This window comes from Desulfovibrio sp., from assembly GCF_019422935.1.
Lineage (GTDB): Bacteria > Desulfobacterota > Desulfovibrionia > Desulfovibrionales > Desulfovibrionaceae > Desulfovibrio.
The window spans coordinates 1-57,671 of the sequence record NZ_JAHZCJ010000003.1; the positions used below are offsets into that span (position 1 = coordinate 1).

Consider the following 57,671-nt stretch of genomic DNA (forward strand, 5'->3'; position numbering starts at 1 on the left):
TTCCGCGAAAAATCTTTTCGCTTGCGTTTCCCTTAACCGTTTTCCCTTGTCGCGAGGAGCGTTTATGCTCCTCCTCGTTCCACAAGTCAATCACTTTTTTGCATCTTGGCGAAATTCGCTACGACCCAATGTGTCGATCCCGTGACGCGAGAAGAGCACATTAAGCAAACACTACGGACGTGTCAACACAAAAACCAGTTTTACACAGATATTCAAGCAAAGCCCCGGCCAGGGCCAATTTCAAGGGAGCTATCCGCGCAGCCCCAACCGGCCTGCCACACCTTCACCCTGGCATTCCCAGCCCAACTGCTCCAGCCATCACCATTCATCGTAACTTTTCCTCGTTACAACAAGCCAACCTCTGCACGGTCGCAGCAAGGGTACACCCCAAATCTGCCAAGTAAGCCATTCACTCGCCACCTATATATAGATGTACCAACCGACATTTCGACACTTGGCGAAATACGCTTGACTTCGACTGCCCAGCTTCTTATATTTCGCCACATAACGAAATGAAAAAGACATCCACCTCCACTATCCGTACGGAGTACTTATGCTCAGTTACATTTCCGCTATACGCGCGCTTGGCGACGAAAACCGCCTGCGCATCCTTATGGCTCTACGCCTGCGCCCCTTGTGTGTTTGCGAAATAACAACGCTGCTGGGGCTCGCGGCGTCCACCACCTCCAAACACCTGTTTATCCTGCGTCAGGCGCGCTTGATCGAGAGCATCAAGAATGGCCGCTGGGTTTACTACCGCCTGCCGCAAAACCCGGAGGCATGTGTGCGCGATGCTCTGGAGCTGACTATCCGCGAGCTTGCAGACTGCCCCCAAATCGCACAGGACGAAGCTGCCTTGCCGGGCATTTCGCACAACACCAGCATTCACGAATTCTTCAAGCAGAAACATATTCCCGTGCCTGCCGATCAGCCCGACGACACAGAAGACGATGCCGCACAAACCGCTGGCAACCCCGCATAAAGCCAGGAGAACAGAATGGAATCCACCAAGCTTGGCCCCTTGCCCATGAAGGCCTGCTGCGCTTCATGCGCGCCGACCGCCCCTCAGCCGGAAGCAGTCGACCACGATCACGGCTGCGCCTGCTGCCATGATCATGGGCACGAGCATGAACACGGGCACGACCACGAAAGGCGCGAAATCGCCATCATGGCAATATCCGCCGTGCTTTTCGCCATTGGTATGGTCGCGGATGAACGCCTTGCCGAGATCATGCCCAGATGGCTGGTCATAGGCATCTTCTACGCCCTGCCATATATATTGTGCGGTTATGATGTTCTGCGCATAGGGGCGCAAAGCATCCTGAAGAAGGACTTTTTCAACGAATTTACCCTCATGGGCGGCGCAACAATCTCTGCCATCGCCCTCGGTCAGTTGCCCGAAGCCGTGGGCGTCATGCTGTTTTACTGCGTGGGTGAATTTGTGCAGGAGCGCGCCGCCGGGCGCTCGCGCCGTTCGGTCAAGGCCCTGCTGGCCGCACGGCCCAGCATTGCCCACGAGATGTTGGACAACGGCGCTACCCGCGATGTGGAACCCGAAGCCCTTGGCCCCGGCAGTCATATCCTTGTGCGCCCCGGCGAAAAGATCCCGCTGGACGGCACCGTGCTTGAAGGCGATTCGCAGGTGGACACATCCCCTCTCACGGGCGAATCAGTGCCCCAGCGCATAGCTCCCGGCAGCAGGGTGCTCGCGGGCACCATCAACCTGAACGCGGCCCTCCGCGTTGAAGTGACAACGGCCTTTGCCGACTCCTCCATTGCCCGCATTCTTGAAATGGTCGAAAACGCCGTGGCCCGAAAGGCCCCTACGGAACGCTTCATCACCCGCATGGCCCGCTGGTACACCCCCGCAGTGACGGGCATTGCCTTTCTGGTGGCGGTGCTGCCTCCCCTGTTCGGGCTTGGCCCCTTCTCTCAATGGATTTACCGCGCCCTGGTGCTGCTGGTCATTTCCTGCCCCTGCGCCCTGCTTATTTCCATTCCGCTGGGCTACTTTGGCGGCATTGGCGCGGCTTCGCGCCGGGGCATCCTTATCAAGGGCGGCGCGGTGCTCGATAACCTGCGCGATATCCGCGTGGCAGCGCTGGACAAAACCGGCACCCTCACCGAAGGCGTGTTTGAAGTAAACGCCGTGCTGCCCGCCGCTGGTATTGCCCCCAATGATCTGCTGACCGCCGCAGCGCTGGCGGAGAGCCGCTCCAACCACCCCATTGCCCGCTCTGTCATGCGCGCGGCGCAACAGCAAGGCATCACGGTTGATGATGCGCTGCTCACCAGCATGGAAGAAATCCCCGGCATGGGCGTGGCTGCCGCTGCTGGCGGCGATGAACTTCTGGCGGGCAACGCCGCCCTGCTCACAAGCCGTGGCATTGCCCCCATGGAAGTTGCCATGCCCGGCAGCGTGGTGCAGGTCGCCAAGGGCGGCAAGCTGCTGGGTGCGCTGGTGGTGGCAGACCGCATCAAGCCGCAGTCGCCCGAAGCCATTCAGGAACTGCGCCGTCTTGGCATTCAGGATATCGCCATGCTCACGGGCGACAGGGAAGAACAGGCCCGCCCCGTGGCCCAGCGCCTGAAGCTGGACACCCTGCGTGCAGATCTGCTGCCCGAAGACAAGGCCGGAGCGCTTGAAGCCCTTGGGCCGGTGAAGAACACCATCTTTGTGGGCGACGGCATCAACGATGCCCCGGTGCTGGCAACGGCAGGAGTGGGCGTAGCCATGGGCGGTCTTGGCGCGGAAGCCGCCATTGAAACCGCCGATGTAGTCATTCTGGACGACAACCCCGCCCGCCTGCCCGAGCTGCTGCGCATTGCGCGCCGCACGCGTACCATTGTGTGGCAGAATATTGTTATGGCCTTGGGCATCAAGGGATTGTTCATGGCGCTGGGCATCGTGGGCCTCTCAGGCTTGTGGGAAGCCGTGTTTGCCGATGTGGGCGTGGCCCTCATGGCTGTGCTCAATGCAGCCCGCGCTGGCAAGATAGACGTATAGCAAACAAATCGGGGGAAGAGGCCACCAAGCCCCTTCCCCCGATTTTTATATTCTGCCTTGCCCTGTTCCGTGCTGCGTCTCTGCGCCACTGGCGGGCAAATCTTCTCAAAAACGGAATCCGTCATCCTGCTTGCGGCGACCGATCTTTTACACGGCAGCGCGCTCCACAGAGTAGCCGCCCGCCTCCAAAGCCTCAATGGCCGGGGCAAGCTTTTCCGCCTTCATCAATATATAGTCCGTATCGAAGGTGGACACGGCAAAAATGCTGATGCCCGCCTGTGCCAGAGTGGTCGACAAGCCCGCCATCACACCGGTAAGGCCAAAATCCATCTGCCCCGCTACGCGCAATGCGCGCCAGCCGTCCTCCCGCGCCAGTGTGGCGTGGGGAACATCCGCAGTCAGGCAGACCACCGAAATTTCCGCATCAGTTTTGCCCACAAACAGCCACGGCACATGAAAATTGACGGCGCGCAGGTTTTCCACCTTGCAGACGCTGAATTTTCCTTCAATTACTTGCAAGAGCATGCTTTCTCCGCCTTTTCATTCAGTTCGGTGTAAAAAACTGGCCGGGCCGATCATACACCTAAGAAAGCAGCATTTTCAAGTGCCTGTAGGCCAAGGCTGTTGCCATGCGCCCACGCGGGGTGCGTTTTAAAAAGCCGCACTGGATAAGATACGGCTCGTAAATATCCTCAATGGTTCGCACTTCTTCCGAACAGGCCACGGCCAGGGTTTTGATTCCCACCGGGCCGCCGTCATAGTGTTTGATGAGCACTTCCAGGAGCTTGCGGTCCATCTGATCCAGCCCCAGCTCGTCCACGTCCATGCGCTTGAGCGCCGCCGATGCCTGATCACCCGTTACCGTACCATTGCCGTGCACAAGGGCAAAATCGCGCACCCGTCGCAACAAGCGGTTGGCAATGCGGGGTGTGCCGCGGGAACGGCGGCCAATTTCCGCCGCCCCGTCAGTGGAGACCTCCACACCCAGAATGCGCGCCGTGCGCTGCACCACGCGGGCAAGATCATCCGGGCTGTAATATTCCAGCCGCGCCACAATGCCGAATCGGTCACGCAAGGGCGAAGAGATCAAGCCCATGCGCGTGGTCGCCCCCACAAGGGTGAAAGGCTCAAGGTCAATCTTGACCGTGCGCGCCGCAGGCCCCTGCCCGATGACCAGATCGAGCTTGAAATCTTCCATGGCAGGATACAGCACTTCTTCCACGGCAATGGGCATGCGGTGGATTTCGTCCACAAAAAGGATGTCGTGCCTGTTCAGATTGGTGAGGATGGCGGCAAGGTCGCCGCTGCGCTCAAGCACCGGCCCGGAGGTGCAGATAAGATTGACCCCCAGCTCGGAGGCCATGATCTGCGCCAGCGTGGTTTTACCAAGCCCCGGATTACCGTAAAAAAGCGTATGATCCAGTGCCTTGCCGCGCTCGCGCGCAGCGCCCAGATACACGCGCAGATTGGCGCGCAATTCATCCTGCCCGATAAAGTCGTCAAGGCTGTGCGGGCGTACGCTTTCGTCAATGCCTGTGGTGCACTCCGCAACGCACGGATTCGCAAGATCGGTCATCAGACCTTCCCCTTGGCGAGGGCCTTGAGGGTGGCGCGCAGCGCGCCGGTCACATCCAGATCAGGCTCTTCGTGCAGCAGTTTTTTGACCAGAGGCGCGCATTCGTCCGGCTCGTAGCCAAGATTGCCCAGACCGTCCAGCACGTCGCGGAACACGGAACCGGGCCGCGTCCCCGTGGTCAGCGCCGCCGCCTGCGGGGCGTCCTCGACCTTGAGCTTGTACTTCAGCTCAAGAAACACATGCTCGGCGGTTTTTTTGCCAATGCCCGAAACGCGGGTAAGGGCCAGCACGTCATCCTCAAACACAACCCGGCGCAGGTCGTCGGGCCGGAAGATGGAAAGGATGCCAAGGGCCGTGCGCGCGCCCACCTTGGAGATGGAAACCAGCACTTCAAAGGTCTGGCGTTCTTCAAAGGTGGCAAAACCAAAGAGTTCCAGCGCGTCTTCACGCACGGCAAGGCTGGTGTACAGCGCCAGGGGTTCCCCCCTGCCCGGCAGATTGGCAAGTGTGTGGGCGGGCAGGGCCACTTCGTACCCCACGCCCCCTTCGGTGACGATCAGGCAGGCATTGCCCCATATTTCGGCCAGGCGGCCTTCAAGATAGGCGATCATGGATTCCTTGCGAGAAGTAAAGGTTGCTACCGCCAGAGCATAGACTGAAAGGCGAAGGGTTTCAAATGGCGCTTGCCGTGTATGGCCCATCCCCCGCCTGCGGGCAGGCTAGCGGCCCCTGAGCAATGGCGCTGAAATAGGCGCAAAGCATGTCTGCCACGGCTGTGGCACAGGCCTCGTTTTCCTGCGGGCTGCGCCCTTGCGAGGAAAAGTGTTTGCCCGCCGCAGCCAGAGTTACAGAGGTCAGCTCCGCGACCAATGCCCTTTGGCTTTCTGTGGCGAGGGGCAAGGCCTCGGCCACAAAATCTGAAAGAACCTGGCGGCTCTCGGCCTTGATTTCTGCTGTTTCCGGCGCATGTCGGTACAGGGGCGCAGAGTCGTGCAGGGCCGCGCGCATGGCTGCTTCTTCACATTCCGACGTCACAAAGGCGTGCACAAGTGTACGCAACCGATCCAGCGGCGGCATGCCCGCGTCTTGCAGAATGGTTTGCAAAAGGCTGGTGGTTTGCCGCCATTCCTCACACTGAAGCCGAAAAAGTATGGCCGCTTTGTTGGGAAAATACTGGTACAGCGAACCAATGCTGACCCCGGCCCGTTCGGCCACGCGTGCAGTGGTAAAACGCTGCGCTCCCTCAGTGGCCAAAACGCGAGCGGCAGCCTCAAGAATCGCGGCCACCACATCGGCAGACCGTGCCTGACGTGGTTGTTTTCGTTGAATAATCTTCGTTTCTTGGTGCTTGCTCATGGGTGCGGCGCAATGCGAATGGCAAAATGTGAATATTTCGTCATATTCTACCCATACACGCACAGGCGTGCAACCATAACAAGGAGCAACACATGAACAGCCTCAGCACGCAACCACTGGCCCATCTGCTTGATACCCTGCTTACCCAAGCGGAAACAACCACGATCGAAGATATTTGTGCAGCAACAGGCCTGAGCGCCCAAGCGCTGGAACAGCAAAAAGGCTGCAAAACCGCATATGCCGGTTTTTATGCCAGCCTGAAAAACTTTGCCATTCCCGTTTCCCGCAGAACCGGCGAACTTCTGTACATGCTGGCGCGCTGCAGCAATGCGCGAGTAGTGGTGGAATTTGGCACCTCATTCGGCATTTCCACCCTGTTTCTTGCCGCAGCCCTGCGCGACAACGGTGGCGACCAGCTGATTACAAGCGAGTTTGAACCCTCAAAAGTGGCGCGGGCGCAGCAGAATCTGCAAACTTCCGGACTGGCCGATCTGGTGGAAATTCGCTCTGGCGATGCCCTGCAAACCCTGGGCAGCAACCTGCCACAGCATATAGACATGCTGCTGCTCGACGGGGCAAAGGCCCTGTATTGCGATATTCTGAAACTGGCAGAAACTGGTTTGCGCACCGGCGCTCTAGTGATTGCCGATGACGCGGCCGACAGCCCGGAATACCTGGCCTACGTGCGCGATCCCGCCAACGGATATATGACGCTGGATTTTGATGACGATGTGAATCTTGCCGTGCGGCTGGGCTGAGGGCCAGTCTGCCTGCAACAGAAGCTCCCGGCCAGTGAAGGCTGACAGGCAGCCGCAGCCGTGAGGTTACGCTCAGATCGCCGACATCAACCGCCAATGCCCACCATCTGTTTATCGGCCACGGCGGAGCCTTTTTTGCGGGCCTTGAGCAGATCGGCACCGATGGGCTTGCCAGCACAGGCCAAACGCACCACGCGGGCCAGATGCCCGTCATCAAAACGCGGATTACGCAGAAGCCCCCGCAAGTGATATTCCCTGTCGTCAAACAGGCACGTGCGCAGGTTGCCATCGCTGGTGAGTCGCAACCGGTTGCACGTGCCGCAGAAATGACAGGATACCGCGGTGATAAATCCCATGCGGCCCTTGCCCCCCTGCACGGCAAACATCTTGGCGGGGCCAGCCTCCGCGCTGCTGTCCTGCACGGGATCAAGGCGCACACGGCGCTCGGCCTCGGCCCGGATGTCTGCCGCAGACCAGAACGTTTCCGGCCCCCAGAGGGTGCCGCTGCCCATGGGCATAAACTCGATAAAACGCAGATCAACGGGCATGGTGCGCACGGCATGAACAAAATCGTCCATCTGCCCGTCATTGACGCCGCGCATGGCGACTGCGTTGATTTTTACGCGAATACCCGCTTGCAGCAGCCCGTCCAGCGAGGCGAGAACAGCGGGCAGCAAGTCGCGCCCGGTCACTCTGGCAAAAGTTTCGCGGTCAAAGCTGTCGAGGGAAAGATTGACGGCGCTCACACCCACCGAGCGCAACAGCGGAATGTGCGGCTCAAGCAGAGTGCCGTTGGTGGTCAGACGCAGATCAAGGGATGGGTAGCGCGTGTGCAGCAGATGCAGCAGTTCGTCGCAGCCCTTTCGGGCAAAGGGTTCGCCCCCGGTAAGCCGCACCTTGGAAACGCCCAGCGCGGCCATCATGCCCACAAGGCGGGCCATTTCTTCATAGCGCAGGACTTTGGGGTGCGGAATGAACTTCTGGTTTATCTCGCTACGGCAATAGGCGCAGCGCAGATTGCAGCGGTCAGTGACAGAAAGGCGCAGATACCGCACCACGCGGCCGTGACCGTCGCACAGGGGGGCGGGGTGCGCCAGTGGCGCGAGTTCTTCACCGGGGGCGGCACAGTTGCCAAGAGGGGCAAATGGATTTACACATGCTTGCATGAAACACCTGCTATTCGGAGCCGCCCTGCTGGGCTGCCTTTGCATGACCATACCCGCGCTGGCCTGGGACGGCTTTGACGCCGATTCCGCCGACCTTGTCGAGGTCATCCCCGACCGTGTTCCCTCCAAGGGCGACACGGTGGATGTGCGCAACTATGACAAGGACGCCACGGAAACCTGCCTCGTTGAATCGGTTGCCCGCAATGCCCGCACTGTGGAACTTGTGGTGCGCACTCCTGCCGGAGTGGCCCGCACCCTTGTGATGGAAGGCCGTTAGCGGCTGTTGCCAAAAAGCATTTTGTGCCCCGCATGGCTGTTGCCCGCGCTTTGCGGCGCGCAGCCGGGAGCAGAAACGGCATTTTCAGAAACAGCCGCCCGTTCCAGCACTTAGTTATCGCCCGCTTCCGCCTCATGCCCCGGCAAAAGAATACTCGGGCTTTCAGCCTGACCCTGCCCCTTGGGGCACTGGGCCTGAAGATGGCAAATCTCGCAGCCCCCCTTGAAGGGATAGTGCGTCACCACGGCATAACGGCGCGTAAGGGTGCCGAATGCCTCGCGGTATTCAATGCCCAACGAGGCCAGCGCCTCGCGCAGCGTTTCTGTGGGGCGCGGCGAAGGCGCGCAACCGGCATCTTCCACCTGCGGCAGGGCCTCCTGCACGGCGGCCATGCACATGAACTGGGCAAGGTTGTTGATCATAAAGCCGTCAGAGGCAGATTTGCCCCAGGCTTCATCCACAAAATTTTCCACTTCTTCCGGCAGCCAGACAGCCAGATACGAAATTTTGCCAGCCGCAATCTCACAGACGTTCAGTTGCGGCAGCCATTCGCCCCACAGCCCCACAAGACGTTCAAGGATCGCACCGCCAAGGCGCGTTTCCTTGCTCATGGACATGAAGGCTTCCAGATCAAAGTAGGGCTGCATTTCATGCCGCCGGATTTCATACGGTTTGCTGCTTGCCTCGCTCACGTGTTCTCCTTGGATGCTCATTGCCTGATTAGCCCGCGCTGCCGCGCCTGGCCGTGCTTATGAGCCGCAGCAGATATTCTATCCATGCAAGGCACATCGTCAAGAGCATGTTTGTCGCAGCAAGGCTGTTGCATGGGCCGCAGAGCTAGGCTGGCGCTGCTTTTTGCGGTGATTTGATTCTTTCGCTCCAAATTTTTTACAGCGGGCCGACCGGGCATGATGCATGCGAAGCAATGCCGCCCCCTGCGCGGACAGCATGTTGCCTTTACTTGGCAGGGCCTCTTTTTTATCATATGCAATTGCCGCACAGCTGATGTCGTTGCTAACGGAGCCTCAGCCTGCGGCCAGGCCCCTGATACCACACACCACAAGGATGCCGCATGAACAAGCCCAGTGACCACCCTGCAAAGATCCGCTATAAATATCAGATGGATGAAAACGCAAGACTGCAAACAGCCCACGGCGTTTGGGGCGGCATAAACCCGCAGGGCGAGATCGAGATGAATTTTTATCACGAAAGCGATGCCCTGCCCGCTTTCTCTGAGCAGCTGGTGGCCCCCGACGGCTCCATCGGCCACGAAATGACCCCCGGCGAGGTGGACGCGCGCGAAGTGAACCGCTGCATCCACAGCCGTGTGTTGCTCAACTACCACACGGCCCGCGCCGTGCTTGACTGGCTTGAAGACCGCGTGGCCGCCCTTGAAGAAGAAGGCGCGCATGGCATGTACGATGCAGACCTGGACATTGAGCAGTAATACAAGATCATGATTGAAAAGACCTACCATATCATCACTTTTGGCTGTCAGATGAACGTGCACGACTCCCACTGGCTGGGGCGTGCGCTCGGCGCGCGCGGTTTTTTTGAAGCGCCGCTTGAAGACGCCCAGGTGGTGGTGGTCAATACCTGTTCCGTGCGTGAAAAGCCGGAACAAAAGGTTATGAGCACGCTTGGCCGCATCCGTCAGGTTTCGGGCGGCAACCCCGCCGTGCTGGTGTGCGTGGCCGGATGCGTGGCCCAGCAGCTTGGCGAAAGCATCTTTGAAAAAGAAAGCCAGGTGCGCCTTGTGGCGGGCAGCGACGGCATAGGTAATGCCCCGCAAGCCATTGAGCGTCTGCTGGAAAACTCCGCCCAGCGCCTCTCCCTGCTTGATTTTACAAGCCAGTATGTGGAGCGCGAGGGCACAACCGAACCCGGCGTGGTCAGCGGCTCTGTGGCTTATGCCAATATAATGCAGGGCTGCGACAATTTTTGCGCCTACTGCATTGTGCCTTTCACCCGGGGCCGCCAGAAATCGCGCAGCAGCACGGCCATTCTTGACGAATGCAAGGCGCTGATCGACAACGGCGCGAGAGAAATCACCCTGCTGGGGCAGAACGTCAATGCCTTCGGGCAGGATAAAAGCGGCGACGGCACAAGCTTTGCCGCCCTGCTGCGCAAGGTTGCCACCCTGCCGGGCCTTGAGCGCCTGCGCTACGTCACCCCGCACCCCAAGGATATGGGGCCGGAAGATATCGCCGCCTTTGCGGAGCTGCCCCAGCTCTGCCCCCGCCTGCACCTGCCCATGCAGGCAGGCTCGGACGCGGTGCTGGCCCGCATGAAGCGCCGCTACGACAGCGCGGCCTTTCTTGATCTGGTGGAGCGCCTGCGCGCCGCCCGGCCCGATCTGGCCCTCTCCACCGATCTTATCGTGGGCTTTCCCGGTGAAAGCGAGCAGGATTTTCAGGACACGCTGCTGATGATGCGCGCCAGCAACTTCATGTCCAGCTTCTCCTTTTGCTACTCCGACAGGCCGGGAACGCGGGCCTCGCTCTTCCCCGACAAAATCCCTGCAGATGTGGCCCAGGACAGGCTGTTGCGCCTCCAGGCCCTTCAGGATGAACTTGGCGCGCGTTGGTTGCAGCAGCGGGTAGGCGGCGAAACCACCTTGCTGATCGAAAATCGCAGCCCCAAGGAAGGCCAGGGGCCGGAGCCAAGCTGGCAAGGCCGCGATCCCTACGGCGCGCCCGTGCATGTGGAACTGCCGCCGCAAGTGGACCACACGGGCCGCATGGTACGGGTGAGCATTACCGAGGCAAAGAAACACAGCCTCATGGCCCAACGATTGGGGGAACCATGGTAGAAATGCGCGTTTTCGGCCTCACCATCGACCCGCAGAGCAAAACGCCCATCGTGGTGTTGCGCGAAGCCAGCGGCGATGCCGTGCTGCCCGTCTGGGTGGGAGCCATGGAGGCCATGGCCATTTCTTTGGTACTCAACAACGAAAACCTGCCCCGCCCCCTCACGCACGACCTTTTTCTCATGACGCTCAAAGCCTTTAAGGCTGAGCTGCGCCGCGTGGAGATCAACGACCTGCGCGAAGGCACCTTCTACGCGGTGCTTGTGCTTTCCGGCCCGGAAGGCAGAACCCGTGTGGACTGCCGCCCCTCGGACGCCATTGCCCTTGCCATGCGCGCAGGGGCACCCATTCTGGTGGAAGAGGAAGTACTGCGCCTTTCTGCCGAGGAGCAGCAACGGGCAGAACAAAGCACTGCCGTGGAAGTTACCACGCCGATTCCTGATGCCGCCACAGACATGGTACGCCGCGTCGGTGCCCAAAAAGAGGCGGATATGCTGGGCGGCGCCCTGTTGCGCCACGGCGAGCTGCCCCCCTCCCTCTCCGCGGATGAAGAAACCCGATACCGCGAGATGCTGCGTTCTCTTGACCCGGTTTCACGCCGCAAGATGTAACCAGCCGCAACAATTCTCTTTATCCTTACCACACCGCCGCTTGTATGGATGTGCGTGGGTTTGGGCATCTTCTGTTTTCCCCATTTTTCGCACAGGTAGCTCTTTTCAGGGGCGATACGGCAGTTCTTGCGGGCAAGCCTGCACCCGGCAAATCCAGTTTTTTCCAGAACTCTAAAAATATTCTAAATAAAAAACGTCTCACCAACTGGCTAAAATCATGAATAAAATTTTTCAGCCCGCGCCAATAGCCGATTTCAGGTCCCTAAAGATATAGCGCCTTGCTCCGATTATTAGCAGCAATGGGGAAGCGAACCATGCTGCACTATCGACTATTCAAAGAAATCAACGACCTTTTTGCCTCTGGGCATGTCGAACAGGCCCGCCGCCTGCTCATGGAAGTGCAGTCGCGCAGCATAGCCCTGCACGATGAGCTCAACCTGTTGCAGACCCGCCTGAAGACCCTTGAAGAAGTCGTTGAGCTTGCCAGCAACCTGTTCCGCCGCAACGGCCTCTACTGGCTCAAGGCCAAGGACATAAATCTTGGGCCGTTCTGCCCGCGCTGCTACGAAAACGAGGGAGGCCTCATCCGCCTTGAACGGGCAGATGGCACGCTGCACTGTCCATACTGCCATGCAGTTCTCTCCTGCCCGCCGGAATTCTGCGGCAGCGAGGATGCGCAGCCACGTGCGCGCATAATCCCCTTTGCCAATTAGGTTGATTCTGACAAATCAGACACATAAACACCTTGCCGCCGTGACCAGCGACAAGGTGTTTTTTTATGGAGGACAAGCTATTACGCCCAGTCACGACAGGCATTCATCAAATTTCACGGCCCTGTTTTCTTGCGCAAGCCCGCTCCAGCGGGTATAGTGCTTTTACGGAAGCCACTGCCTGCCCTTTCTGCTGGCAGCTTTTCAACTGGTTATTCCGACAAGGACAAGCATGACCCGCCCACGGCAGATCCATGTTCTTCTTCTCAGCGAAAGCGAATCAATGGCCGCTCTGGACAGACGCGCTCTGCGCGAAGTCGGGGTTGACCGCATTGAAGGTCTGACCTCCGGCGTGGCGGCAGCGCGCATGTTGGCTGGCCTTGACGAATTTCCCCCTTCTTTCAAGCCCGATGTGGTCATCTGCTCGCAGCGCCTTTCTGACATGGACGGCGAACAGTTCTGCGCCATCCTGCGCCTGCACCCCCTGCTGCTCGACATGCCCGTACTGCTGATTCTGCCCCACGACAGCGAGGTGGAGCAACTCCGCACACTTGGCTGCGGCGCAAGCGCACTCATATCAAGGCCGTACTCCTTCAGCCAGCTCAAGGCCCATCTTGATTTTCTGGCCAACTCGCGTTCTTCGCTTGATGATCTGGAAAAAGCCGCCCACCTTGCAGACACCAGAGCCTTTGACGAGGCCGTGGCCACCTACGGTATCCTGCTCAAGCCCATTCGCCAGCCTGAAGACTATTTCCGCGTGGGCATGCAGTGCCTTGAACAGCGCAAATGGAACAGCGCCATCAATGCCTTCCAGCGGGCCATGCGTGGCGCGCTTATTCAGGGCAAGGCGGAGTTGGGCATGGCTGCGGCGTGGAAGGGCAAGGGCGACATGGCCCGCTACCGCCACTATCTTTCGCTGGCGGCAGCCACATTCGTGCGCGCGCGGCAGTGGAACCGCGCCCGCGCTGTCTATGCCCGCATGCTTCAGGAAGATCCCGCAGCGCGCAGCCCGTTTTTGTCCGAGGCCTTGCAGCAGATACGCCAGGGCAACTTTGATTTTGCAGCAGGAATTTTGGCTCAGGGGTACGAAATCACGCCCAGAGAGCAGATCAGTGAGCGCATGGCTCAGATATGCCTTGCAACAGATACCCCGGACGACATGCTGAAAAGCATGGAAGCCTGCCTTGAACAGGCCTTGGGCGCTGACGCCGAAGCCTTGAGCGCAGAAATCCGCACCACCCTTGAAACCCTGACCCGCGAGGCCGAGGCCAAAAAAATTGAGGACGCGGCAGAACGCCAGTGGCGGGCAGGCCGTCAGGCCGCCAGGGAGCGCGGAGACGCAGAAGGCACGCCCGCAGAATGGGCAAATGACCCTCTGATGCAGGTGGGTCAGGCGCAAATGGGCAATGTGCAGGCCAATCAGGCTCAGACCGCAGGCGTGGCCCCCCAGGCTGGTGCGCGGCAGCACGGGCAGATTGGCATTGCCCTTGCCGACGAGGACGAACCGGATACACCATCCCAGCAGGGTTCTGCCGCCAGAGCAGGTAATCTGCGCGCCGGGCAGGGTGCCTCCTCGCCAGTCATCCCCTTGTGGGGGGAGCATGAGGGCGCAGCCCAGGCAACGCAGAACACCCGCACCACGCAGGAGGCGCAGCCTGCCATTTCAGGCAATACCCCCATCCCGCCGCTGCTCGACCCTCTCGCGCGGGGCAAAAGTTCCGGAAGCCTGATTGGCGGCAAAAGCAGCCTCACGGACATGATGTCCATAGTAAAATTTACATGGAAGCAGGCCTTCCGCAAATAGCGAAGGCCTGACGGTATTCTTTCACCAGCATCGCCAGTATTGAAGAGGCGCAGGCGGGTTTTGCCCGTCTGCGCCTCTTTTTTACACCCGCACCACTTGATGCAGCCCTAACGCTTCACGCGCTGGAGCATGTCTTCGGTTGTAAGCGAGTGCAGATGCCGCACCCGCCAGAGGTAACATGCCGCCCCGAATCCCAGGGCCACGATGTAGGCAATCCAAAAGCCCGCCGCCCCCATCGAGGGGACCAGAAGGTTTGTACGTGCCAGGGCAAAACCTAAGGGCAGCCCGATAATCCAGTAGGCCCCAAAACAGATGACGGAAATAATCCGCGTATCGTTATGCCCGCGCAGAATGCCTATGCCCGTCACCTGCAAGCCGTCCACAATCTGGTAGGCGGCTTGATAAAGCAGGAGTTGCATGGCCAGGGCGGCCACCGCCGCATCCTGGGTATAAATAGCCACAATGCTATGGCGGAACAGCACGGTAAGCGTGGCAATGAGCAGCGCAAAAACAACGCTCAGGGTCAGGGCCGTGCGGGCCACAATCTTGGCGCGCTCGGCCTGTTGCGCCCCAAGGTAGCGGCCAACGCGTATGGTTGCCGTCATGCTGATGGAAAGCGGCACCATGAACACCAACGCGCCAAAGTTAAGGGCAATCTGGTGACCAGCCACCATGACCGTACCCAAAGGAGCCAGCAAAATAGCGCTGAGGGCAAAGAGCGAAACTTCAAAAAACAGGGCCAACGCACCGGGAAAACCAATACGGAATACCCGCAAGACCAGCGCCCCGTCAAAGCGTGGCTCTTCTGCGCTGCCGCGGCGAAACAGGGGCGCAAACAGCGGCCCCAGGCATTTATACTGAGGGTCGCGGCGCAGATAATACAGCATGCACAGGCCCATGAACCAGAAGCTGATGGCAGAGGCCACGCCGCAGCCCACCCCGCCAAGCTCCGGCAAGCCGAACTTGCCGTAAATAAAAACGTAGTTGCAGGGAACATTGAGCGCCAGCCCGAGCAGGCCTATGACCATGGCAGGCCGAGTGCGGGAAAAGCCCTCAAGAAAGCTGCGCAGGTTCACAAAAAACAGAAATCCCGGCAGCCCCCACATGATGGCGCGCAGATACGCCCCGGCCATGTCTGCAAGCGCGGGCTCAAGCCCAAAAAGATCCAGATGGAACGAGACCGCGTAATAAAAGCTCACCAGCACAACGCTCATGGCTAGGGTAAGCCACAAGCCCTGCCGCAGCAGATGCGCCGCACGGTCAGGCCGCCCGGAACCCACCAGTTGCGCGCTTAAGGGGGAGAGCGCCAGCAGACAGCCAATGCCAAGCAGGGCCACAGGGGCCCATATGGAACCCGCAACGGCCACAGCGGCCAGAGCCTGGGCGCTGTAAAGCCCGCTCATGGCAGTATCGGCAAAGGTCATGCCCGTTTGCGAAAGCTGGGCAATGAAGATGGGCAGCCCCACCGCGTAAAAACGGCGGGCCTCGGAAAGGGAGAATATTTTTTCAAACATAGGGTTCTCGCAGGTGATCCATGGCGGGCGTCAGAGCCAGCGCCAGAGCAAGCCGGAAGAGTCCGGGGTAAAACGTGTTCCGTCCGCGCCGCAACGCGCGAAACATGGGGAGGCAAAGGGCTACGGGCCGGGTTTGCCCTGCCTGGCTATAGCAGTTAACTCATTTCATTCGTAACCTGCTTCAGGGGTTGTCTCTAAATAAATGATTTTGTGCCAAGGGCAAGGAAAAAGGCTTTTTTTACGAAAGGAGTGTACTCGCTTTAGCCGTTGCGACAAAGGAAGCTACGGATGCTTCAAGCGTTGTGACGCAGGAAACTACGCTTGAAGACAGCACGCGTAACGACACGGTTTCATCGTTGCAATCGCTGTCGCCATCCGTAGGCCCTTCGGCAACGGCTGCCGCGAAGACAGCAGCGCTTACGGTACATGACTGGAGTAAAAAATGGCCTTTTGACGCAGCCAGTTGGCCAAAAGAATTATTTAGAAACAGCCCTAGCGCAAAAACAGCCCTTCAGAAGGCAGGGTCTTGCCCATGATATCTGCGGCACGCCCCACAAGGGATTGAATGGCAGCTCGCCCCGCCGGGCCGAGATCAAGGCTGAAATCCGTCACAAAGGTCTTGATATGGGCGCTGGTGACGCTTTCTTCCATTTCCTGCGCATGCGAACGGATAAATTCGCGCGAATCATCAGGGTGCGCGTTGGCGTAAGCCAGGCTGGCAGTAATGGTATTCTGCACGCGCCGGGCAAGGGGTATGGGCAGGTCGCGCCGCACGGCAATGGCCCCCAGCGGCAGCGGCAGAGAAAACTCCGCCTCCCACCACTGCCCCAGATCAAGCAGTTTTACAAGCCCCTGCCGGGCGTAGGTAAAACGCCCCTCGTGGATGATCAGACCAAGATCAGCCTCGCCGTTGCTCACGGCAGACATAACGTCGCTGAACAGCATCTCCTTGCGCGGCCCCTGAAAACCGCCGTGCAGGGTCAGCAGCAGGTTGGCCGTGGTCAGGAGGCCGGGCACGGCCACCGTGGCATTGCGCCAGTCTTCGGGCTTGAGGTTTTTGCGCGCCACCACAAGGGGGCCGCAGCCCCAACCAAGGGCAGCGCCCGAAGACATCAGGGCATAATCCTGCATGATCTCGGTGGTTGCGCCAAGCGACATTTTGGTGACGTCCAGCGCCTTTTGCCGGGCAAGGTTGTTCAGTTCTTCCACATCGGCCATATGCGGCGTGATGGGCGCGGGAACAGGCACCAGCCCATGCAGCATGGCATGAAAAATATAGGTATCGTTGGGGCAGGGCGAAAGACCGAATGACAGATTTGGCGGCGGCAAGGCAGACATTTTTTCCTCACGTTGACAGTGTGCGGCGGCGGGGCTTAATCTGCGAGCGGCATTTTGCCCCCAATCCATGCACAGGATTCAGATATGCTAGACGCAACATACTACGCCGCACTGGGCCTTTCGTCTATCCGCGAAAAGGTGCTCTCCGGGGAGCGGCTTTCGCCCGAAGACGGGCTGACACTGTTCAACTGCCCCGATATTACAGCCGTAGGCGCGCTCGCGCTGCACGTGCGCTGCCGCCTGCACGGCCACAAGGCCTTTTATGTGGTCAATCGGCAAATCAACTATACCAATGTGTGCGTCAACGGCTGCACCTTTTGCGCCTTCCGCCGCGACAGGGAGGACGAGCCGGGCGCGTTTGCCATGAGCCTTGACGACGTGCTGGCCCGCCTGCGCGCCGCAGACGCGACCCCCCTGCATCTGGACGAACTGCACATCGTGGGCGGCTGCCACCCCACGCGGCCCCTCGCCTGGTTTGAAGACATGATTCGCGCGGTGCGGGCCTTCAACCCCAACCTGCCGGTCAAGGCCTTTACCGCCGTAGAAATTGAACATTTTGCGCGTCTTGAAGGCATCAGCACCCTTGAGGTGCTCAAACGCCTGCAGAACGCGGGCCTTGTGATGATGCCCGGCGGCGGCGCGGAAATTTTTGACGAAGAGCTGCGCCCGCAGATCTGCCCGCACAAGGCCGATGCCAAGGCATGGCTGCGCATTCAGGGCGAGGCTCACAGCCTCGGCATTGCCACCAACTGCACAATGCTGTTCGGGCATATCGAATCATACGAACATCGTATCGACCACCTCTGCCGCCTGCGCGAGCAGCAGGACAAGAGCGGCGGCTTTACCTGTTTTATCCCCCTGCCCTTCCTTACGGATCACAGCCGCCTCAAGCTGCCGGAAGACAAGGTCGGCCCCCAGCGCGGGCTGGATCAGTTGCGCACTGTGGCTGTTTCGCGCCTCATGCTCGACAACATCCCCCACCTCAAGGCCTACTGGATCATGATGGCCCCCAAGCTGGCCCCCGTGGCCCTGTGGTACGGCGCGGACGATCTGGACGGCACCATCATTGAAGAGCGCATCGGCCACATGGCGGGCGCGCAGTCTGCCCAGGGCATGACTATTGAGGAACTCGAACACCTTATTCGCGAATCGGGTTTTACCCCGGTACGGCGCAACGCCACCTTCAACACCCTGAACGACGAATCCACGGAGGCGCGCCAGTGAGTACGTTTTTCCCCGCGCACAGCCCCTTTGACGAACAGGGCGCAGAATTTGAAGACGTGCACCAGGCCGCAGCCCTTGCCGCCAGCGGGCAGCGGCTTGACCGCGCTGCCGCCGAAGCCCTGTACTACAAGGCCAGCCTGCACACGCTTGCCCAACTGGCCCATGCTATGCGTCTGCGCCTGCACCCTGAACCCATTGTCACCTACGTGGGCGACCGCAACATCAACTATTCCAACGTGTGCGTGTGCGCCTGCCGCTTCTGCGCCTTTTTCCGCGCGCCCGATCAGGAAGGCGGCTACGTCATCAGCCGAGACGAAATGGCGCAGAAGATCGAGGAGACTCTTGCCCTCGGCGGTACCCAGGTGCTGCTCCAGGGCGGGCATCACCCCGACCTGCCGCTGGAATGGTACGAAGACCTGCTGCGCTGGATGCGGGCCACATGGCCGCAACTGCACATCCACGCCTTTTCGCCGCCGGAGATTTTCTTCTGGGCCGAGAAATTCGGCCTTTCCGTAACGGAGGTGCTGCGCCGTCTGAAAGAAGCCGGCCTGCAATCTCTGCCCGGCGGCGGGGCGGAGATTCTGCACACAGACGTGCGCGCCCAGGTTTCGCCCAACAAATGCACTGCCGAGCAGTGGCTCGGCGTTATGGAAGAAGCCCACAAGCTGGGCCTGCGCACCACCGCCACCATGATGTTCGGCCACGAGGAAGAACCCGCGCACAGGCTGGATCACCTCTTTGCCGTGCGCGAGGTGCAGGACCGCACCCACGGCTTCACGGCCTTTATTCCGTGGACATTCCAGCCAGCGCACACGCGCATCGACGTTGACCCGCTGCCCGCGCCCGCCTACCTGCGCCTGCTGGCAGTCTCGCGTCTGGTGCTGGACAACATCGCCAACATCCAGGCCTCGTGGGTGACCATGGGGCCGCAGGTGGCCCAGCTGGCCCTGTTCTACGGCGCCAACGACTTCGGCTCCCTGATGATTGAAGAAAACGTGGTGGCCGCCGCCGGGGTTTCCTTCCATATGAACCGCAGCGACATCCACAAGGTCATCAGCACGGCTGGCTTTACCCCTGTGCAGCGCACCATGGACTACACGCCCGTGGTTCCCCAGCCTGAAGTGTAAGGCTTCCGACGCATGTAAATTCCACGTTTCCGGGGGTTCGCCCCCGGAAACGCGTTTTGGCCGCACATTCAAATTTCGCCCATCGGCTTTGCCCCTGGCAAAAGGTAATCCGTCCCATGACCGAGCAAAAGAAAACTCCCCCCGTACTGCGCATGGGCCGCATTGGCTATCTCAACGTACTGCCCATCTATCACCCGCTTGAAGCCGGCATTCTGCCGCATGATTACGAGCTTGTTTCCGGCCCGCCAGCCCTGCTCAACACCATGATGGCGCGCGGCGAACTGCACGTTTCGTCCTGCTCGTGTTTTGAATATGCCAGCCGCCCGGAGCGCTACCAGCTTGTGGAAGACCTCTCCATCGGCTCCCACGGCCCGGTCATGAGCGTGCTGCTGCTCTCGCGCGTGCCCTTTGACCAGCTTGAAGGGCAGGAAATCCTCATCAGCGGCGAAACACATACCTCGGTGGCCCTGCTGCGCCTCATCATGCGCGACAGGTTCAAGCTCAACGTCACATTCACCACCGGGCAGGTGACTCCGGCCCTGCGCGGCAAAAACCCGCCCATGGCCTTTCTGGCCATCGGCGATGAAGCCCTGCGCCTGCGCAACCATCCCGAGTATCCGCACCGTCTCGATCTGGCTGAGGCATGGCGCGACTGGACAGGCCTGCCCTTTATTTTCGGCCTGTGGGTTGTCAGCCGCGCAGCCGCAGAGGCAAAGCTCTTTACCAGCGACCCCGGCGCGCTGCTGCGGCAGGGCCGCGACTGGGGCCTTGAGCACATGGACGTTATCCTTGACCTCACGGCCCACGGCTGCCCCCTCTCTCGCGAGGAGCTGGCCTTCTACTACAGCAAGGGCCTTGTTTACACCCTGGGCGAAGAAGAACAGCGGGGCTTGAGCCTTTTTTATCAAATGCTGGCGGACGCGGGCATGATCGCCAAGGCTCCGGCTCTGGAATTTTTCAAACTGTAATTTTGCGCGGCGGGTATTTTCGCCTGAAAAAAATTTTTGCCGCAGGGCAAGAAAAAATTGGCATGGAGCAGCCTGGCCATGAGGCTCAAGCTGCTCCATTTTTTGCGGTATTTACATAGCAATTCAGTAAGTTGTCATAGCCACCAGATGACTTTTCAGCCTTAAAAATTACCGCAAAGCCTACAGCCAGGCCAAAATATTTTTCCCAGAATTATCATCCAGCACATGGAATGGAAGAACAAACTAACCTAGTGTCAGTGCCCACGCGCGTACTGACACTTTTTTATCGTGGGGTAGGTATATGACACAGGTTCCTTCCGCCGCAGGGCGGTCTTTTTTGGGCTATCTTTGTGAAAATATTCGTAATAGGGGCAAAAATCCCCTGCGCGCTTTCACGGGCTTTGCCCTGGCATGGGTTGCGTTTTTTCTGCTGTGGAATGTGATCCCCCCATTTGATGGGCTGACGCACAACGGCATGGCCGTTCTGGGCATTGTGGTGTGGGCCAGCATCATGTGGGTCAGCGAGGCCATGCCCGCAGGCGTGACAGGCATTTCCATTCCCACCATGCTGCTGATCACCCAGGCTCTGCCCTGGAACAACGGCAAGCCGCCCATGGCAATCATCTTTGCCGGATTCACCGATCACGTTATCTGGCTGTGCCTGTTTGCCTTCATGGTGGCCGCGGTCATGCAGCTCATTGGCCTTGACCGCCGCATAGCCCTGGGCATTCTGGCCCGCTTCAAGGCTTCGTCCGTATGCCGGGTTATCTGGGGCATGTTCTTTGTGAACATTGTTCTGGGCTTTCTGGTGCCTGCGGCCAATGCCCGCGCCGCCACCCTGCTGCCCGTGGTGCAGGGCATCTGCAATCTGCTGGGCGACACGCCCGAAGAACGCGCCGCCAAAAAGGCCCTTGTCATCCAGTCTCTGGTTTACGGCTCCATGATCTGCGGCATGTTCATCATGACCGCCCACCTGCCAAACATGATTCTGGTGGGTATTTTTGAAAAAAACGGCTTCACCAACATCAACTTTCTCAACTGGATGCTCTTGCAGTTTCCGTATCTTGGCATGTTTGTGCTGACCAACTGGTGGACGCGCTACTACTTCAAGACCAACTGCGTTTCCATCGCGGGCGGCTCGACCACCATTGAAAAAAGCTACAAAGAGCTTGGCCCCATGAGCATGGCGGAAAAAACCCTGCTGGGCATTTTCCTGCTGGTCGGATTCATGTTTGTGACGGGCAAGGGCAGCTTTATTTATGAACTGCACCGCCAGCCCCTGGGCGTTATCGGCCTGGTGGGCATGATGGTGCTGTTTGCCCCCGGCATGATGCCCTGTTCGTGGAAGGCCGTGCAGCAAAAGACCATCTGGGGCACATTTTTGCTGCTGGGCGGCGCAATGACCATGACCACCGCCATGACCCAGGCTGGCGTGGCGCAGTGGCTTGCCGACCACATCCACAGCATGGTTGTGGGCATGAACTGGTGGCAGACCGTGCTGACCATGATGGTGGGCACGCATATTATCCGCCTTGGCATGCTCTCCAACGTGGCTGCCGTGGCCATGCTTGCCCCGGTGGTATTTGCCATGGCGCCCAAGCTTGGGCTGCACCCCGTGGCCTTTACCCTGCTGGTGTGCGATACCGATACCTTCGCCTACCTGCTGCCCACCCAGATTACCGCCGCTGTCATTGCGCACAGCACAGAAACCTTCTCTACCGCCGACTACGCCAAGGTGGGTTCTGTGGCCGTGCTTATCGCCATCGCCTACGGCGTCTGCGTCATGGCTCCCTGGTACGCGCTGCTCGGCATGCCCGTGTGGAACCCAGCCGCAGCCTGGCCTTTTTAATCGCCCCAACCCTTTGCCCGAGAGGACATTATGGCACGCATAAAAACAACACATGCGGTCGATTTTCGGCCAACCAGCCTGAACGACATTGAAACCGTCGAGGTAACCGCCGACCTGCTGATCATCGGCGGCGGCAATGCCGGCTGCTTTGTGGCAACGGAAACAGCGCGTCTCAACCCCGCAGCCAAAATCGTTATTGTGGAAAAGGCCGACATCATGCGCTCCGGCGCGTGTTCTGCCGGTATGGACGCCATCAACACCTATATTCCGCCCAACAAGACGCCTGAAGACCTCGTGCGCTGGAGCCGCTCGCAGGTTGGCGGCGGCCCCCTGCGCGAAGATCTGGCCCTCTCCAACGCACAGGAACTCAATGAATGCGTTGAAGACCTGGAACGTTGGGGCTTGCCCATTCTCCGTGATGAGCAGGGCAACATCCGCTATCGCGGCAAATGGGATATCTCCATCCACGGCGAGCAGCTCAAGCCCATCATGGCTGAAAAAGCCCTTGAAACCGGCGCGGATGTCTACAACCGCGTGGCGGCAACGGCTCTGCTGGTGCACAATGGCCGCTGCACAGGGGCCACGGGCTTTGGCGTGCGCGACGGCAAGTTCTATGTGTTCCGCGCACGGGCCACGGTGGTGAGCACTGGCGGCGCTGGCACGCTTTATAAATCCTACACCGCCGACTCCACCGACAGCGGCTCGCAAATCTGGATGTGCCCCTACTGCGTTGGTTCAGGCTACGCCATGGGCCTGCGTCAGGGCGCGGAACTCAGCAGCCTTGAGCAGCGCTGGGTCGCCACACGCACCAAGGATTTTTGCGGCCCGGTGGATACCATCTCAGTAGGTTACGGCGCCCCCATCATCAACTCCCTGGGCGAGCGCGTCATGAGCCGCTACGAAAGCGTTGGCGGCGATGCGGCCCCGCGCTACATCCGCGCCAACGCGCCCATGGAAGAATGGCTGAACGGTCGCGGCCCCTGCTTCTGCGACACCACCAACATGACCCCGGAAAAGACCAAGGCCATGATGGAAGACTACCTCAACGAGCGTCCTTCCTTCGTGCTCTTTCTTGCCAGCCGTGGGCAGGATCCGTCCAAGGAACCCATCGAAATCTTCGGTTCTGATCCCTATATCATGGGCGGGCACACCGGCGGCGGCTACTGGGTGGACATGGAACGCATGACAACCCTGCCCGGCCTGTTTGCAGCGGGCGAAACCGCTGGCGGCAACCCAAACAAGTTTGTGGGCGGCTGCTGCGCCGAGGGCAAACTGGCCGCGCGCGGCGCTCTTGCCTACATGGCCGTAACCGATGCACCGGAGCTTGATGCCGCCCAGATCGCGCAGGAAAAGGAACGCGTGTACGCTCCCCTGCTCACGCGCGAAGAAGAAGGCGTAAGCCCTCTGGAAATGAAGGAACGCCTGCAAAGGCTCATGGATGAATACGCTGGCGGTTCCAGCCAGTTTTATCGCGTCAACGAGCAGCAGCTTGATTACGCCCTGCGGCACATCAAGATTCTGCAAAGCCAGTTCAAGCACCTGCGCGCCAAGGATCTGCACGACCTCATGCAGGCCAACGAAACCATGGACCGCGTGGACGTGGCCGAAGCCGTGGTGCATCACCTCAAGGCCCGTAAGGAAACCCGCTGGGCTGGCTGGCAGACCCGCTCGGACTACCCCCAGCGCGACGATGAAAACTTTGACTGCTTTGTGGAGTCGCGCCGCGATCCCGCCACAGGAGAAATGACAACCTTTACCCGTCCCTACGAGCAGTTGCTGCCCGGCGACAGGTACAAGCCCTAAGTCAGGAGAAAGACAATGCCGCCAAAAATCGACACGCACAAATGCAACGGCTGTAACGGGCGCGAAGAAACCCATTGCGAAGAAATCTGCCCCGGCGATCTCATGGCTTTGAACCCCGCCACGGGCAAGGCCTACTTGCGGGCCGCCCGCGACTGCTGGGACTGCATGTCCTGCATCAAGGCCTGCCCTGCGGGCGCGCTTGAAATCAAGATGCCCTACCAGTTGGGCTACTTCAAGGCCACGCTGCGCCCCATCATGGGCTCCAACTTCATTATCTGGAAGTGCCGCGACATCAACGGGCAGGAACAGACCTACCGCTATGTGAACAGGCTGGACAAGGCCTGATAGCGCAGAGTAGTATGAAAATAGTCGCCAGCGTCCTGCCATTCCTGCACGGCGGGACGCTGGCGCATCACACAGGGAAGGGCATTCATGGACACATTCTGGCATCTGGAAAAGGAAGACTTTTTCAAGGGCATTGACGATGCCAAAAGCGCCTTCTTAAAAAACGCCCAGCGCCTTGAGCTGTCCAAGAATGAGATGGTCTTTCTTGAAGGTGACGCGGGAGATTCCTGCTTTTATATAGAATCCGGCCTGATACGTATTTTCTGCATGGACCGCGCAGGCAAGGAAATGACCTTCTCCCTGCGCATGAAGGGCGAAATATTCGGCATTTCAGAAGTGCTGAACAATTCCCCGCGCAAGGCCAGCGCGCAGACGGCCAGCGCATCCGTGCTGTACGCCATCAACCGGCAGGATTTTGAAAGCATGCTTCAGGAGCATTATCCGCTGGCGCGCAGCGTCATTACCCTGCTTGGGCGCAGGCTGCGCCAGATGGGCGATCTGGTGCGCCGCCAGAACAGCGACGTTGCCAACCGGCTGGCAAGCCTGCTCATTTCTCTGGCCTACGAAACCCTGCGCACCACCGAAGGCTGGAACAAGCCCTGCGAAATCCCACTGAGCATTCCTCAGGAGCAACTGGCCTCCATGGTCGGCTCCACCCAGCCCACAGTCAGCGCAACCTTGCAGCAATTTCGCAATGCGGGGCTTATTGTTGGCTCGGGCAGACGCATTGTGCTGCTCAATCCCATTGAAATGATCTACCGCCTCGACCACAATCTGCTGTAGCCGCGCTACGTTATCCCGCGCCATCGCGTGACCGGGTGCGCTAGCAAGACGTCTTGCCCAGAACTCTGGCCCAGAACTCTGGCCCAGACAAAAAATTTGCCGCTGCCCCAATAATCTTGCAGCTTATAGTCTGCCCTGCCGGTAAATGGTAAATCAGAACAAGGGCTGCACCCAGTGTCTGCCGTGTGCCCGCCATGTGGCTGCCTGCGGCCCCCTCATTCCACTCCATTCCGATTCCTGCCCCTGCAACGGATTTTGCCGTCCGTTAAAGGTAAAAACAAAGCCCGCTCTTTCGAGCGGGCTTTGCGGCATTATACGTGCAGTTTCAAAAGGCCAAAGGCCGTCCGAATGTTTTGCGTCAGGCGGCTATTCCATGGCCTTGAGAATGCTGCTGGCAGAAACGGACGACAGCACGTTACCGTCAACAATCACGGCGGGCAGGGTCTTGATGCCAAAATACTGGGCAATCTGTTGGGCCTGATACAGGTTCACATTGCCCGCATTGTAGCAGTATTTGCCCACGGCCAGTTCCTCGGCGGGGTTCACCGGGGGCCGCAACTTGCTCATGTAGCTGTAGTGGATGGGGAAGTCAGTGGATTCCGCCGTGGCGTCATATTCATTGTTAAAGGCCACAACGTGTCCTTTTTTCTTTTGGGCAGCCTTGATCTCGTTCCAGCGCGAAAGCGCGTAGGTCATGTAGGCCATGCCCTGACCGGGGCGGGAGTAAGAAATCCAGATGCCCATGCCCATGAGGTCGGTTCCGTAGTATTCCTTGCTGTTGGCAAAAACAGCCACCTTGCACTGCTGGGGCGAAACCGAGCGGCTGGCCTCAGCCACGGCATGCCAGACCTTCTCGCTCTGCGGCGAGGCAAAATCAAGCAGCACCAGAACTTCGTGAGGTGCCTTGGGCTCGCCGAAAAATACGGGATATATCTCGTTTTTCCACTGGGGCCGATAGGCAGCCTCGCCCTCGATGGACGTAACGCGCCCGCCCATTTTTTGCAGCATGGCCTGGCTCTCTGCATCGTTCGTGCGCAGGTTGGGCAAGGTAGTACGCAAGTAGGGGTTAAAGGCATTAGCCTTGGCGTTCTGCACGCCAGCTGCAAGGTTTACTTTTTCTTTGGGGCCGGTATCACCCGTTCCCATAGCGCCGCACCCCCCCAACAACAAACCTGAAACCAGTATAGCCGCCAAAAATCCGCGCATACGTCACCTCTTCTCCCAGCCAGCAGCAAGGGATTGCACGGCATCCTCAAGATGCCGCAGCCATATTTCAGCCACATCGGCGTATTCCGCCGTCCCCATGAGCACGGGCAGGCATTGGTGCCCTTGGGCCTCAATGCGACTGCGCCAACTGTGCCCGTTCTCGCCCGCCATGTCCTCCAGAGCATGGCGGCCCACAACCGACAAAAGCGGCATAAGCCATACCCGGCGTGAAGCGAGATTGGGCAAAATACTTTCAAGCGTCACAGCGCCGTTCATGGCCCCCACATGCACGCGGCTGTCAAGCTCGTGCACGGCGCTGGCCAGATCCACATAACGGGCAACAGCCTCGTGTTCCGCGCCGTGCCCCATAAAGACCACGTCTTCATCCGCGCTGCGCTCTGCGGGCAAATGTCGCACCAGCGCCCGCGCTGTCGCGCGCACATCGTCCGCTGTGGCGAGCAGGGGCGCGCCAACCCGGCAGAGCAGATGCTCGTGTTCGGCGGCCTCTTTAACCATGGCGCGCACATCACCATGCTCCTGACCGGGTATGGTCTGCAAGGGCTGCACCGCCACGGCCTCGAACCGCTCAAGCCCAAGACGGCAGACCGCCTTGAACACGGAATCACTCTTCTGGCGGGCCTGCGCCATGCGCTCGCGCAAGAGCAGCGAAGTATAGGCCCAGCGTACCGGAATACCGGGATAACGCTGGCGCACAAGGGCGTCAAATCCCTTGAGGGCGTTCTGCCCCTGCGGGCTGCTTGCGCCAAAGGCTACCAGAAGAATAGCGTGTCTCATGGGGGTGTTTTGTACGTCACTTGCGCCCTTGAAGCAAGGACGGCGCTTGCGGCAGGCAATGCCCAAGCGGCTTCGTATGAAATTGATGTTGACCTGTCTGTATTGTATTGACCCGGGCATCAATGCGGGGATAATGTGCCGGAGAATGGCCTGGATACCGCCAGCACAGCGCTGGAGGGCAAACCTTGGGGGTCGCATGGCAAAAGCTCTGGTACTTGGGGGGGCAACTGGCCTTCTGGGCCAGGCCCTGACGCGAGTGCTTAAAGCCCGCGAGTGGGAAGTCGCAACACTGGGCCGTGAAAACGGCAATCTGCTGGACATGGCGTTTCTGCAAGCTGCCATTGCAGAGGCGCAGGCGGATGTGGTGTTCAACACTGTGGCCTGGACAGCTGTTGATGATGCCGAAGACCACAAGGACGAAGCCTGCCAGCTCAACCGCGCCCTGCCCGCCTCCATTGCGCGCTGTATCAAGGCGCAAGGGGCCGGATTTCTTGTGCAGTTCAGCACGGACTTCATTTTTTCCGGTGCAGGCGAAACCGCGTGGAAAGAAACAGATACGCCCCAACCGGCATCTGTATACGCCAGCACCAAGCTTGAAGGCGAAAAGGCCGTTCTGGAAACACTGCCTGACCGCTCGTGCGTCATACGCACGGCATGGCTTTTTGGCCCAGGTCGCAAAAATTTTGTGGATACCATCCTCGCAGCCTGCCAGCGCCGCGACTCCATCAACGTGGTGCATGACCAGACAGGCTCGCCCACCTATACGCTTGATCTGGCGCACTGGAGCATCGCTCTGGCGGAAAAAAGGGCCACTGGTATCTGGCATGCGGTGAACGGCGGGCAGGCAAGCTGGTGTGATCTGGCTTGCGAGGCTGTTTCTCTGGCCGGTGCCCCGTGCCGGGTTGTGCCCATTGATTCGGCGGAATGGCCTCAAAAAGCTCGCCGACCTGTGTTTTCCGTGCTGGACAACAGCAAGCTGGCCGCCTTTCTTGGCAAGTCTCCTCGCCCGTGGCCCCAGGCCCTGCGAGATTATGTTTTCAGCGATTACCTGCCCGCGCACACCAGCAAAGGTGGGACGCAGTGACAATCCCAGGCCCTTGCCCTGCGCGGATTCCAGCCAACCTGCCCACGTGGCGGGCGCTTTGCCTGATCACGGCGGCCCTCACGCTCTTCACGCTGGCCGCCCTCTGGAATGCCAATGACACTCAGGCCAGGCCACGCAGCTTGCAGGAGCTTGCCGCCATCAACGGCAAACTGATTGAAACAGGCGTCAAATACGGCTCTATCCCTTCCCTGTACCGTCCGCGCTATGACCGCATTCAGGATGCAAACCTGAGCCTCAGCGATGACGAGGTGGTGTTCATCGCCATGTTGCAAGGGGGCCCGCGCGTCTACCCGCAGCGCATCATGGTCTGGCATCAGATTGTCAACGAGATCGTCGACGACAAGGCCTATGCCATCACCTACTGCCCCACCACCGGCACCTTCATGGCCTACGATTCTTCCATGGGGGGCCTGAACCTTATTTTTGACACGGAAGGCCGCCTCTACGACGGCAACAGCGTTCTGATTGACCGCAATTCAGGCAGTCTCTGGCTTCAGGAAACAGGCATGGCCTTTGACGGCCCCCTGCTGGGCCGAGGGCTCCCCATGGTGCCCGTATACTGGACAACCTGGGGCGCGGCAAAGCGCACCTTTCCGCATGCCGTGGTGCTTGCCAAGCCTAACGGCAACAAGCCCTACGGACGCGACCCCTACGGCAACTACCTGCGCAAGGGAACCTACTACGATAACGACAGGCTCATTTATCCCGTGGAGCGTATGGACAAACGTTTTGCCCGCAAAACGCCCATGCTGTGCATTGAGTATGAGGGATACCTGTTGGCTATCGACATCGGCTATGTGCGCAAAAAAGGGGCCGTGAATTTTTTTGTGGGGCCCAATGCCCTGCTGGCCGTCTATGACAGGGGCCTTGAGGTTGTGCGTATTTTTAACCGCCAGATATGGGCCGAGCCATTCCTGTTCATAGCCCAGAACGGCAAACTCTTGGATCTGACCACGCGCAGTCAGTGGGATACTGCCACGGGCGTGGCGCTTGACGGCAACATGAAGGGCGCATCCATGCCGCAGTTTTACGGCGCGTATTCTATGTGGTTTGCCTGGTACAGCATGAATCCGGAAACTCTGGTCATTCCCGGCCCAGGCGAAGTGCCGGAAAAGCTGCTCTCGCCAGCCCCTCCGGGGGAATAACTCCATAGCCGCGTGGCCCGGTCAGGCAATTTGCATTGCGCAAAGCCAGAGCGTATTTGATTACCCATGAACTGCACTGCCACAGCATCCGCCGACATATCCCTGCATCTGGCGTGGTTTACTGCATATGCCGCCGCCAAAACAGCCATGGAACAGGGCGATGCCTCGCCCATGGATCTCAAACTCCGGCACTCCCTTGAAGTGCTGGAAAATGCCCGGCATACCGTTGAAGGCGAAGGCTTTGCCCCCCAGACCGCGCGTGCCTGCCTGTTGGCCGCCCTGTACCATGACGTGGCCCGCTTTGAGCAGTACCTGCGCTATCACACGTTCAGGGACAGAGAATCGTGCAATCACGGGCAGATGGGCGTGCGGATTCTGAAGGCCGAGCGCCGCCTCGTCAACGAAAGCCCGCAAACGCGCAAGCTGGTCATGGCGGCTGTGGGCATGCACAACCGTTTTGCCTTGCCCAAGGGGACGCCGGAGAACATCGCTCTGGTCACCAATGTGGTGCGCGATGCGGACAAGCTGGACATTCTGCGGGTCATGGACGAGCACTTGAGCGGCCCAACCCCTTATAATCCCACGGTAGTGCTGCAACAGCCGGACGACCCCACCATCGCCAGCGAGGCGGTTCTCAAAGCCGTTCGCGAAAAACGCGTGGCAGCCTATGTTGATCTGCGCTGCGTCAATGATTTTCGCCTGCTGCTGGGAACATGGTTTTTTGATCTGCACTTTGCTTCGAGCCGCCGTAAATTCATTGCGGACGGGCATGCGCAAAATCTGCTGCGTCGCATGCCGGACGGCGTTCCGCAGGCCGGAGCCCGCGACTTTCTGCTGCATATTCTGGAGAACGCGCAGTGACGCATCCCAGCGACATATCTCCAGTATCTGGGGCTACGGCAGCCAGTCTTGATGCTTTGCCAGCCTGCCCTGCATTTTTTCCGCAGGCGGCACTGGCGCGGCGAGTGCCGTGGCCGGATGCGTACGCGCATGCCCCGCTCAACCCAGATGTGCTGACATTGCGAAGCGCCAGCCCTGCGCCCCTGGCCTGTGTGCGCATGGCTTTTGCGTTGTTTTATCTGCCTGCGGCGCAGGCAGAAGCCCTGCTACGGCTCGCGCTTGAAAGCGCTGAAGTAGTCCTTGTGGCTGATTTCAAGCTGGCGGAACGCAACCTTGAGCTGCCCGCAACGCTGGCGGGGCGCTGCCTCATGGCGCTGGCGAAAGCACGCAAAACAGCAGCGGCAGACGGGGCACTGCAAACAAGTTTTATTCAGAGGGGCGGCATTGAGGGGCTTGTGCACCAATGCAATGCGCTGGTGCATGAGCGTCGCCCCATTTTTGCCGGTGCTGCGGCCTTGCTGCATTTACAACGCGCCTGAGGTCTTGAACCTCCTCACGCGGCCCCTCGCGTCCAAGCCCGCATTTCTGACCTCATGACCCCGCCTTGAAGGCCCACCCGGCCTGTGCTATAAGCTGCTCTGGCGCTGCCGCACCCTGTGCAGGCGCTCGCCTGTCAGGCCTTTGCGCCGGTAACGCCCGCCTTTTCCGCTTCTGGAGTTTTCATGTCAGATTTTGTCCATCTTCATTGCCATACCGAATACAGCCTGCTTGACGGCGCCATCCGCATCAAGGATCTGTGCGCCCGCGCCAAGGATTTCGGCATGCCCGCCTGCGCCATTACCGACCACGGCAACCTCTTTGGCGCGGCCTATTTTTATCAGGGTTGCAAGGATTACGGCGTCAAACCCATCTTTGGGTGCGAGGTTTACGTCTGCCACGACCACAAGGATAAAAGCACGGAGTCGCCCCTGGCGCGCCGCCGCAACCACCTGATTTTGCTGGCCCAGAACACCACGGGCTATCACAATCTGGTCAAGCTGGTCACACAGGGCTACCTTGAGGGTTTTTATTACAAACCCCGCGTGGATAAACCCCTGCTGCGCAAGTATTCCGAGGGCCTCGTCTGCCTTTCTGCCTGCATTGCGGGCGAAATCCCCCGCGCCATTCTTGCGGACGACATGGACAAGGCCCTGAGCCTCACGCGGGAATACGCCGATATCTACCCCGACCGTTTTTATCTTGAGTTGCAGTCCAACGGCCTGCCGGAGCAGACCAAGGCCAACAACGCCCTGCTGGAACTGGCGGAAACCACGGGCGTGCCGCTGGTTGCCACCAACGACTGCCACTACCTCACCGCTGACGATGCCGAAGCCCACGAAGTGCTGCTCTGCATTCAGACGCAGACCACCATGGACGACCCAAAGCGCATGCGCTTTGGCACCCATGAGCTATACTACAAATCCATCGAAGAGATGGAAAAACCCTTTGCCCATGTGCCCGAAGCCCTGGCCAACACCATGCGCATTGCCGAGCAGTGCAATGTGGAGCTGGACTTCGGTCACCACTATTTCCCGGTGTACAAGCTGCCGGAAGGGGCCAGCCTTGATTCCGAATTTCGGCGGCTGGCAGAAGAAGGGCTGGAAAAACGGCTGGAAAAACACCCCGACAGAGACACTATTGACGTCCAGCTCTATCGGGACCGCCTGCAGTACGAACTGCGAGTTATCCTTGAAATGGGTTTTCCCGGTTACTTCCTCATCGTGCAGGAATTCATCAACTGGGCAAAGAACCACAATGTTCCCGTGGGGCCGGGGCGCGGTTCCGCCGCCGGTTCGCTGGTGGCGTGGGCTCTGCGCATCACCAACCTTGATCCCATCCCCTACAATCTGCTGTTTGAACGCTTTCTGAACAACGAACGCGTCTCCCTGCCCGATATCGACGTGGACTTTTGCGAACGCCGCCGCGTCGAGGTCATCAAGCACATGGTGGAAACCTACGGCGAAGGCTCGGTGGCGCAGATCACCACCTTCGGCACCATGAAGGCCAAGGGCGTTGTGCGCGACGTGGGCCGCGCCCTGGGCATGAGCTTTGCGGAAACTGACCGCATCGCCAAACTGGTGCCCGCCGACCTCAAGATGACCATCAAAAAGGCGCTGGAGGCAGAGCCGGAGCTGGAAAACATTTACCACTCCGACCCCAAGGTCAAACACCTGCTGGACACGGCCCGCCGCCTTGAAGGTCTGGCCCGCCACGCATCCACCCACGCCGCCGGGCTTGTGGTTTCAGACAAGCCCATGGAGGAATACCTCCCCCTGTATCAGGGCAAACGCGGCGAACTTGTGACCCAGTTTGACGGCCCCATGACGGAAAAAGCCGGGCTGGTGAAGTTCGACTTTCTTGGCCTCAAAACCATGACCCTGATTCAGGACACCCTGGACAACATCACCCTTCAGGGCCATGAACCGCCAGATCTCGACAACCTGCCGCTTACGGATACGGAAACCTACGAGCTTTACGCCCGTGGCGACACGGACGGCGTTTTTCAGGTGGAAAGTTCGGGCATGCGGCAGTACCTGCGCATGCTCAAGCCCTCGTGCTTTGAAGACGTCATAGCCATGCTGGCCCTGTACCGCCCCGGCCCGCTCGGTTCGGGCATGGTGGACGAATTCATCAAGCGCAAGCACGGGCAGGTACCCGTGGTCTATCCGCACCAGTCGCTTACAGAATGCCTGCGCGATACCTACGGCGTCATCGTCTATCAGGAACAGGTCATGCAGATCGCCCAGATCATCGCCAGCTATACGCTTGGCGGGGCCGATCTGCTGCGCCGCGCCATGGGCAAAAAGAAAGCCGAAGCCATGGCCAAGGAACGCGTCAACTTTGTCACCGGCGCGGAAAAGAACAACATCGACAAGGACAAGGCCAACGAAATTTTCGACTTGATGGAAAAGTTCGCCGAATACGGCTTCAACAAGTCGCACTCCGCCGCCTATGCCCTTATTTCGTACTACACGGCCTTTCTCAAGGTTCACTACAAGGTCGAGTTCATGGCCGCCCTGCTCACCTCGGAAATGGGCAATCAGGACAAGCTGCTCAAGTATGTCTCGTGCTGCAAGGACATGGACATCAATGTGGTGCAGGCCTCGGTAAACCAGAGCCAGCGCGAATTTACGGCCCACGACGGGCAGGTGGTCTTTGGCCTTGGCGGCATCAAGAACGTGGGCGATGAAGCCATACGTGAAATTGTGGAAGCCAGGGCCGAAGGCGGCGACTTTGCCTCGCTGTTCGATATGTGCTGCCGGGTAAACCTGCGCAAGGTTACCAAGCGCGTGCTTGAATCGCTCGTCAAGGGCGGCGCATGCGACTGCTTTGGCGTACCCCGCGCCGCCATGCTGGCGGCCATTGAAATTGTGGTTGCCCGCGCGCAAAAAAAGGCCAAGGACAAAACATCCAATCAGGTCTCGCTGCTCTCCATGGCTCCTGTGGTGGAAAGCGCGCCCCAGCCCGGCATCGGGCTTGACTGCCCAGAAGCCTTGCTGCCAGAAATGGCGGATGACGACAAACTGCGGGCAGAAAAAGAAGCTCTGGGCTTCTTTTTGACCAGCCATCCCCTCCAGCCATTCATACGCGAGATCCGCCGCCTGGGACTCACCACGCTGGAAGACGCACGCGAACTGTTCCCCGGCGCGGAAATCCGCTGCGCCGCGCTGGTTGTCAGCGTGAAGGAAGTGCTGACAAAATCCAAGGGCGAACGCATGGCCTTTGTGGGCATTGAAGACCTCACCGGTCACGCCGAAGTGACGTTTTTCCCACGCACGTACGCCGAATGCCGCGATCTTTTGCGCTCAGAGCAGCCCATCTGCCTGGTGGCACGACTCGACAGCCAGACCGACAACGGCGACAACGGCGATATGGATGAAGAAGCTGACGAAGGCCCGCGCGAAATCAAACTGCTGGGCCAGACCGTCCGCTCGCTGGCCGATGCCTGCGGCCAGAGCGACACCCCTATATGCGTGCAGATACCGCAACACCGCCTTGGGCGCGAAGACATGCTGGCCCTGCGCAATCTTCTGGAAAAATTCCCCGGCCCGGTGGAAGCGCATGCCCAGATTTTTCTTGATGGACACGTGTGCATTCTGCACCTCGACAACACTCTGAAAGTACGCCCCGGGCCGGATCTGGATAAAGCTCTTGCTGCCTGGGCTTCATAAAACCATATGTTCCGATTTTTTCTGGTAACAGGCATAGGCCTGGCCGTTATCAACGGCTGGATATCCTGGTGGCTGTGGCGCGCACTTTCCGGCACGGGCTGGTTGCGCATCGCGCTCTGCATCCTTGTGCTCGTCCTCGGCGCGGCCTTTCCCCTGCTCTACAAGGGGCATGGCGACAGCCTTGCCCATGTGTGGGCTCTGCGGGCCGGGGCATTCTGGATGGGCGTGGCCTTCTACGCCTTCACGCTTGTGCTGCTTGCCGACATCTGGGGGCTTGGCGCACGTATCTTTGGCGCGCTGCCGCCCACAGCACCGCGCTGGGGCGCAGTACTGCTGGTCATGGGCCTGCCTCTGCTGCTGGGCGTGGGCAGCTGGTTCAACGCGGCCTTTCCCGCGCTGCGGCACTACGACATCACTGTCCGCACGCAAGGCCCTGTGCCGGCTGCATACGCAGAAAAACCACTGAAGCTGGGCGTCATTACCGACATGCATCTGGGCCGCCTCCTCACCGCAGGACGGCTTGGAAGAGCCGTAGAACTGCTGGCCCCTGAGCAGCCTGACGCAATCCTCTATGTTGGCGACATCATTGACGACCACATAAAACTGGATGCGGAAGCCACCGCCGCAGCCCTGGCCGTTGCCCAACCGCGCCTTGGGCATTGGGCCGTGCCGGGCAACCACGAGTATATCTCTGGTTCCATTGATAAAAGTCTGGATTTTCTGCGCACTGTGGGTATGCACGTGCTGCGCGACCAGTGGGCCGTGGTGGACAACAGCTTTGTGCTCGCTGGCAGGGACGATATGAGCAAGCCCGGTTTTACCGGCATTCAGCGGGGCAGTATGGATGAGATTTTGGCCGACCTGCCCGATCAGTACCGCAGCCTGCCTCTTGTGGTTATGGATCACCAGCCCGCCGCCCTTGACGAAGCCCGCAATGCGGGCGCTGCGCTCATGCTGTCCGGGCACACGCACAACGGGCAACTCTGGCCCTTTAACTTTGTGACGGAACTGAGATACGAAAACCCGCTGGGCTTGCTGACAAAAGGCAACTTCCACTCTATCGTCAGCGCGGGCACCGGCACCTGGGGGCCGCCCCTGCGTACCACAGGCCGCGCCGAGGTTTTGCTGGTTACGGTGCATTTTGTTTCTGCGGACAATACCGCTCCATAGCTATCGCCACGGGATGATCGACGCCCCGGACATCATGTTCCGGAAGGAGGCCGCGTGTTATTCTGCTCCAGGTTTGTTCGGGAACTTGTGTTTGAAGAAAGGGCCTTGCAACCCTGCTGTAATACGCACAATATCGTTGTACCGAGTTTTTCTTTTGCAGGTGGCGCGGTGGATATGGAGGCATATACCCGCCATATCGCCAGCGTTGCGCAGGAAGTGCAGAAGCAGAATCCCCAGGTATGTGCGGGCTGCCCCGATCTTGTTCCCCTTTCGCATTCTGTCTGTGTGCCCAAGCTGCGATTTGCCGTTCTTTCCCTGAATCACCACAGACACATCTGCAACTGCCGCTGCGTCTACTGCGACCTGTGGAAGCCTGGGCAGCACCCGCGCCCCATTGCCATTCTCCCTGCCATACAGAGCCTGTATGAGCAGGACGCACTGGAAAAAAACTGCGCCGTAAGCTGGGGCGGGGGAGAATCCACCCTGTTGCCCGATTTTGAAGCCACAGGCCGCTGGCTGCGCGAGCATGACTACTTTCAGTACGTGCATACCAATGCGTTGCGACATTCTGCCTGGATTGACGAAATGCTTTCCACCGGCGGCGGCAAAATCAACATCAGTCTTGATTCCGGCAATGCCGCAGCCTATGCCCGAGTTAAGGGCGGCGACTGGTGGAATGACGTGATGGCTTCGATGGAAAAATATTTTGTTGCAGCAATCACGCCAGAACAAATTGATATCAAATACATAATTTTTGAAGAAAATAACAAGATCGCCGACATTGAGCAGTTTTTCCAGATCTGCCGCCGCTTCGGCATAGTGAATGTACAGTTGTCCTTCAATTTTCTGGAAGTAAATGCTGGCGCGGTCAGTGAGCATTCCATTACCGCAGCCGCGTATTTTATGCACCGGGCGCAGGAACTGGCTCTTGCTTGCGAGCTGTTTTTTGTGGATGCACCGTTGCGTGAACGCATTGACCGGGCACGCAGCAAATTTTTTCAGTAGCCCGCGCAGGCTCTGCGCCCCGCGCAAAATCAGCCCGATGAATCAGGCAGATGAATCAGACCCAGTATCAGGCAGGTCGTCAGGCTGTCCTCTCCGGCTCTGCAAAAATGCTCTCCCCCTCCGGGTCGTGCCGCCGGAAATTCCGGGCCGCAACGGCGGGCGAGGTATTGGCGTAGCAGTACACGCAGCCGTGGGGGCAAGTGTCGTACTGGCCCACATCCTTGCAGGGTACGCACAGGCACACGGAACGCTGGCCTGTGTCGCGCGGGTACTCATGCAGTGTGCTGGCAAGGTTTGCGCCTGAAGACAGTTCTAGGGGCAGGCCCAGTTGCCGCTGCGGCGCAATGCCGAAGAGACGCAGCATGTCCGGGTGCCTGTTGGTGAGCTTGAGGATAAGTTCCGGGTCGGTGCAGCGGTTATGGCTGATGCCCCATGCCGAGTAGTCGCCCTTTTCACCACAGGTGCAGGGTTCCGCGCCCATTTCCGCAGCAAGAGCGGCCACCCCCGCTGCCACGGCCTGCATTTCCGCCTGCGTAAAATCACGCCAGGCAAGGCCCGCCCGGCGCAGATTTTCCCGCACCTTGCGGTAGTCGGCGATGTCGGCAAAACTGAACACCAGCTTGCGGGTACAGCCTTTCAGGGCTTTGCCGATGCGGGCCATTTTGTCCAGCAGCACCTGGCAACCGTCAGGATTTTGCGCCAGTTTCCCGGCCAGCATCAGGGGGTCAAAGCGCCACACCACCCGTTCCGGCCCTGCCGCATCGGCAAAACGACGGAAGATGTCTATGCGTTGGGCAAGCGGTGGCAGATTGGGTTCCCAACTTTCAGCCTCATAATCGTTGAGCGTAAATTCCAGGTACCAGGCGAGGCCCCGCGCCTCCACCTCCGGCAGCAAGGGCAGCAAAGGCCGCGGATTTTTGCTCCAGAACACGACAACCCGCGTGTTGGCAAAGGACACAAACTGGGGCCGCCCGTTGAAAGGGTTGATCCAGCGGGCATATCCCGCGCGCAGCCTGTTGACAAACCAGGGCGCGTAAAAGGCCGGAATATCCGTTGCCCGGCTGGCCGCAATGATCTCCGGTGCAACGGCATTTGCCTGCCCCGATGCGGTGGTTATCTGTACTGTACGCCACTTCATGCCCAAAGTGTTTCAGGGCTGCGCGGCTTCGTCAACAGCACGGGGCATGCGGCCTGCCTGAAACCATCGCTCTGACGTGCATTTTGACTTATCCGGCGCAATTGTTATGCTTAAGGGCAAGCACAATCAATAACCTGTAACAAACTGGAAATTCATGTCTTTCTTTTCCTGGATGCAAAGCCTCTTCACGCCGCCCTCCACTGGCGACCCTGATCTGGATGATCCACATCCAGGCTTTGAATGGAACCAGAACGCCCGTATCATGCTGGCGATCATTGTTGTCATTATTTCGGCCTTCGTGGTCTACTGGATACTGTCATGACAAAGGGCGCTTTCTGGCGGCTGACCGTGCGGGACGATTTCTCTGCTGGTCATGCCTTGCGGCATTACGAGGGCAAGTGCGAACGCATGCACGGCCACAATTTTGCGGTGGAACTGACCGTGCAGGGGCAGCGCCTGACCCCGGACACTGAAATGCTGCTTGATTTTAAAACGCTCAAGAGCGGGCTCAAAACAGTGCTTGACGCGCTTGACCACCGCCTGCTCAACGAAACGCCGCCCTTTGACGTCATGAATCCTTCTTCAGAAAATCTTGCCCGGCATATCTGGCAGGGCATGGCAGAACTGCTGGCAACACACGACGATCCACAGGCCCGGCAAGTGCGGCTTTACAGCGTCACAGTGTCTGAAAAAGCCGCGCAAAGCGCCACCTATATGGAAGTGGACGACTGATTCAGGGACGCGAATGGGGATGAACGTTGGCGCACCCCACGAATACGCCCCATCACACCCAAGACAGACGGAACCAGCATGACCAAGGCTCTGTGTCTTCTGCACGCCAACTGCCAGGGCGATGCCCTGCGGCCCCTGCTGGAAAACACCCCGGCCTTTGCCAGCCGGTTTTATATCCGCCAGTATGTGAATTACACGCGGCAGAGTATTGCAGACAGCGATATCGAACGCTGCGAGCTTTTTCTCTATCAGCGCCTTGCACCCAAGTGGGGCGACCTTTCCACAGAACAGATGCTGCCGCGCCTGCCGCAGCATTGCCAGACCATTGAGATTCCCAACCTCTTTTTCAAGGGTTACTGGCCCTTCTGGTCCCGCGATGAACGCATCAACTTTGCCGACAGCCTGCTGGAAACGCTGCTGCAAAAGGTCACGCCACAAGAGGCGCTGACCCTCTATCTGCGCGGCGCAGCCTCGCTGCTGGGCGATGCGGACGCGCTCAACGCGCAGGCTGGGGAATCGCTTGCGCGTGAGGAAGCCAAGGAGGCCGATGCCCCCATACGTTGCGCACCGCTGCTGCGCGAGCGCTGGCGTGACGAACAGATGTTCATCACGGTCAACCACCCAGGCCGCGAACTGCTGTTCCACATGGCAGACAGCCTGCTGCATCTGTTGGGCCTTGGTGCCCTGCCCCCCTCCACACGCGGGGCATATGTTCACCCGCTTGAAGATTTCTGGCTGCCCATCCATCCTGCGGTGGGGAGCGCGCTGCGTCTGCCCTTTGCCAGCGCGGACAAACGCTGGCCCATCTTCCACTCCCTGCTCACGCACAGGGAGTATACCCTGTGCTACATGGCCTGCCGCGCAAACAATGTGCCGGACTTTCTGACCTTTCTGAAAAACCTCTCGCCGGATGCCCTGCGACTGGCCGCAAAAGATATGACAGGCTGATTTGGACTTGCAGATATGGTCTCTTTAAAAGCCCAGGCTTGAGAAGGGTCAGCGAACAGGCGGCACACCCAAAGAGCCAAGGCGGCAAGCTCCCGCGTGGCTTGCGCACGCAAAAGGCATTGCGTACTGTTGGCGAGTTCAAGAAGTTACAGACAAAATTACGCACAGGCTTGCAAGCACATTCGCCGAGCCTGCGCAGCCCGGCATCTGCTGGCCTGACGCGCCCCAAGCGTCAACATCTGGCTGGCTTTACCAACAAAAACATACAGGGGCACTGGCCTCGACGCTTGCTCACAGCAAGGGCGGACACTTTGCACCCGGAAGGAGATTTTCATGAAGGTACTCATGCTCAACGGCAGCCCGCATCCCAAGGGCTGTACCTTTACCGCGCTGTCCACGGTTGCGGCGCAGCTGGAAAAAAATGGAGTTGAAACGCAGATGCTCCAGTTGGGCACAAAACCCATCCAGTGCTGTATTGGCTGCGGCAAGTGCAAGGATACCGGGCATTGCGTGTTCAATGCCGACCACGTTAACGAGGCCATTGACCTGCTGCGCGAGGCAGACGGCTTTGTTGTGGGTTCTCCTGTTTACTACGCCGGGCCCAACGGCGGCGTATGTTCCTTTCTTGACCGCATGTTCTATGGCAAGTCCCTCCACTATGCCTTCAAGCCCGCCGCCGCTGTGGTGAGCTGCCGTCGTGGCGGGGCCAGCGCATCCTTTGACCGGCTGAACAAGTACTTTACCATTGCGCGCATGCCCGTTGTTTCTTCCCAGTACTGGAACGCCGTGCACGGCAATACGCCGGAGCAGGTAATGCAGGACAAGGAAGGCTTGCAGATCATGCGCACCCTTGGCGACAACATGGCGTGGCTGCTCAAGTGCATTGCCGCTGGCAAGGCCGCTGGCGTGGCAACCCCGACCCCGGAGCCGTGGGATCCCACCAACTTTATTCGCTAGAATCAGGCACTGTGTGAGATACCGTGCAGATATTCTTGCAATATCTGCACGTTTACGGGGCAAAAGCACAACCACAGTAACAAACAGATACCAATGATCAGGGCTGTCCGAAATATTTTCGGACAGCCTTTTTTTATTTCCTGCCTGCCCATTCTACATATCCCTGCTTTATACACCAGCATATCCGGTCAAAATGACCATCGCGCATAAGCCTTCTGTGCAGCCTGATGGAACTTCTCACACGCGTGAAACAGTGGCTGTTTCAGTCTCAATGTCTCCGACAAGGCTGATAAAGTTTTATCAGCGCATTCGTGCTTTATCTCTTGGTCTATATACAGATTCGTTTGCACTGAATATCTTTCTTGCACAAAAAAGCATACCTGTATTGAAAATTAGGATATAACTTTTATACAAAAATACAATAAATGAAGATCAAATAACTACAATATTTATGATCGATGAATATTCATACCGCATAACATGCGTGTTTGTGATTTTTATTACATACAACTTAATATAAAAAAATTATCCAGCTTTCACGCTGCATACGTTGAATAAATCATGAAGATTGATCAACCATTCAGCATAATATTGTTGCCACGATTTTTCATATCTGGCATTGTTTCTGGTATCCATTTATTTTCCCTGCCATTGTATACCAAAACGCGAAAAGACGAGCAGGGACGCCGTAAATTTCATGATGCAGGAGGTTGGCGGATGAAAAGACCAGCTCTATGGGCGTTTATGCTGCTTGCGATTGTTCTTTTTGCCGGACATGAGGCCTTTGCAGCTTCCAGTCTTGGCATCAAGCTACCAGAAGACCCCACCAAGGCATACATCACCCTGGGCATCCTGCTGGTTGCAGCAGTGATGTTTTTTACGGAAATTGTCCCCCTGCCCATCACGGCCCTGCTTGTGCCGGTGGCTCTTTCGCTCACAAATGTGGTTTCGTCCAAGGTTGCTTTTGGCTACTTTGGCGACCCCACCGTTGTGCTCTTCATGGCCATGTTCATTGTGGGCGAAGCCACGTTTATTACCGGCTTTGCAGACAAGGTAGGCGGCCTTGCCGTCAAGCTTTCCAAAGGCAATCCGGTTAAACTGATCGTATACACCATGGCGGCTATTGGCCTGCTCTCAACCGTGCTTTCAAACACCGGCACCACAGTTGTGGCCGTGCCCATGGTGCTTGGCATGTGCATGAAGGCCAAGCTTGCCCCCGGCAAGGTGCTTATGCCCGTTGCCTTTGCCTCGTCACTGGGCGGCACGGTAACCCTTGTGGGCACGCCGCCCAACGGCATTATAAACTCCATGCTGGCCCAGACAGGGCAAAGCCCCTTTGGCTTTTTTGAATTCGGCCTTATCGGCATGCCTCTGCTGGTTGTGGGCTTGCTTTACTATGCCATTGCGGGCCACAAATTGCTGCCCGAAAGAATGCAACTCGATGGCGAAGACGACATTGAAGTTGATGCCAAGGTACGCCGCGACAACAAAATGTGGCATTCCGTGCTGATCTTCGCCTTTGTGGTCGCCATGATGGCCAGCGAAGTCATGCCCCTGACCACCGCCGCCGTTCTGGGCGCCTGCCTCATGGTCATTACAGGTTGCATGACCATGCGTGAAGCCTTCCGCAGCGTTGACTGGACAACAATTTTTCTGTTCGCGGGCATGCTTTCCATGTCGGCCGCCATGGACAAGTCCGGCGCAGCCGCCATTGTGGCTAACGCCGTGGTGAGCACGGTCAATGACCCGTGGATGCTCATGTTTGTGTGCTGCGCCCTCACAGCCGCCATCACCAACTTCATGTCCAATACCGCCACTGCGGCCCTGATGGCTCCGCTGGCTCTGCCCATCGCCATGGCCAGCGGCATTTCGCCCCTGCCCATCGCCATGGGCATTGCCATGTCGGCCTCGTGCTGCTTCCTGACACCCATTGCCACCCCGCCCAACACCATCGTGCTCGGCCCCGGCAGATACAGCTTCATGGATTACGTCAAGGCTGGCTGGCCTTTGCAGTTAATTTCGCTCATTATGTGCTGGCTGCTTATCCCGCTGATCTGGCCTTTCCATTGATAGGCCAGCAGCAGTCGTACTTATTAAAGAGGAAGACATGAAGGAAATCAATGTTGAGGACATAGCGCGCGCCGTTGCCGACCTTGCAGTGCGGGCCTGCTGCCGCCTGCCGCAGGATATGGTGGATGGCATGCATAAGGCGCATGAGGCGGAACCCTCGCCCGTGGGCAAAAACATTCTTGAACAACTGCTGGAAAATGCGGCAATCGCGGCCAGCGATGGCATCCCCATTTGTCAGGATACCGGCCTTGCCGTCATTTTTGCCGATGTGGGGCAGGATGTGCGCATTGTGGGCGGCGCATTTGAAGACGCCGTCAATGAGGGCGTGCGCCGGGGCTATGTGGACGGGTACCTGCGCAAATCCTGTGTGGCGGAGCCATTGTTTGAACGCAAAAATACGCGCGACAACACTCCTGCCGTCATCCACACCCGTCTTGTGCCAGGAGACTCTCTGCGCCTGCGCCTGGCCCCCAAGGGGGCAGGTTCTGAAAACAAGAGCGTGGTCAAAATGCTTGTGCCCGCTGACGGTATTGAAGGCGTGCGTAAGGTGGTGCTGGATGCCGTGCTGGCAGCAGGGCCTAACTCCTGTCCGCCCATGGTGGTGGGCGTTGGCCTTGGCGGCACCATGGAAATGGCCGCCATTTGCGCCAAGCGCGCCGCCGCCCGCGACCTTGAAAGCCGCAACCATGATCCGCGCTACGCGGCCTTTGAAGAAGAACTGCTTGAGCTTATCAACAAGACCGGCATTGGCCCTCAGGGCCTTGGCGGGCTGACTACGGCGCTGAAAGTGCATGTGGAATGGGCGCCCACCCACATTGCCTCCCTGCCTGTGGCAGTGAACATCAACTGCCACGCGGCGCGCCACGCCGAAGTTACGCTGTAGGAGGCCCCCATGTCGGAAAACCAGATGAAAAAAATACGCGCTCCTTTTGACGAAGCCACCGCGCGTTCACTGCGCGCGGGCGACCGGGTACTGATTTCGGGCACCATTCTTGCCGCGCGCGATGCGGCCCACAAACGTCTTGTAGAGACTCTGGACAGGGGCGAACCCCTGCCCGTGGATCTGAAGGGCGCAGTGGTCTATTACGTGGGGCCAAGCCCGGCCAAACCCGGCGAAGTGATCGGCGCTGCCGGGCCAACGACTTCGGGGCGTATGGATGCCTACACCCCCCGCCTGCTTGATCAAGGGCTGAAAGGCATGATTGGCAAGGGCTACCGCAAGCCCGAAGTGGTGGAAGCCATGAAAAAACATGGTGTGCCATACCTTGCCGCCGTGGGCGGTGCAGGCGCCCTGATCGCCCGCAGCATCAAAAAATACACGGTGCTGGCCTACGAAGACCTTGGGCCCGAAGCCGTGGCCGCCATGGAAGTGGAAGATTTTCCCGCCATTGTGGTCATCGACAGCACGGGCGACAACTACTACGAGACAGGGCAGGCTCCATACAGACGATCCTGACTTGCAGCCGCCCCTGTGCATGCCAAATGCTGAGTGATTAGAATTGGCGCAGTTTGTCGCGCCGTATTGTAATGCCTGATATCTTTATGAAGGAGTAGGTATGGCCTTGAGCAGATCCCCTGTCGATGACCGAACCCGCCTTGATTTCTGGCAAGCGGCTTCTGGCGCGGTGCTGGCGCTTTTTGTGTGCGTGCATCTTGTGCTGGAAGGAACAGTCGTCCTTAGCCCCGCACTGACCAACGGCATCGCATGGTTGCTTGAAGTCACCATGCTCGCGCAGGTGGCGGCTCCCGTCATCATGCTGCTGATCCTGTTCCACTTTTACATTGCGGCCCGCAAAATGCCCTTTCGCGCCAATGAGCTTGGCGTGTTTGTGCAGCACAGCAAGGGCCTCAAGGAAGTGGATACGTGGCTGTGGCTGGTGCAGGTTTTTACAGCCATCGTTATTCTGGCTGGCGCTTTCTACCACATTTACAGCGTCATGACAGACCTGCCCATCAATGTGGCGGGTAGCGCCAAGCGCCTGCACTCGGGCTGGCTGGCCTTCTACGTGTTCTTTTTGCCTTGCGTCATTCTGCATACGGGCATTGGCGTGTACCGCCTGGCCGTCAAGTTCGGCGTGTGCGTCAAGGCCACGCGCCCGGCGTGGCGCAAGTGGACCTGGATTGTCATGGGCTGTTATCTTCTGCTCGGCGCGGCGGCTCTGACCCGCGTGTGGTTCTTGGGATAGGGGGTGCGTATGCGAGTTTTTGAAAGCGATGTTCTTTGCATAGGCGCCGGCCTGGCCGGGGAACGCGTTGCCGTGGAAGCGGCTCAGGCGGGTTTCAGCGTTATCTGTCTTTCACTGGTGCCCCCCAAGCGGTCGCACTCATCAGCCGCCATGGGCGGCATGCAGGCGGCGCTGGGCAACTCCATCATGGGCGAGGGCGACTGCCCCGAGGTGCACTTCAATGATACGGTCAAGGGTTCCGACTGGGGCTGTGACCAGGAAGTGGCCCGCCTGTTTGCCGAGACAGGCCCCATCGCCATGCGCGAGATGGCCTGGATGGGCGTGCCCTGGAGCCGCGTTGTCCCCGGTGAGCACACTTACTACAAAGGCGGCAAGCCTTTTCAGGCAACGGAAAAAAAGGAAAACGAGGGGCTGATCCACTCCCGCGCCTTTGGCGGCACGGCCAAATGGCGCACCTGCTATACCTCTGACGGCACAGGGCACGCAGTGCTGTTCACCCTTGATAACCGCCTGCTGCAACTGGGCGTTGACGTGCATGACCGCATGCAGGCCGAGGCCCTGATCCACGATGGACAGCGCTGCATGGGCTGCGTTGCCCGCGATCTGCGCACCGGTGAACTGGTGGGCTATTTCGCCAAGGGCACCCTTATCGCCACGGGCGGGTATGGCCGCATTTACCGCGCCACCACCAATGCCATCATCTGTGACGGCGGCGGTCAGATCACGGCCCTCGAAACGGGCGTTGTGCCGCTGGGCAATATGGAAGCCGTGCAGTTTCACCCCACAGGCACCGTGCCCACGGACATTCTGGTCACAGAAGGTTGCCGCGGCGACGGCGGCACCCTGCTGGACGTGAATGAATACCGCTTTATGCCCGATTACGAGCCGGAAAAGGCGGAGCTTGCCTCGCGCGACGTGGTGTCGCGCCGCATGACCGAGCACATGCGCAAGGGCCTTGGCGTACAAAGCCCCTATGGCGAGCACCTGTGGCTGGATATCCGCCATCTGGGCGAAAAGCACATCACCACAAACCTGCGCGAAGTGTACGACATCTCAACGCACTTCCTGGGCGTAAACCCCATCCATCAGCTTATTCCTGTGCGGCCCACCCACCACTACAGTATGGGCGGCGTGCGCATCAACAAGGACGGCCACGCCTACGGCCTTGAAGGACTTTTCTCCGCTGGCGAAGCAGCCTGCTGGGACATGCACGGCTTCAACCGCCTTGGCGGCAACTCGCTGGCCGAAACAATTGTTTCTGGCCGCATTGTTGGCGCAAAACTGGTGGAATTCCTCAAAGGTTACGAAACCGTGTTCTCCACTCAGGCAATGACGGAGGCCGCCACCAAGGTCAAGGGGCGCATCGCTGCCCTGCTGCGCGGTACCGGCGACGACTGCTACACCCTGCGCAACGCCATGCAGGACATCATGATGGAACATGTGGGTATTTTCCGTAACGGCAAGGATCTGGAAGCAGGCGTTGCCAAGTTGCAGGAACTGCTGGAGCGCACCAAGAACATGCGGCTTGCCAGCGGCAACATCCCCGGCCCCAACGCCGAGCTTTCCATGGCCCTGCGCGTGCCGGGCATGCTCAAGCTGGCCCTGTGCACGGCCTACGGCGCGCTGATGCGCACAGAAAGCCGTGGCGCGCACGCCCGCGAAGATTACCCCGAGCGCAACGACAAGGAATGGCTCAACCGCACCCTGGCCTACTGGAAGGAAGGCGACACCCTGCCCACCCTCAAGTACGAACCGGCAACGCCGTTCTATATTCTGCCCCCCGGCGACCGTGGATACGGCGGCGGCAAGATCATAACCGCCGACATCAGCCCGGAAAAAATCGTACCGTACGCACAACAGGGGTAAGGAGAGCCATATGGGACGCAATCTGACGTTTGAAATATTCCGTTACAATCCGCTGGATCCGCTCTCGCATCCCCATATGCAGACATTCCAGCTTGAAGAACACAACAGCATGACGCTGTTTATCGCGCTGAACATGATCCGCGAAACTCAGGACGCCTCCTTGCAGTTTGACTTTTGTTGCCGCGCTGGCATCTGCGGTTCGTGCGGCATGGTCATCAACGGGCGGCCCGGTCTTGCCTGCCATACGCAGACAAGCGACCTGCCAAGCCACATTACCCTGCATCCCCTGCCGGTGTTCAAGCTTTTGGGCGACCTCTCGGTGGATACGGGCACATGGTTTCGTAATGTGGGAGCCAAGATCGAATCGTGGATACACACCACCAAGGAGTTTGACCCCAAGGCGCAGGAAGAGCGCATGGACAACGAACTGGCCACCCAGATATTCGAACTTGACCGCTGCATTGAATGCGGCTGCTGCGTGGCGGCCTGCGGCACGGCCCGCATGCGCGAAGACTTTATCGGCGCAACGGCCATCAACCGCATGGCGCGCTTTTATATCGACCCGCGCGACAACCGCACCCCTGCGGACTACTATGAACTGATCGGCGACGACAGCGGCGTATTCGGCTGCATGGGGCTGCTGGCCTGCGACAACGTCTGCCCCAAGCAACTGCCGCTTCAGGATCAACTGGGCATCATGCGCCGCATGGTGACCATGGAATCTGTACGAGGTATTTTACCGGAATTTATCCGTAACAAATTGCAGGGCTGTGGATGCGGCTGTTCCAAATAACAACGCTTGCCTCATGGAATGGGCTGGCGTAGCCCGCCCATTCCATTTCCACCAGACGGGAGGGGCAACCCTCGCACTACCCTCAGGGAGGATGCCATGCTGATACTCGACTGGATGCAATCCAAGGTAATTTCCATTCCGCCGACCGCAACCCTGCTTCAATGCCGGAAGCTGTTCAAGGAACACAAAATAAACCGCCTTCCCGTGGTTGATGCCAGCAATATCGTGGTCGGGCTCATCTCGTCCTCCGATGTCCGCAGTTTTGCTCCCAATAAATCCACGGGGCTGGAAATCATTGAGCTTCTGGAAATCATGAGCGAAACCAAGGTCAGGGATGTCATGGTGGTCGACCCGGTAACCATCACGTACAGAAGCACCATTGAGCAGGCTGCCAAAAGGATGATCGACAGGCACGTTGCCTGCCTGCCCGTGGTGAACGACGAGGAAAAACTGGTGGGCATCATCACTGGCTGGGACGTGTTCAAAGCCTTGCTCGACATGAGCGGCGCGGAACAACCCGGCGTTGAGGTGGGCTTTGTGGTGCCCAATCAGCCCGGCACCCTGCGCGAACTGCTCGACAGACTCAAGGCGCACGGCATGAGCATTATTTCCGTGCTTTCGTCGGCCTCAGGCAATGGCATGCGTCAGGTCAAGATACGTTTCAGAGGCCCCGATGCCATGTCGCAAAATGTGGCGCTTGAGCAGTTCCGCGACCATCCCGGCCTGCGTTACTGGGCCCGCGAGGACGAATTCTACCTTAAATCCAACGTTAATCTGGGCTAAGCAGAACCCTGCCTGGTCCACGGTGCGCTGGCTGCGGGGCAGGCCCCGTGATCACACTGTAAAAGGCCGCCACGGCTGTGTGTCGTGGCGGTTTTTTCTTATCCGCACCGGCATATTTCCAAGTAGATGCCTTGGCTTCCTTTCTGCAATACGATATACAAAACGGCATTCCATGTTGCAGGGAGGGGACATTCCCGCACAGGGCAAAGGCCTTGCCCGTCCAGCACCGGCGCATTCACTTTCGGACAGCCGGATCCCGTCTTATCACTCGTTGCAGATTTATCTGCCTTCACGCTTCAGGACGCTCCATGCACAAGAACTACGCCTTCCGAACCAATTTCATAATCTGCCTGATAATTGTTATCGGTTTTTCCGTCACGTCTGTAATAGGCTACCGTTCCAATGTGGACACCCTGAAAAAAGAAGCGGAAAGCGTGACGCGCCTGGCCTCAGAAGGCATGATGTATCAGATTGACGCCATTTTTGCCCAATCCATACATATTTCGCTGACAATGGCGCACGACAGTTTCTTGATCAATTTCCTTTCGCAGGAAAAGGAAAACCTGAAAAACCCAGCTTATACGCTGAACATCAGGGAATACCTTGCTGCCTACAGAAAAAAATACAATTACGACTCCGTTTTTCTTGTCTCCATGCAGACAGACCGGTACTACAATTTTTCTGGTGTTGACCGCATTGTTGACCATTCTAACCCCGAGAACAAATGGGTACGGGAATTTGTTGCAAGCAATCAGGAATTTTCACTCAATATTGATAACGACAAAGCTGCGCACGACACCATTACAGTATTTGTGAACTGTGCTGTCAAAAACAAGAATAACGAGACCGTGGGTATTGTGGGCGTGGGTTTTACTGTAAACAGCATTCAGGCCATGCTTATCAAGTATGAGCAGCAATTTGCAGTTAAATCCTATCTTGTGAACGCCGATGGAGCCATCCAGATATCTTCATCCGCGCAGGGCCGGTCTGCCGAAGATATTTATTCCGCGCAAACCTTTGCCGCAGTAAAAAATACCCTGAAAAAGAACAGTACAGAAATTTCAGACATGTGGTATTCCGGTCATGGCACCGATGGCTATGCCGTCACACGCTACCTTCCGGCCCCGGATCTTTTCCTCATCACAGACAAAAATACCTCTGAAATAATCAGACAGATCAGAACAAAATACTACACTGGTGCTATTGTTGTTGGCTTTACAATGATAATTGTCATCTTTATTGTAACAGCAATAATACGTCTATACAAAAATAAGATAATTTCTCTCACTATTGCTGAAGAATTGAAGTACCACGCCATACTGCAAAACGCCACATCCCATATCTATGACAGCATTGTTGAGTTTGACATAACCAACGATGTTGCCTGCGGTGAGGGCACAAAAAAGTTTATGCAGCAGTTGGGCCTCAAGCCAAACACATCATACAGCACCATGCTGCAAACCATTGTGGCTAAGCATATCCTGCCCGAGCACGTGAGCCTGTACCTGAAAACCTTCAGCCCGGAATCCATACGCACGGCCCTGCAGGAGCAGCGTAACAAGCTGAGTTGCGATTTTCAGTGTATGCAGGGCAACGGCCAGTACATTTGGTTCAGGGAAACCGGCTATATCTTGCGATGGGCAGAAAATGACTCCATCCACATTGCCATTTGCCGCCAGAACATTGATCACGACAAAAAACAGGAACTCAGCCTTCAGGATATGGCCCAAAAGGACGGCTTAACTGGTCTTTACAATAAAATGACCACAGAAGCGCTTATTGACAGACTCCTGGCGGAACATCAGTGCGAAGCAGGCGCCCTTGCCATGATCATGCTTGATATAGACAACTTCAAGGAACTCAACGATTCACTGGGCCATGTTGCGGGCGACAGGATCATTCAGGAATTTGCCCAGAGCCTGCGAGCGGCCTTTGCGCCCGACGATCTGGTGGGCCGCATCGGTGGTGATGAATTTATTGTTCTTACGTGCCAGCAAAGCAGTGATGCATTGACCACAAAGCTTGAAGAACTCTGCAATCGCATCCGGCATACCACATACGGAGGCGAGGGGCAGCACCACCTTGCCGCAAGCATGGGCGTGGCGCTCTTTCCCCTGCATGGCAAAAACTTCAGCGAGCTGTATGCAAGTGCTGATGCGGCTTTGTACCGCGCCAAGCAAAAAGGCAAGGACACGTATACCTTTTTTGAAACCGCGTCCTTGGCATAAGACAGAACTGGCCCCACCAGACACGACAGGTTCTGGTCAGTTCAGACTGGACAGGTGAACAACAAGCTTCAGCCGTTTCACAGGTAGTTTTGAGGCAATACCACTCGGTGATTCTGCCTTGCCGACAGCCCGTAGCGGCGGCGACACATGAGAGGAGCCTGCCGCAGCTATCCTGCTGGAATGGCAGCCACTTTTTGCTCACAGCTCGTGAGGCAGCGGCAGATAGCCGCCACGTTGGCCGAGGCCATGCCCTTGCGCCACACAAGCTCGGTTACGGCATTGCACACGGAGTGTTCAAGGGCATGCACGGAAAGCATGCCGTTGGTGCGGCACAGCTCAAGAACAGATGCCGGAACCACCCCAACCCCCATGCCCGCAATAACGCCTCCCACAATGGCGTGGTACGAAGCCAGCTCAACAATATGCTGCGGCTCCCACCCGTAGGCCCGAAACCAGTTCACCAGCCTGTTCCTGTAGGCGCATCCCCCCTGAAAAGCCAACACGGCCTTGCGGCCTATGTCATCCGGCGTGTGGATGGGCGGATGCTCCCTGGTGGCAATCAGCACCAACCGCTCAGTAAATGCCTCCATTCTCTCCAGCCGTTCATCGATGGGGGCATCAACCACAAATACCGCATCCAGCCTGTTTTCCAGAATATCCCCGTACAAGGAACTGCTGGTGCCTATCACAAGCTCAAGCTCGATGCCGGGATATTCCGCATGCAGACGGGCCAGAACTTCGGGCAAACGCGCTGCGGCCGCACTTTCCAGTGCGCCGATGCGTAGTCTGCCGCCCGGCTCCATTCCCCTTACGCACAGCTCGGCCTCATCCATCAACGCGGTTATCCGCCGGGCATAGGTGTAAAGCGTCTGCCCCCTCGCAGTGGGCAGCAAACGCTTTTTTTCCCGCAAAAACAGCTGGATGCCCAGCTCTTCTTCCATCAGCATAATGCGGGCGGTAACGCCAGAGGGCACCCGGTGCAATGCCTTTGCGGCATGGCTTATGCTGCCGGTTTCCATGACGGCCATGAAGGTGCGCAGGTCTGAGACTTCCATTTATTCACCATTTGTGATTATTTCTTTCATTTTTATTCATTTGCCATGATGACTATCATCTCATAACGTATGCCGCAAGCCGCCCGTTGTCGTTGGCAGGAAAACCCTCACTTGCCAAATTTCTGCCAACGGCAACGGGAGGCGGCAGAAACCTCGAACATCAGGAATACCGTATGCGCGCGACATGGAAACTGCTTTGGCAGACCGCACTTCTGACAGCCATATTCTGGGGATGCGATCAGCTCACACGGCTGACAGGCATTCCCATCCCCGGCAACGTGCTGGGCATAATCGTACTGTTTTTTCTGCTGCTTACCGGCATTATTAAAGAAAGCCACATCAGCATGGCGGCAGAATTTTTACTGAAGCATCTGGTCTTCTTCTTTGTGCCAATTGCGGTAGGGCTGATGCAATGGGGGAGCGTTTTTTATGATTACGGATGGGTGCTTGCTGCTGCAATAGTGGGCAGCACCGCTCTGCCCCTGGTGATTGTGGGCTTTATGGCCAAAGCTCTGCGCCGCGCTACGCCTGAAAAGAAAGAGGAAGAAGCACCATGCAGATCATAAACATTTTTTTGTGTACGGCGGGCACCGTGCTGGCATATGCGCTGGTGCGTAGCCTGTATATGCGTTACAAGCACCCCCTCATCAATATCGTGGCTGGCAGCGCCGCCATAGTCATTGCAGTGCTGGTATTGTGCGATGTTCCCTATGAAACCTATGAGCCAGCCCGTCAGGTCATGACCTTGCTTATCGGCCCGGCAACAGTCAGCCTTGCGTTGCCCCTGTACCGCTATCGGCACCTGCTGTTGCGCAATGCCTTACCCATTCTTGCAAGCGTGTGCGCAGGGGCCTTTGCAGCCATGCTCTCTGCCGGGGTTATTGCCAAACTGGGCGGCCTGCCAGAGGACGTGGTAATTTCCATTCTTCCCAAGGGGGTTTCTATCCCCTTTGCCGTGGAGGTGGCATCCATGTATGGCGGTATCCCGTCCCTGACTGCGGCCTTTGTGGTGGCTACCGGCACGCTCGGCTCCCTTTTGGGACTGTGGGGGCTGAACGTCATACGCATCAAGGATCCCTTTGCGCGAGGCCTGACCATGGGCACTATCTCGCATGCTCAGGGAACAGCTGTTGCCTTGCAGGAAGGGCAGGAACAGGGGGCGATGGGGGGCCTGGCCATGATTCTGGCGGGTATTCTTACTGCGGCTCTGGCGCCGGTGGCAGTCTGGATAGTGCAGCGGCTGCCGCTGATGTAGCCGTATCTGCTGCTATTGCGAGGGCGAACTTTTATCGCGATGCGGTCGGCTTGCCGACCGCATCGCTCATTTACTGATCATTTTCAGCTTATCTGGCTTACTCAGGTTGAGTGGATTGGCCTGAATCACCAGTCTGGCCAATCTGATCTGCCCGCCATTCCAGCCACTGCACGGCCACTTCAATCAGGCGGTAGGGATCAATGGGCTTTGCAAGATGGTCGTTCATACCCGCTGCAAGGCTTTTTTCCCTGTCGCCCACCATGCTGTCGGCTGTGAGAGCAATGATCGGCGTATGGGCATAGCGCGCCTGGGCGCGTAGCAGTTTTGCAGCTTCGATGCCATCCATTTGAGGCATGTGAATATCCATAAATACCATGGCGTAATCTGTGCCTTCCGCCAGCTGCAACGCTTCAAGACCGGAACTGGCAATATCCACAACAAAGCCTGCGGATTCCAGCAATTCTCTGGCCACCAGCTGATTAACCTCGTTATCCTCGGCAAGCAGCACCCTGCGGCCCCTGTATTTAGTCGGGATGCGCAACTCCTGGGGCAGGCCGGATGCACCTTCATCAGCTACCCGTTGCCCAAAAACATCCAGGATGGCGTGTTGCAACAAAGAAGGGCTGACAGGCTTGATGAGAAAATGGCTGATGCCCTCGGCCTGTGCCTCTTCCATGATTTCTTCCCGCCCATAGGCCGTGACCATGATGACGGTAGGGATATAGGACAGTTCACGGCATCCGCGCAGCAGCCGCACCACCTGAATGCCGTTATTGCCGGGCATCTTCCAGTCCATCAGCACCAGATCATAGGGGTCGCCGCTTTCAGCGGCGCTCACCAGTTCTTCCAGCGCGGCATCGCCGCAGTCAGCCGTGCCGGACCGCAAACCCATATCTTCCAGCTCTTGCCGGAGTATTTCGCGGCTTGAGAAGGAATCGTCCACCACAAGCACCCTGCGCTCGGAAAGGTTTTTCATGGCCGGGACAGGCTTCCTCTGAGGATTTTCCTGCAAGTCCAGATTGACGGTAAAGTGAAACGTGCTGCCCTTGCCGAGTTCACTCTCTGCGCCTATTTCGCCGCCCATCATCTCCACAATCCGCTTGCTGATGGAAAGGCCAAGGCCGGTGCCGCCAAAGCGCCGTGTTGTGGACGAATCCCCCTGGGTAAATTCCTGAAACAGCTTGTCCAGCTGCTCTTGCCCCATGCCAATGCCTGTGTCTGTAACGGTAAAACGCAGCTGCGCCTTCTGGTCTTTTTGCTCCTCAAGCGCGACGCGCACCACAACCTCGCCAGCAGGCGTAAACTTGATGGCATTGCCCACAAGATTGACCAGTACCTGCCCCAGCCGCAGCGGATCACCCTTGAAGAACAGGGGGACCTCCCGGTCGATACGCAACAAAAGCTCTATATTTTTGCCGCCAGACTTGGTTGTATCCAGACTCGAGAGCCCCAGAAGAACTTCTTCCAGGTTAAAGTCCAAATATTCCATATCCATGCGACCAGCTTCAATCTTGGAAAAATCCAGAATGTCGTCAATGATCCGCAAAAGGGATTTTGCGGAGCTGTCAATATTTTTCAAATAATTACGCTGCGTTGCATTAAGAGGCGTGCGCAGGGTCAAATGGGTAAGCCCCACAACGGCATTCATGGGGGTGCGGATTTCATGGCTCATATTGGCGAGAAATTCGCTCTTGGCCTTGCTGGCCTGTTCTGCCGCCTGCTGGCTTTCCACAAGGTCGGTAATATCCCGGCAATCTTCAATAATGCCAAGAAGCTCACCATCAGGCGAAAGAAATGGCGTGGCGACCAGATCGCAAAATACCCATGTTCCGTCTTTTTTTCGCCGCTGCTGACGGATGGCAGCCCTCGGCTCGCCACTGAGAATACGCTTGCCCACACAATCAGCGCCGCAGTCTGATCCATTGGGGAATTCGCCGCACCAGTGGCCCACCATTTCTTCACGCGAGTAGCCAAAGCAGTTTACATAGGTATCGTTGACTTCCTTGACTATCAGGTTGCGATCAATAACCCGCATGGCACTGCCCGCCGCATTGAATATCTGCGACATTTCCATTTGGGCTCGCCGCAGAGCCTGTTCTGCGGCACGGCGTTCCGTCACGTCTGTTCCCATGTAGACCATGCCGTAAACACTACCGTCCGGCTCAAACAGCGGAACACGCACTACATCCAGAACATGCTGTTCGCCAACGGCATCGTACCGGACTTCTTCAGTTTTGTGCACCTTACCGGTTTCTATGACCAGTTTGTCCAAGCGCATTCCCTGTTCTGCAAGTTCAGGGGAAAGCAGATCGGCTATGTTTTTTCCCACAACGTAGGATTCGGCATAGCCGGTGAATGTTTCAAAATACTTGTTTGCCATGATGTAGCGGGCTTGCGAATCCTTAAGCATCATGAGGCTTGGCAGGTTATCCACAATGCTGCGCAATTGCTGTTTGCGCTGCCACAAGGCTGAAGCGCTGGCTCTGGCCGCTTCCAGAGCTTTTTGCCGCTCTGCCGATTCCTGGGCGAGCTTGCGGTTCCAGATCAAAATAACCGCGAGCAGGCTGCCCAGAAACACTGCCGCCACCCCGCCGACCTGCAAGACGAGCATCCAGTTCATGGCTCGTTCAATCCGCAGATTAGCCCAGCGCTTCATGATCGCAGCCATCTGCTCATGGGGGATATTGTCCAGTGTTTTATTCATGATTTCGACAAGCTGCGGCCAGTCTGAACGCACGGCCACCCGGGCGGAATACTGCAACTGCGGCAGCAGGCCCACGCGCAGATCGCGCAGGTTTTTGTTCACCACCGCATATTCCACAGAAAGTGCAATGCCCACCATAGCATCAAGCTGCCCCCCCTGCACCGCAGAAAGGCCCTCTATCAAGCTGGAGACCTCCACGATTTTTGATCGCGGCAACTGGGCGCGCAAATACCCTGCAAGGCCTGCATGATCATGCACGGCCACACTTTTGCCGGCCAGATCACCAGGGCTCGTGACCAAACGCTCGGAGTCAAGTGTTGCAACGGCTAGCGGCAGCTGCAAAAAAGGATTGGTAAACAACCAGGGGCCGCCCTCTGGCGGCGTGCCTTCCAGAAAAGGCTCCACATCCGCACGGCGGGGGCCTGTGGTTTCCTTCAGCACATCGGAAGAAACAGGCTGTATGGCAACATTAAGATAACGCCCCACAACCTGCATGAGGTTCATGCCAATACCGTTGTATGTGCCCTCGCTATCCATAAATTCAATGGGATGCCAATTATCTTCCAGGGCTACACGCAGGGTCTGATGGCTTGCCAGCCATTCCCTCTCCGCTGGGGTGAGCAGCAGAGAGCGAGGCATGTCGCCCCAAACGCGGTGCGCGGGGTTACGGACCCACCGTTCTTCCAATGCCACCATTTCGGCGCGGGATATGCGCGAAAGCCCTTCGTCCATCAAATGGGCAAGATCATCCCTGTTGCGCAGCACGGCCGGATGAAGATTGCGTGTAAAAAGGGGCATGGCCTGGGGCATAAAAAAGCTGTTGAGTCCCAATCGGTCAATGGTGCCATAGGCTGAAGGGAAGTTGCTCGCAATGCCGTCTGCCAGACCGTTGGCCACAGACATGAACATTTCTGCCCCGTTGCGCACCACCAACAAATGAACCTTGGGGAAGTGCTCCCGCATGTAGTCTTCCTGCAACGAGCCTTCAAGCACGACAATGGTTGCATCCCCCAACTGGCTTGGGTCTGTAATCCTTTGCCCGGCAGAGGTTGAAAGCAGCAGCCCCCCCATGCCGGGAGAAATGGCCGGGCCAAACTTTGCCCAGCGGGCTCTTTCGGGAGTGATATACATGCTGAAGTGGATGTCGGCCCGACCCGAACGGAGGGCATCAAGTGAATCCTGCCAGTCACCCATAATGAATTTCACGGGCCTGCCGACTTTTTCGCCCCACAGACGCCACAGATCAATCATCAGGCCGACTGGTTCTCCTGTTTTTGAAACAAAAGACAGCGGCTCGTTATCCTTCATGCAGACAATGGTGATGGGGTCAGCGCTGGCTGCCATGGAAGAATCCGAAGCGCCCAGTGCCAGATTCGCAGAGGCAAAAACCAGCAGAATCAGGCAGCATAATGCGGTGTGGGAAAATTTGACCATGGCTACCTCGCTGGTTCTCTTGCAGGAGTTATACGTAATTTCTTATAGCAGTAGCAGCTGTATTGCAATATTCTCCCCTTCCCATTGCCCCGAGCCAAAAAGCTTCCTGCAAAAAGGGGGCTGCAGGGACAAAGATGGGCGCAACCGCATATGTGTGCCCTGCCCTGATCAGCCCCCTAACCGCGCTTTGACGCGTCTGGCCCGACAGGGGTATGATTGGCCTGTGCGATTGCGCAAACGCTGGCTCTCCGCCCTGCTCCGCAAGGAGCCCACATGCTGGATCAACGAGGTTTGTATGTATATTATCACTGGTGGCGCAGGCTTTATCGGCAGCGCCATGCTTTGGCGGCTGAACCAGGCAGGCATAACCGACATACTTGTGGTGGATAACCTCGGTTCAACGGAAAAGTGGAAGAATCTCGTTAACCGGCGATACGCCCGCTATGTACACAGGTCTGAATTTCTTGAAATGCTGCGCGGCAACACGCTGGCCGGCAAGGTGGAAGCAATCGTGCACATGGGGGCTTGTTCTTCAACCACAGAAAAAGACGCAGACTTTTTGATGGCCAACAACACGGGCTATACTGTGGAACTGTGCAGATTTGCCCTGGAACACGGAGCGCGCTTTATCAATGCCGGGTCAGCCGCCACTTACGGGGATGGCTCACAGGGTTTTTCTGACAAGCCGGAAACGACCCGCCGCCTTAAGCCCCTGAACATGTATGGCTACTCCAAGCAGCTTTTCGATTTGTGGCTGCTGGATAACAAACTTACAGAGAGCGTGGTCAGCCTCAAGTTTTTCAACGTCTACGGCCCCAATGAATACCACAAGGGCGACATGCGCAGCGTGGCCTGCAAGGCCTTTCATGAAATCAGCGCAACAGGGCGTTTGCGGCTTTTCAGATCAAACACGCCGGATTTTGCCGACGGCGGCCAGATGCGCGATTTTGTCTACGTGAAGGATTGCGTGGAGTTGATGTTCTGGCTGCTTGAAAACCCGACAGCCAATGGCATTCTCAA

At 58.1% G+C, this 57,671-nt stretch carries 51 protein-coding genes (1 of these 51 running past the window's edge); 38 read left to right on the top strand and 13 right to left on the bottom strand.

What is annotated here, in order from left to right:
* The first annotated feature begins 553 nt into the window (after window positions 1-553).
* Window positions 554-982, top strand: a complete 429-nt coding sequence (locus QZ383_RS05340) for a metalloregulator ArsR/SmtB family transcription factor (RefSeq protein WP_291443700.1) — start codon at window positions 554-556, stop codon at window positions 980-982.
* A gap of 15 nt (window positions 983-997) precedes the next feature.
* Window positions 998-3,007 carry a heavy metal translocating P-type ATPase gene (locus QZ383_RS05345; protein ID WP_291443702.1) on the top strand — a complete coding sequence of 670 codons (2,010 nt, stop codon included), beginning with the start codon at window positions 998-1,000 and terminating at the stop codon, window positions 3,005-3,007.
* 147 nt (window positions 3,008-3,154) lie between these two features.
* Here QZ383_RS05345 and QZ383_RS05350 read toward each other — a convergent pair whose 3' ends face one another.
* The 4 genes from QZ383_RS05350 to QZ383_RS05365 all read right to left on the bottom strand — a co-directional run bounded on the left by QZ383_RS05350 (window position 3,155) and on the right by QZ383_RS05365 (window position 5,939).
* A complete protein-coding gene (locus QZ383_RS05350) occupies window positions 3,155-3,532 on the bottom strand; it encodes an ACT domain-containing protein (RefSeq protein WP_291443704.1) in 378 nt (125 codons plus the stop codon).
* 58 nt (window positions 3,533-3,590) lie between these two features.
* Window positions 3,591-4,583, bottom strand: coding sequence for a Holliday junction branch migration DNA helicase RuvB (gene ruvB, locus QZ383_RS05355; RefSeq protein ID WP_291443705.1), 993 nt, complete (start codon window positions 4,581-4,583; stop codon window positions 3,591-3,593).
* The gene (gene ruvA, locus QZ383_RS05360) at window positions 4,583-5,194 is read right to left on the bottom strand and encodes a Holliday junction branch migration protein RuvA (RefSeq protein ID WP_291444065.1); all 612 of its coding nucleotides are present in this window, start codon (window positions 5,192-5,194) and stop codon (window positions 4,583-4,585) included. The genes ruvB and ruvA overlap by 1 nt, the downstream gene beginning before the upstream one ends.
* 61 nt (window positions 5,195-5,255) lie before the next feature.
* The gene (locus QZ383_RS05365) at window positions 5,256-5,939 is read right to left on the bottom strand and encodes a TetR family transcriptional regulator (protein WP_291443706.1); all 684 of its coding nucleotides are present in this window, start codon (window positions 5,937-5,939) and stop codon (window positions 5,256-5,258) included.
* Window positions 5,940-6,031: 92 nt separating this feature from the next.
* Between QZ383_RS05365 and QZ383_RS05370 the strand changes: the two genes are divergently transcribed.
* Entirely contained in the window at window positions 6,032-6,697 is a 666-nt protein-coding gene (locus QZ383_RS05370) for a class I SAM-dependent methyltransferase (protein WP_291443708.1), read from the top strand.
* Between the two features lie 86 nt (window positions 6,698-6,783).
* Here QZ383_RS05370 and moaA read toward each other — a convergent pair whose 3' ends face one another.
* A complete protein-coding gene (gene moaA / locus QZ383_RS05375; RefSeq protein WP_291443709.1) occupies window positions 6,784-7,863 on the bottom strand; it encodes a GTP 3',8-cyclase MoaA in 1,080 nt (359 codons plus the stop codon).
* Between moaA and QZ383_RS05380 the strand changes: the two genes are divergently transcribed.
* Complete coding sequence (locus tag QZ383_RS05380) at window positions 7,862-8,140, top strand: DUF5334 domain-containing protein (RefSeq protein WP_022657260.1); 279 nt, start codon at window positions 7,862-7,864, stop codon at window positions 8,138-8,140. The two genes, moaA and QZ383_RS05380, sit on opposite strands and share 2 nt — an antisense overlap.
* A gap of 110 nt (window positions 8,141-8,250) precedes the next feature.
* Here the strand turns inward: QZ383_RS05380 and QZ383_RS05385 are convergent, their stop codons facing one another.
* Complete coding sequence (locus QZ383_RS05385) at window positions 8,251-8,787, bottom strand: hypothetical protein (protein WP_192113758.1); 537 nt, start codon at window positions 8,785-8,787, stop codon at window positions 8,251-8,253.
* A gap of 425 nt (window positions 8,788-9,212) precedes the next feature.
* Between QZ383_RS05385 and QZ383_RS05390 the strand changes: the two genes are divergently transcribed.
* From QZ383_RS05390 to QZ383_RS05410, 5 genes are all read left to right on the top strand, one after another.
* On the top strand, window positions 9,213-9,587 hold the full coding sequence (locus QZ383_RS05390) for a hypothetical protein (protein WP_192113746.1): 375 nt from the start codon (window positions 9,213-9,215) through the stop codon (window positions 9,585-9,587).
* A gap of 9 nt (window positions 9,588-9,596) precedes the next feature.
* Window positions 9,597-10,952 (top strand): tRNA (N6-isopentenyl adenosine(37)-C2)-methylthiotransferase MiaB, encoded by a 1,356-nt coding sequence (gene miaB / locus QZ383_RS05395; protein WP_291443712.1) that lies wholly within the window; start codon window positions 9,597-9,599, stop codon window positions 10,950-10,952.
* Window positions 10,946-11,560 (top strand): bifunctional nuclease family protein, encoded by a 615-nt coding sequence (locus QZ383_RS05400; protein ID WP_291443715.1) that lies wholly within the window; start codon window positions 10,946-10,948, stop codon window positions 11,558-11,560. The genes miaB and QZ383_RS05400 overlap by 7 nt, the downstream gene beginning before the upstream one ends.
* A gap of 314 nt (window positions 11,561-11,874) precedes the next feature.
* Entirely contained in the window at window positions 11,875-12,273 is a 399-nt protein-coding gene (locus QZ383_RS05405) for a hypothetical protein (protein WP_291443717.1), read from the top strand.
* A 229-nt stretch (window positions 12,274-12,502) separates the two neighbouring features.
* Entirely contained in the window at window positions 12,503-14,074 is a 1,572-nt protein-coding gene (locus tag QZ383_RS05410) for a response regulator (protein WP_291443718.1), read from the top strand.
* Between the two features lie 107 nt (window positions 14,075-14,181).
* On the opposite strand, the gene QZ383_RS05415 is transcribed toward QZ383_RS05410, so the two are convergent.
* Window positions 14,182-15,588 (bottom strand): MATE family efflux transporter, encoded by a 1,407-nt coding sequence (locus QZ383_RS05415; protein ID WP_291443719.1) that lies wholly within the window; start codon window positions 15,586-15,588, stop codon window positions 14,182-14,184.
* 492 nt (window positions 15,589-16,080) lie between these two features.
* A complete protein-coding gene (locus tag QZ383_RS05420; protein ID WP_291443720.1) occupies window positions 16,081-16,926 on the bottom strand; it encodes a 1,4-dihydroxy-6-naphthoate synthase in 846 nt (281 codons plus the stop codon).
* Between the two features lie 84 nt (window positions 16,927-17,010).
* On the opposite strand from QZ383_RS05420, the gene mqnE reads away from it, so the two are divergent.
* The 7 genes from mqnE to QZ383_RS05455 all read left to right on the top strand — a co-directional run bounded on the left by mqnE (window position 17,011) and on the right by QZ383_RS05455 (window position 25,025).
* Entirely contained in the window at window positions 17,011-18,150 is a 1,140-nt protein-coding gene (gene mqnE, locus QZ383_RS05425) for an aminofutalosine synthase MqnE (protein WP_240824994.1), read from the top strand.
* 56 nt (window positions 18,151-18,206) lie between these two features.
* A complete protein-coding gene (mqnC, locus tag QZ383_RS05430; RefSeq protein WP_291444068.1) occupies window positions 18,207-19,277 on the top strand; it encodes a cyclic dehypoxanthinyl futalosine synthase in 1,071 nt (356 codons plus the stop codon).
* Window positions 19,278-19,393: 116 nt separating this feature from the next.
* Entirely contained in the window at window positions 19,394-20,245 is an 852-nt protein-coding gene (locus tag QZ383_RS05435; protein WP_291443723.1) for a menaquinone biosynthesis protein, read from the top strand.
* 301 nt (window positions 20,246-20,546) lie between these two features.
* Window positions 20,547-22,094 carry a DASS family sodium-coupled anion symporter gene (locus QZ383_RS05440; protein ID WP_291443724.1) on the top strand — a complete coding sequence of 516 codons (1,548 nt, stop codon included), beginning with the start codon at window positions 20,547-20,549 and terminating at the stop codon, window positions 22,092-22,094.
* A 30-nt stretch (window positions 22,095-22,124) separates the two neighbouring features.
* Window positions 22,125-23,897, top strand: coding sequence for an adenylyl-sulfate reductase subunit alpha (locus tag QZ383_RS05445; RefSeq protein ID WP_291443727.1), 1,773 nt, complete (start codon window positions 22,125-22,127; stop codon window positions 23,895-23,897).
* A gap of 15 nt (window positions 23,898-23,912) precedes the next feature.
* Window positions 23,913-24,242, top strand: a complete 330-nt coding sequence (locus QZ383_RS05450) for a 4Fe-4S dicluster domain-containing protein (protein ID WP_192113735.1) — start codon at window positions 23,913-23,915, stop codon at window positions 24,240-24,242.
* An 87-nt stretch (window positions 24,243-24,329) separates the two neighbouring features.
* Window positions 24,330-25,025 (top strand): Crp/Fnr family transcriptional regulator, encoded by a 696-nt coding sequence (locus QZ383_RS05455; protein WP_291443730.1) that lies wholly within the window; start codon window positions 24,330-24,332, stop codon window positions 25,023-25,025.
* Window positions 25,026-25,391: 366 nt separating this feature from the next.
* On the opposite strand, the gene QZ383_RS05460 is transcribed toward QZ383_RS05455, so the two are convergent.
* Window positions 25,392-26,171, bottom strand: a complete 780-nt coding sequence (locus tag QZ383_RS05460; RefSeq protein ID WP_225530084.1) for a hypothetical protein — start codon at window positions 26,169-26,171, stop codon at window positions 25,392-25,394.
* A gap of 63 nt (window positions 26,172-26,234) precedes the next feature.
* A complete protein-coding gene (locus tag QZ383_RS05465) occupies window positions 26,235-27,026 on the bottom strand; it encodes a sirohydrochlorin cobaltochelatase (protein ID WP_291443732.1) in 792 nt (263 codons plus the stop codon).
* 196 nt (window positions 27,027-27,222) lie between these two features.
* On the opposite strand from QZ383_RS05465, the gene rfbD reads away from it, so the two are divergent.
* From rfbD to QZ383_RS05500, 7 genes are all read left to right on the top strand, one after another.
* On the top strand, window positions 27,223-28,110 hold the full coding sequence (rfbD, locus tag QZ383_RS05470; protein ID WP_291443734.1) for a dTDP-4-dehydrorhamnose reductase: 888 nt from the start codon (window positions 27,223-27,225) through the stop codon (window positions 28,108-28,110).
* A complete protein-coding gene (locus QZ383_RS05475; protein ID WP_291443735.1) occupies window positions 28,107-29,276 on the top strand; it encodes a DUF3179 domain-containing protein in 1,170 nt (389 codons plus the stop codon). Before rfbD ends, QZ383_RS05475 begins: the two co-directional genes overlap by 4 nt.
* A 66-nt stretch (window positions 29,277-29,342) precedes the next feature.
* On the top strand, window positions 29,343-30,137 hold the full coding sequence (locus QZ383_RS05480; protein WP_291443736.1) for an HD domain-containing protein: 795 nt from the start codon (window positions 29,343-29,345) through the stop codon (window positions 30,135-30,137).
* Entirely contained in the window at window positions 30,134-30,655 is a 522-nt protein-coding gene (locus QZ383_RS05485; RefSeq protein ID WP_291443738.1) for a hypothetical protein, read from the top strand. Before QZ383_RS05480 ends, QZ383_RS05485 begins: the two co-directional genes overlap by 4 nt.
* 183 nt (window positions 30,656-30,838) lie before the next feature.
* Window positions 30,839-34,327, top strand: coding sequence for a DNA polymerase III subunit alpha (gene dnaE / locus QZ383_RS05490; protein ID WP_291443740.1), 3,489 nt, complete (start codon window positions 30,839-30,841; stop codon window positions 34,325-34,327).
* A 6-nt stretch (window positions 34,328-34,333) separates the two neighbouring features.
* Window positions 34,334-35,497 (top strand): metallophosphoesterase, encoded by a 1,164-nt coding sequence (locus tag QZ383_RS05495; RefSeq protein ID WP_291443742.1) that lies wholly within the window; start codon window positions 34,334-34,336, stop codon window positions 35,495-35,497.
* A 174-nt stretch (window positions 35,498-35,671) separates the two neighbouring features.
* Complete coding sequence (locus QZ383_RS05500; protein WP_291443744.1) at window positions 35,672-36,502, top strand: radical SAM protein; 831 nt, start codon at window positions 35,672-35,674, stop codon at window positions 36,500-36,502.
* 79 nt (window positions 36,503-36,581) lie between these two features.
* On the opposite strand, the gene QZ383_RS05505 is transcribed toward QZ383_RS05500, so the two are convergent.
* On the bottom strand, window positions 36,582-37,640 hold the full coding sequence (locus QZ383_RS05505; protein ID WP_291443745.1) for a DUF1848 domain-containing protein: 1,059 nt from the start codon (window positions 37,638-37,640) through the stop codon (window positions 36,582-36,584).
* Window positions 37,641-37,794: 154 nt separating this feature from the next.
* Between QZ383_RS05505 and QZ383_RS05510 the strand changes: the two genes are divergently transcribed.
* The 12 genes from QZ383_RS05510 to QZ383_RS05565 all read left to right on the top strand — a co-directional run bounded on the left by QZ383_RS05510 (window position 37,795) and on the right by QZ383_RS05565 (window position 50,203).
* Window positions 37,795-37,962 carry a hypothetical protein gene (locus QZ383_RS05510; protein ID WP_022657287.1) on the top strand — a complete coding sequence of 56 codons (168 nt, stop codon included), beginning with the start codon at window positions 37,795-37,797 and terminating at the stop codon, window positions 37,960-37,962.
* Complete coding sequence (gene queD / locus QZ383_RS05515) at window positions 37,959-38,372, top strand: 6-carboxytetrahydropterin synthase QueD (RefSeq protein WP_291443747.1); 414 nt, start codon at window positions 37,959-37,961, stop codon at window positions 38,370-38,372. The genes QZ383_RS05510 and queD overlap by 4 nt, the downstream gene beginning before the upstream one ends.
* Before the next feature lie 78 nt (window positions 38,373-38,450).
* Window positions 38,451-39,320, top strand: a complete 870-nt coding sequence (locus tag QZ383_RS05520) for a WcbI family polysaccharide biosynthesis putative acetyltransferase (RefSeq protein ID WP_291443749.1) — start codon at window positions 38,451-38,453, stop codon at window positions 39,318-39,320.
* A 333-nt stretch (window positions 39,321-39,653) separates the two neighbouring features.
* The gene (locus QZ383_RS05525; protein WP_192113724.1) at window positions 39,654-40,277 is read left to right on the top strand and encodes a flavodoxin family protein; all 624 of its coding nucleotides are present in this window, start codon (window positions 39,654-39,656) and stop codon (window positions 40,275-40,277) included.
* 717 nt (window positions 40,278-40,994) lie between these two features.
* Complete coding sequence (locus QZ383_RS05530) at window positions 40,995-42,347, top strand: SLC13 family permease (protein ID WP_240824976.1); 1,353 nt, start codon at window positions 40,995-40,997, stop codon at window positions 42,345-42,347.
* 37 nt (window positions 42,348-42,384) lie between these two features.
* Window positions 42,385-43,230, top strand: coding sequence for a fumarate hydratase (locus QZ383_RS05535; RefSeq protein ID WP_240824975.1), 846 nt, complete (start codon window positions 42,385-42,387; stop codon window positions 43,228-43,230).
* Window positions 43,231-43,239: 9 nt separating this feature from the next.
* Window positions 43,240-43,803: a Fe-S-containing hydro-lyase gene (locus tag QZ383_RS05540; protein ID WP_240824974.1), complete on the top strand. Its 564-nt coding sequence runs from the start codon at window positions 43,240-43,242 to the stop codon at window positions 43,801-43,803.
* A 100-nt stretch (window positions 43,804-43,903) separates the two neighbouring features.
* Window positions 43,904-44,533 (top strand): fumarate reductase, encoded by a 630-nt coding sequence (locus tag QZ383_RS05545; RefSeq protein WP_022657294.1) that lies wholly within the window; start codon window positions 43,904-43,906, stop codon window positions 44,531-44,533.
* 9 nt (window positions 44,534-44,542) lie between these two features.
* Window positions 44,543-46,399, top strand: a complete 1,857-nt coding sequence (locus QZ383_RS05550) for a fumarate reductase flavoprotein subunit (protein WP_291443752.1) — start codon at window positions 44,543-44,545, stop codon at window positions 46,397-46,399.
* 10 nt (window positions 46,400-46,409) lie between these two features.
* Window positions 46,410-47,192, top strand: coding sequence for a fumarate reductase iron-sulfur subunit (locus QZ383_RS05555; RefSeq protein ID WP_192113719.1), 783 nt, complete (start codon window positions 46,410-46,412; stop codon window positions 47,190-47,192).
* Between the two features lie 96 nt (window positions 47,193-47,288).
* Window positions 47,289-47,975, top strand: coding sequence for a CBS and ACT domain-containing protein (locus tag QZ383_RS05560; RefSeq protein WP_291443754.1), 687 nt, complete (start codon window positions 47,289-47,291; stop codon window positions 47,973-47,975).
* A 308-nt stretch (window positions 47,976-48,283) separates the two neighbouring features.
* Window positions 48,284-50,203, top strand: coding sequence for a sensor domain-containing diguanylate cyclase (locus tag QZ383_RS05565; protein WP_291443755.1), 1,920 nt, complete (start codon window positions 48,284-48,286; stop codon window positions 50,201-50,203).
* A gap of 167 nt (window positions 50,204-50,370) precedes the next feature.
* Here the strand turns inward: QZ383_RS05565 and QZ383_RS05570 are convergent, their stop codons facing one another.
* Window positions 50,371-51,258 (bottom strand): LysR family transcriptional regulator, encoded by an 888-nt coding sequence (locus tag QZ383_RS05570; protein WP_291443757.1) that lies wholly within the window; start codon window positions 51,256-51,258, stop codon window positions 50,371-50,373.
* Between the two features lie 173 nt (window positions 51,259-51,431).
* Here QZ383_RS05570 and QZ383_RS05575 point away from each other — a divergent pair, with 173 nt between their 5' ends.
* Window positions 51,432-51,824, top strand: coding sequence for a CidA/LrgA family protein (locus QZ383_RS05575; RefSeq protein WP_291443759.1), 393 nt, complete (start codon window positions 51,432-51,434; stop codon window positions 51,822-51,824).
* Complete coding sequence (locus QZ383_RS05580; RefSeq protein ID WP_291443761.1) at window positions 51,812-52,513, top strand: LrgB family protein; 702 nt, start codon at window positions 51,812-51,814, stop codon at window positions 52,511-52,513. Before QZ383_RS05575 ends, QZ383_RS05580 begins: the two co-directional genes overlap by 13 nt.
* A gap of 97 nt (window positions 52,514-52,610) precedes the next feature.
* Here QZ383_RS05580 and QZ383_RS05585 read toward each other — a convergent pair whose 3' ends face one another.
* Window positions 52,611-56,651 carry a transporter substrate-binding domain-containing protein gene (locus QZ383_RS05585; protein WP_291443764.1) on the bottom strand — a complete coding sequence of 1,347 codons (4,041 nt, stop codon included), beginning with the start codon at window positions 56,649-56,651 and terminating at the stop codon, window positions 52,611-52,613.
* Between the two features lie 295 nt (window positions 56,652-56,946).
* Here QZ383_RS05585 and rfaD point away from each other — a divergent pair, with 295 nt between their 5' ends.
* Window positions 56,947-57,671, top strand: partial view of an ADP-glyceromanno-heptose 6-epimerase gene (gene rfaD, locus QZ383_RS05590; RefSeq protein ID WP_291443766.1) — the 5' portion only. The gene runs 259 nt beyond the window's last position; the window shows 725 of its 984 coding nt (coding positions 1-725); it begins with the start codon at window positions 56,947-56,949; its stop codon lies beyond the right edge, outside the window.

Bases quoted from the DNA above. Each gene is read 5' to 3' on its own strand.
- QZ383_RS05340 (WP_291443700.1), top strand. From the start codon at position 554: ATGCTCAGTTACATTTCCGCTATACGCGCGCTTGGCGACGAAAACCGC.
- QZ383_RS05345 (WP_291443702.1), top strand. From the start codon at position 998: ATGGAATCCACCAAGCTTGGCCCCTTGCCCATGAAGGCCTGCTGCGCT.
- QZ383_RS05350 (WP_291443704.1), bottom strand. From the start codon at position 3,532: ATGCTCTTGCAAGTAATTGAAGGAAAATTCAGCGTCTGCAAGGTGGAA.
- ruvB (WP_291443705.1), bottom strand. From the start codon at position 4,583: ATGACCGATCTTGCGAATCCGTGCGTTGCGGAGTGCACCACAGGCATT.
- ruvA (WP_291444065.1), bottom strand. From the start codon at position 5,194: ATGATCGCCTATCTTGAAGGCCGCCTGGCCGAAATATGGGGCAATGCC.
- QZ383_RS05365 (WP_291443706.1), bottom strand. From the start codon at position 5,939: ATGAGCAAGCACCAAGAAACGAAGATTATTCAACGAAAACAACCACGT.
- QZ383_RS05370 (WP_291443708.1), top strand. From the start codon at position 6,032: ATGAACAGCCTCAGCACGCAACCACTGGCCCATCTGCTTGATACCCTG.
- QZ383_RS05380 (WP_022657260.1), top strand. From the start codon at position 7,862: ATGAAACACCTGCTATTCGGAGCCGCCCTGCTGGGCTGCCTTTGCATG.
- moaA (WP_291443709.1), bottom strand. From the start codon at position 7,863: ATGCAAGCATGTGTAAATCCATTTGCCCCTCTTGGCAACTGTGCCGCC.
- QZ383_RS05385 (WP_192113758.1), bottom strand. From the start codon at position 8,787: ATGCAGCCCTACTTTGATCTGGAAGCCTTCATGTCCATGAGCAAGGAA.
- QZ383_RS05390 (WP_192113746.1), top strand. From the start codon at position 9,213: ATGAACAAGCCCAGTGACCACCCTGCAAAGATCCGCTATAAATATCAG.
- miaB (WP_291443712.1), top strand. From the start codon at position 9,597: ATGATTGAAAAGACCTACCATATCATCACTTTTGGCTGTCAGATGAAC.
- QZ383_RS05400 (WP_291443715.1), top strand. From the start codon at position 10,946: ATGGTAGAAATGCGCGTTTTCGGCCTCACCATCGACCCGCAGAGCAAA.
- QZ383_RS05405 (WP_291443717.1), top strand. From the start codon at position 11,875: ATGCTGCACTATCGACTATTCAAAGAAATCAACGACCTTTTTGCCTCT.
- QZ383_RS05410 (WP_291443718.1), top strand. From the start codon at position 12,503: ATGACCCGCCCACGGCAGATCCATGTTCTTCTTCTCAGCGAAAGCGAA.
- QZ383_RS05415 (WP_291443719.1), bottom strand. From the start codon at position 15,588: ATGTTTGAAAAAATATTCTCCCTTTCCGAGGCCCGCCGTTTTTACGCG.
- QZ383_RS05420 (WP_291443720.1), bottom strand. From the start codon at position 16,926: ATGTCTGCCTTGCCGCCGCCAAATCTGTCATTCGGTCTTTCGCCCTGC.
- mqnE (WP_240824994.1), top strand. From the start codon at position 17,011: ATGCTAGACGCAACATACTACGCCGCACTGGGCCTTTCGTCTATCCGC.
- QZ383_RS05435 (WP_291443723.1), top strand. From the start codon at position 19,394: ATGACCGAGCAAAAGAAAACTCCCCCCGTACTGCGCATGGGCCGCATT.
- QZ383_RS05440 (WP_291443724.1), top strand. From the start codon at position 20,547: ATGACACAGGTTCCTTCCGCCGCAGGGCGGTCTTTTTTGGGCTATCTT.
- QZ383_RS05445 (WP_291443727.1), top strand. From the start codon at position 22,125: ATGGCACGCATAAAAACAACACATGCGGTCGATTTTCGGCCAACCAGC.
- QZ383_RS05450 (WP_192113735.1), top strand. From the start codon at position 23,913: ATGCCGCCAAAAATCGACACGCACAAATGCAACGGCTGTAACGGGCGC.
- QZ383_RS05455 (WP_291443730.1), top strand. From the start codon at position 24,330: ATGGACACATTCTGGCATCTGGAAAAGGAAGACTTTTTCAAGGGCATT.
- QZ383_RS05460 (WP_225530084.1), bottom strand. From the start codon at position 26,171: ATGGGAACGGGTGATACCGGCCCCAAAGAAAAAGTAAACCTTGCAGCT.
- QZ383_RS05465 (WP_291443732.1), bottom strand. From the start codon at position 27,026: ATGAGACACGCTATTCTTCTGGTAGCCTTTGGCGCAAGCAGCCCGCAG.
- rfbD (WP_291443734.1), top strand. From the start codon at position 27,223: ATGGCAAAAGCTCTGGTACTTGGGGGGGCAACTGGCCTTCTGGGCCAG.
- QZ383_RS05480 (WP_291443736.1), top strand. From the start codon at position 29,343: ATGAACTGCACTGCCACAGCATCCGCCGACATATCCCTGCATCTGGCG.
- dnaE (WP_291443740.1), top strand. From the start codon at position 30,839: ATGTCAGATTTTGTCCATCTTCATTGCCATACCGAATACAGCCTGCTT.
- QZ383_RS05495 (WP_291443742.1), top strand. From the start codon at position 34,334: ATGTTCCGATTTTTTCTGGTAACAGGCATAGGCCTGGCCGTTATCAAC.
- QZ383_RS05500 (WP_291443744.1), top strand. From the start codon at position 35,672: ATGGAGGCATATACCCGCCATATCGCCAGCGTTGCGCAGGAAGTGCAG.
- QZ383_RS05505 (WP_291443745.1), bottom strand. From the start codon at position 37,640: ATGAAGTGGCGTACAGTACAGATAACCACCGCATCGGGGCAGGCAAAT.
- QZ383_RS05510 (WP_022657287.1), top strand. From the start codon at position 37,795: ATGTCTTTCTTTTCCTGGATGCAAAGCCTCTTCACGCCGCCCTCCACT.
- queD (WP_291443747.1), top strand. From the start codon at position 37,959: ATGACAAAGGGCGCTTTCTGGCGGCTGACCGTGCGGGACGATTTCTCT.
- QZ383_RS05520 (WP_291443749.1), top strand. From the start codon at position 38,451: ATGACCAAGGCTCTGTGTCTTCTGCACGCCAACTGCCAGGGCGATGCC.
- QZ383_RS05525 (WP_192113724.1), top strand. From the start codon at position 39,654: ATGAAGGTACTCATGCTCAACGGCAGCCCGCATCCCAAGGGCTGTACC.
- QZ383_RS05530 (WP_240824976.1), top strand. From the start codon at position 40,995: ATGAAAAGACCAGCTCTATGGGCGTTTATGCTGCTTGCGATTGTTCTT.
- QZ383_RS05535 (WP_240824975.1), top strand. From the start codon at position 42,385: ATGAAGGAAATCAATGTTGAGGACATAGCGCGCGCCGTTGCCGACCTT.
- QZ383_RS05540 (WP_240824974.1), top strand. From the start codon at position 43,240: ATGTCGGAAAACCAGATGAAAAAAATACGCGCTCCTTTTGACGAAGCC.
- QZ383_RS05545 (WP_022657294.1), top strand. From the start codon at position 43,904: ATGGCCTTGAGCAGATCCCCTGTCGATGACCGAACCCGCCTTGATTTC.
- QZ383_RS05550 (WP_291443752.1), top strand. From the start codon at position 44,543: ATGCGAGTTTTTGAAAGCGATGTTCTTTGCATAGGCGCCGGCCTGGCC.
- QZ383_RS05555 (WP_192113719.1), top strand. From the start codon at position 46,410: ATGGGACGCAATCTGACGTTTGAAATATTCCGTTACAATCCGCTGGAT.
- QZ383_RS05560 (WP_291443754.1), top strand. From the start codon at position 47,289: ATGCTGATACTCGACTGGATGCAATCCAAGGTAATTTCCATTCCGCCG.
- QZ383_RS05565 (WP_291443755.1), top strand. From the start codon at position 48,284: ATGCACAAGAACTACGCCTTCCGAACCAATTTCATAATCTGCCTGATA.
- QZ383_RS05570 (WP_291443757.1), bottom strand. From the start codon at position 51,258: ATGGAAGTCTCAGACCTGCGCACCTTCATGGCCGTCATGGAAACCGGC.
- QZ383_RS05575 (WP_291443759.1), top strand. From the start codon at position 51,432: ATGCGCGCGACATGGAAACTGCTTTGGCAGACCGCACTTCTGACAGCC.
- QZ383_RS05580 (WP_291443761.1), top strand. From the start codon at position 51,812: ATGCAGATCATAAACATTTTTTTGTGTACGGCGGGCACCGTGCTGGCA.
- QZ383_RS05585 (WP_291443764.1), bottom strand. From the start codon at position 56,651: ATGGTCAAATTTTCCCACACCGCATTATGCTGCCTGATTCTGCTGGTT.